The sequence below is a fragment of the Streptomyces sp. NPDC002602 genome (genome assembly GCF_042889445.1).
In the GTDB taxonomy this organism is placed as follows: Bacteria; Actinomycetota; Actinomycetes; order Streptomycetales; family Streptomycetaceae; genus Streptomyces.
In genome coordinates this window covers 1-57,107 of the sequence record NZ_JBIAQX010000002.1, presented here as the reverse complement: position 1 = coordinate 57,107, position 57,107 = coordinate 1, and the positions used below count along the sequence as shown (strand labels likewise).

Sequence of the window (57,107 nt, the reverse complement as noted above, 5' to 3'; positions counted from 1 at the left end):
CCGAGGACGTGGTCCTGGGGGCCGCCGACTCCACGCTGACCCTCGTCGGCCCGGACGGCCGGCGCGTACGCGCCACCGCGCCGCTGCCCGGCCCGTTCAACGTCGCCAACACCGTCGCCGCGATCGTCACCCTGGCCGCCGCCGGCATCGACCCGCAGACCGCCGCCGACGGCGTCGCCGCGGTCCCCGGGGTGCCCGGCCGGCTGGAACGCGTCGACGCGGGACAGCCGTTCCTGGCCGTCGTCGACTACGCCCACAAGACCGACGCCGTCGAATCGGTGCTGCGGGCCCTGCGCGAGGTCACCGAGGGCCGGCTGCACATCGTGCTCGGCTGCGGCGGCGACCGCGACACCACCAAGCGGGCCCCGATGGGCGCCGCGGCCGCGCGGTTCGCCGACGTCGCCGTGCTCACCTCCGACAACCCGCGCTCCGAGGACCCCCTGGCCATCCTGGCCGCGATGTTCGAGGGCGCCGTGTCCGTGCCCCCCGCCGAACGGGGCACCGTCCTCGTCGACGCCGACCGGGCCGCGGCCATCGCCGCCGCCGTCGCGAGCGCCCGGCCCGGTGACACGGTGCTGGTCGCGGGCAAGGGCCACGAACAGGGCCAGGACATCGCCGGCGTCGTACGCCCCTTCGACGACCGCGAGGTCCTGCGCGCGGCCATCGAGGCGCGCACCGAGGCCCCGCACCACGCAACCACGCAGGCCGAGGTGAACCAGTGATCGCCCTTTCCCTCGCCGAGATCGCCGACATCACCGGCGGGCGGCCCCACGACATACCGGATCCGGCGGTGCGGATCAGCGGGGCCGTGGTCATCGACTCCCGTCAGGTGGAGGCCGGCAGCCTGTTCGCCGCCTTCCAGGGCGAGAACGTCGACGGCCACGACTACGCGGAGCGCGCGGTCGCGGCCGGCGCCACCGCCGTCCTCGCCGCCCGCCCCGTCGGCGTACCCGCGATCGTCGTCCCCGACGTGGAGAAGGCGCTCGGCGCCCTCGCCCGCGCCGTCGTCGAACGCCTCGGCACCGACGTGGTGGCCCTGACCGGTTCCGCCGGCAAGACCTCCACCAAGGACCTCATCGCCCAGGTGCTCCAACAGCACGCACCCACCGTGTGGACGCCGGGCTCCCTCAACAACGAGATCGGCCTGCCGCTCACCGCCCTCAAGGCCACCGAGGACACCCGGCACCTGGTGCTGGAGATGGGTGCCCGCGGGATCGGCCACATCGCCTACCTCACCGGCCTGACCCCGCCGCGCATCGGCCTGGTCCTCAACGTCGGCACCGCCCACATCGGCGAGTTCGGCGGCCGCGAGCAGATCGCCCGGGCCAAGGGCGAACTGGTCGAGGCCCTGCCGTCCGAGGCCGACGGGGGCGTCGCCGTCCTGAACGCCGACGACCTGCTCGTGCGCGCCATGTCCGCCCGCACGAAGGCCCGTACGGTCCTCTTCGGCGAGGCCGAGGACGCCGACATCCGGGCCACGGACGTACGGATGACGGCCGGGGGAACGCCCGCCTTCACACTCCACACACCCTCCGGGTGCGGCGATGTGACCTTGCGGCTGTACGGTGAGCACCACGTGTCGAACGCGCTCGCCGCGGCCGCCGTCGCCCATGTACTGGGCATGTCCACTCCGGAGATCGCCACCGCGCTCTCCGGGGCGGGCACGTTGTCCCGGTGGCGGATGGAGGTCACCGAGCGAGCGGACGGCGTGACGATCGTCAACGACGCCTACAACGCGAACCCCGAGTCCATGCGGGCCGCCCTGCGCGCGCTTGCCGCGATGGGCGGCTCCGCGAGGGCCGGCGGGGGACGCACGTGGGCGGTGCTCGGTCCCATGGCCGAGTTGGGTGACGCATCGCTGGCCGAGCACGACGCGGTGGGACGGCTCGCCGTCCGGCTCAACGTGAGCAGGCTCGTCGCAGTCGGGGGCAGGGAAGCGTCCTGGTTGCAACTGGGCGCATATAACGAGGGTTCGTGGGGTGAGGAGTCGGTGCTCGTGTCCGACGCGCAGGCGGCGGTCGACCTGTTGCGCAGTGAACTGCGCCCGGGTGACGTCGTGCTGGTGAAGGCTTCCAGGTCGATCGGCCTGGAGCGGGTCGCGCTTGCGTTGCTGGAGCGCGAGGGCGAGGTCGCCGACCGATGAGGCAGATTCTCTTCGCCGGTGTCATCGGTCTGTTCCTGACGCTCATCGGCACCCCTCTCCTGATCAAGCTGCTGGCCCGCAAGGGCTACGGCCAGTTCATCCGTGACGACGGCCCCCGCGGCCACGCCGGGAAGAAGGGCACACCCACCATGGGTGGCATCTCCTTCATCCTGGCGACGCTCATCGCGTACGCCCTGACGAAGGTCATCACCGGGGAAGAGGTGAGCTTCTCCGGACTGCTCGTCCTCTTCCTGATGGCCGGCATGGGACTGGTCGGCTATCTGGACGACTACATCAAGATCGTCAAGAGGCGTTCGCTCGGTCTGCGGGCCAAGGCCAAGATGTCCGGCCAGCTGATCGTCGGCATCGCCTTCGCGGTGCTCGCCCTCCAGTTCAAGGACTCCAAGGGGCTGACCCCGGCCTCGACCAAGCTGTCGTTCGTCACGGACTTCGGCTGGTCGATCGGGCCGGTGCTGTTCGTCGTCTGGGCCCTGTTCATGATCCTGGCGATGTCCAACGGCGTGAACCTGACCGACGGCCTGGACGGACTGGCCACCGGCGCCGCCGTGATGGTCTTCGGCGCCTACACCTTCATCGGCGTCTGGCAGTACCAGGAGTCCTGCGCCAACGCGCAGACCCTGACCAACCCGGCCGCCTGCTTCGAGGTGCGCGACCCGCTGGACCTCGCGGTCGTCGCCTCCGCCCTCATGGGAGCCTGCTTCGGCTTCCTGTGGTGGAACACCTCGCCCGCCAAGATCTTCATGGGTGACACCGGTTCGCTGGCGCTCGGCGGCGCGCTCGCCGGCCTCGCCATCTGCTCCCGCACGGAGTTCCTGATGGCCCTCCTCGGCGGCCTCTTCGTGCTCATCACGATGTCGGTCGTCATCCAGGTCGGCTCCTTCAAGCTGACCGGCAAGCGCGTCTTCCGGATGGCGCCACTCCAGCACCACTTCGAACTCAAGGGGTGGTCCGAGGTCCTCGTGGTGGTCCGCTTCTGGATCATCCAGGGCATGTGCGTGATCGTGGGTCTCGGTCTCTTCTACGCGGGATGGGCAGCCGACAAGTGACCTCCTGGCACGGCAAGAACATCACCGTCGCCGGCCTCGGCGTGAGCGGCATCAGTGCCGCCCGCGCCCTGGCCGGCCTCGGCGCTTCGGTGACCGTCGTCGACGGCGGCGACAGCGAGGGCCACCGGGCCCGGGCGGCGGAGCTGGAGGCGGCGGGGATCTCCGTGCGCCTCGCGGACGCCACGACCCTGCCCGAGGGCACCGACCTGGTCGTGACCTCGCCCGGCTGGAAGCCCGACAGCCCGCTGTTCGCCGCGGCCGCCGAGGCCGGTGTCGAGGTCGTCGGGGACGTGGAGATCGCCTGGCTCCTGCGGGGCCCCGACGCGGCCCCCTGGCTCGCGATCACCGGCACGAACGGCAAGACGACGACCACCCAGATGCTCGCGTCGATCCTGCGGGCCGCGGGCCTCAAGACCGCGGCCGTCGGCAACATCGGCACCCCGATCATCGACGTGGTGACCGGCGGGGAGGCGTACGACGTCCTCGCCGTCGAGCTCTCCAGCTACCAGCTCCACTGGGCGCCCTCCGTGCGCGCCCACTCGGCGGCCGTCCTCAACCTGGCCCCCGACCACCTCGACTGGCACGGCTCGATGGAGGCGTACGCCGCCGACAAGGGCCGGATCTACGAGGGCAACACGGTGGCCTGCGTCTACAACGTCGCCGACCGGGCCACCGAGGACCTCGTCGTGGAAGCCGACGTCGAGGAGGGCTGCCGGGCGATCGGCTTCACCCTCGGCGCCCCCGGCCCCTCCATGCTGGGCGTGGTCGACGGGATCCTGGTGGACCGGGCCTTCGTGGAGAACCGGCAGAAGAACGCCCAGGAACTCGCGCAGGTCGAGGACGTCAACCCGCCCGCCCCGCACAACATCGCCAACGCGCTCGCCGCGGCGGCCCTGGCCCGCGCCTTCGGCGTCGAACCGCGCGCGGTCCGCGACGGCCTGCGCGACTTCCGGCCGGACGCCCACCGGGTCGCGCACGTGGACGAGGTGGACGGGGTCACGTACGTCGACGACTCCAAGGCCACCAACACCCACGCGGCGGAGGCCTCCCTGGCGGCCTTCGAGCCGATCGTGTGGATCGCCGGCGGCCTCGCCAAGGGCGCGACCTTCGACGAGCTCGTGCGCAAGTCGGCCGGGCGTCTGCGGGCCGTGGTCCTGATGGGTGCCGACCGGGCCCTGATCGCGGACGCGCTGGCGCGACACGCGCCGCAGGTACCCGTCGTGGACCTCGACCGGACCGACACTGGGGCGATGCTCGCGGCGGTCCGGGAAGCGGCCCGTCTCGCCGAGCGCGGCGACACGGTCCTGTTGGCACCTGCCTGTGCCTCGATGGACATGTTCGCGAACTACAACGAGCGTGGGGACGCATTCGCCGACGCGGTGCGCGAACTGGCCGCCGAGAGCGCCTAGGTCGAACCAGGGCAGGTGTCCTTCCCGACCGGCTGCTCGTCGCACGAGTGGAGGGGAAGATCACAGATGCCGGCCAAGCAAGTACTGCCGGGGCGGCGGCCGTCCGCCGCGAAGGCCGTCAAAGCCGTCAAGGCGCAGGGGCGCAAGCGCCCGGTGATCGGTGGGAAGGGGCCCGGCGGGCGTGGGCCGCTCGCCGGGCTCCGGCGTACGCAACAGCAGTTGCGCAAGGCCTGGGACCGTCCGCTCACGGCGTATTACCTGATCTTCGGCAGCTCGCTGTTGATCACCGTGCTCGGCCTCGTGATGGTCTACTCGGCCTCCATGATCAAGGCGCTCCAGCTCGGCCTGGGAGACGCCTACTTCTTCAAGAAGCAGTTCCTCGCGGCCGTCATCGGCGCCGTCCTGCTGCTGGCCGCCTCCCGGATGCCCGTCAAGCTCCACCGGGCCCTGTCCTACCCGGTGCTGGCCGGGACCCTCTTCCTGATGGTCCTGGTGCAGCTCCCCGGGATAGGAGTGTCGATCAACGGCAACCGGAACTGGCTCTCCCTCGGCGGCCCGTTCATGCTCCAGCCCAGCGAGTTCGGCAAACTGGCGCTGATCCTGTGGGGGGCCGACCTGCTGGCCCGCAAGGGCGACAGGGGGCTGCTGAGCCAGTGGAAGCACCTGTTGGTGCCGCTGGTCCCGGTCGCCTTCCTGCTGCTCGGACTCATCATGCTCGGCGGCGACATGGGCACCGCGATGATCCTCGGGGCCATCCTCTTCGGCCTGCTCTGGCTGGCGGGCGCGCCCACCCGGATGTTCGTCGGGGTTCTCGCGTTCGCGGGTGTGATCATCGCACTGCTGATCAGGACGAGTCCGCACCGGATGGACCGGCTCGCGTGCCTCGGTGCGACAGAACCGGGCAAGAACGACCTTTGCTGGCAGGCCGTCCACGGAACCTACGCCCTCGCGTCCGGGGGATGGTTCGGTTCCGGGCTGGGTGCCAGTGTGGAAAAATGGGGCCAACTGCCGGAAGCCCACACCGACTTCATCTTCGCCATCACCGGTGAGGAACTGGGTCTGGCGGGGACGCTGTCGGTGCTCGCCCTGTTCGCGGCTCTAGGCTATGCGGGTATCCGCGTGGCCGGACGCACGGAGGACCCCTTCGTACGGTATGCCGCGGGAGGCGTGACCACATGGATCACGGCGCAGGCCGTGATCAATATCGGTGCGGTGCTCGGCCTGTTGCCGATCGCCGGGGTCCCGCTCCCGCTGTTCTCCTACGGAGGGTCGGCCCTGCTGCCGACCATGTTCGCGGTCGGACTGCTCATCGCCTTCGCGCGTGAGGAGCCGGCGGCGCGCGCGGCACTCGCGATGCGGCAGCCGAAGACCGGCCGGCCGCGGATCGGGCTGAGATGGAAGTCGATGAGACGGCGCGTCAAGAAGCGTCCGTCCGGAGAGCGGTGAATTTCGGTGCATGTCGTACTCGCCGGTGGGGGGACCGCCGGCCACATCGAGCCGGCGCTCGCCCTCGCGGACGCCCTGCGCAGGCAGGACCCTTCAGTGGGCATCACCGCCCTCGGCACGGAGCGCGGACTGGAAACCCGCCTGGTGCCGGAACGCGGCTACGAGCTGGGCCTGATCCCCGCCGTGCCGTTGCCCCGCAAGCCCACCCCCGAGCTGATCACCGTCCCCGGACGGCTGCGCGGCACCATCAAGGCGGCCGAGGAGATCCTCACGCGCACCAAGGCCGACTGCGTGGTCGGCTTCGGCGGCTACGTGGCGCTGCCCGGCTACCTGGCCGCCAAGCGGCTCGGGGTGCCGATCATCGTCCACGAGGCCAACGCCCGCCCCGGACTGGCCAACAAGATCGGCTCCCGGTACGCGCACGCCGTCGCCGTGTCCACCCCGGACAGCAAGCTGCGGGGGGCCCGCTACGTGGGCATCCCGCTGCGGCGGTCCATCTCGACCCTGGACCGGGCCGCCGTGCGCCCCGAGGCGCGCGCCGCGTTCGGCCTGGACCCCAACCTGCCGACGCTGCTGGTCTCCGGCGGCTCGCAGGGCGCACGGCGCCTCAACGAGGTCATCCAGCAGGTCGCTCCGACCCTCCAGCGCTCCGGGATCCAGATCCTGCACGCCGTCGGGCCGAAGAACGAACTGCCGCGTGTCGACAACATGCCCGGGATGCCGCCTTATGTGCCGGTACCGTACGTGGACCGGATGGATCTCGCGTACGCCGCCGCCGACATGATGCTGTGCCGCGCGGGTGCGATGACCGTCGCCGAACTCTCCGCCGTCGGGCTGCCCGCCGCCTACGTACCGTTGCCGATCGGCAACGGCGAACAGCGGCTCAACGCCCAGCCGGTGGTCAAGGCCGGCGGCGGCCTGCTCGTGGACGACGCGGAGCTGACGCCCGAATGGGTGCTCAGCCAGGTCCTCCCGGTGCTCGCCGACCCGCACCGCCTCTACGAGATGTCCCGCGCCGCCGCCGAGTTCGGCCGCCGGGACGCCGACGACCTGCTCGTCGGTCTGGTCTACGAGGCGATCGCCGCACGCAGAGCCCGCTGAGGCGGGAGCACTGACCCAGGAGGCACAGGAGTGGCCGGAGCGACGACCGCACAGCGCGGGACACCCGGTTCCGACGGGGACGCCCGCAAGGGCAGGAACCCCGGCCCTCCCAAGCCCGGCAGGCGTCCCAAGCCGTCGAAGGGATCCGGCCCGCGGGGCCCCGGCGTCAAACGGCGCCGGGTCCTCGTACTGGCCTCCCTGGCCGCCGCGGTGCTCCTCGCCGCGGGCGGCACCTGGGTGCTCTACGGGTCCTCCTGGCTCCGCGTCGAGAGGGTCACCTCCGCAGGCACCGAGGTGCTCACGGCGCGGCAGGTGGTGTCGGCCGCGGCCGTCCCGGTCGGCGCGCCGCTGGTGAGCATCGACACGGACGAGATCGAGAGTCGGCTGCGCGAGCGGCTGCCCCGCATCGATTCGGTCGATGTGTCGCGGTCGTGGCCGCGTGGAATCAGCCTGAAAGTGACGGAACGCAAACCCGTGCTGCTCATCAAGAAGGGCACGGACTTCGTCGAAGTGGACTCTTCGGGTGTGCGATTCGCCACGGTTGCGAAAGCACCCGGAGGCGTTCCCGTCCTCGAATTGGCGGCGGAACGGTCACCCAGCGCCCGCCGCTTCGACGAGCAGCGGCTGCTGCGCGAGGCGGTGGACATCGCGGGCGGCCTCCCCGAGGCCGTCGCGAAGGAGACGTTGCAGGTCAGGGTGGAGTCGTACGACTCGGTCGTGCTGGCGCTCACCAAGGGGCGAACCGTGGTGTGGGGAAGCGGCGAACTGGGTGAAGCGAAAGGGCGGGCGCTGACCGCCCTGCTGAAGGCCTCGCCCGGGGCTGACCACTTCGACGTGAGCGTCCCCACCGCCCCGGCGGTGTCCGGGAGTTGACGTCGAGTCGAACAGCGACGCACCCTGGTTGGCCAGCGATACGGGTGATCACATAGGGTGAAAAGAAAAACGGGAGGTTCGGCGTGTTCGTTGAACACGCGCTACTTGTCGACTTAGTGTCCTGTTCGGAGAGTCCAAGGAACAGACACACTCATAACCCTAAACTTCAGGGTTAGGGTTCGGGTCGGCGTGTACGAACCGGCCCAATTTCGGCATCAGTCGTCGCAACGCAGGCCCGCGAGGCGGCGACACGTAACTCGAGGCGAGAGGCCTTCGACGTGGCAGCACCGCAGAACTACCTCGCAGTCATCAAGGTCATCGGTGTCGGCGGCGGTGGTGTCAATGCCATCAACCGAATGATCGAGGTCGGTCTCAAGGGCGTCGAGTTCATCGCCATCAACACGGACGCCCAAGCGCTGTTGATGAGCGACGCCGACGTCAAGCTCGACGTCGGCCGTGAACTCACCCGGGGCCTCGGCGCCGGCGCCAACCCGGCCGTCGGCCGGAAGGCGGCAGAGGACCACCGCGAGGAGATCGAGGAGGTCCTCAAGGGGGCCGACATGGTCTTCGTCACCGCCGGTGAAGGCGGCGGAACCGGCACGGGCGGCGCACCTGTCGTCGCCAACATCGCGCGCTCCCTGGGAGCCCTGACGATCGGTGTGGTCACCCGACCGTTCACCTTCGAGGGTCGGCGCCGCGCGAACCAGGCGGAGGACGGCATCGCCGAGCTCCGCGAAGAGGTCGACACCCTCATCGTCATCCCCAACGACCGCCTGCTGTCCATCTCGGACCGCCAGGTCAGCGTGCTCGACGCCTTCAAGTCGGCCGACCAGGTCCTGCTGTCCGGCGTCCAGGGCATCACCGACCTCATCACCACCCCCGGCCTGATCAACCTCGACTTCGCGGACGTCAAGTCCGTGATGTCCGAGGCCGGCTCGGCCCTCATGGGCATCGGCTCGGCCCGCGGCGACGACCGCGCCGTGGCCGCGGCCGAGATGGCGATCTCCTCGCCCCTGCTGGAGGCGTCCATCGACGGCGCCCGCGGCGTGCTGCTCTCCATCTCCGGTGGCTCGGACCTCGGTCTCTTTGAGATCAACGAGGCCGCGCAACTGGTGAGCGAGGCCGCGCACCCCGAGGCGAACATCATCTTCGGCGCCGTCATCGACGACGCGCTCGGCGACGAGGTACGGGTCACCGTCATCGCCGCCGGGTTCGACGGAGGACAGCCCCCGGCCCGCCGGGACAACGTCATCGGCGCGGCCTCCACCAAGCGCGAGGAGCCGGCGCCGGCTCCGGTCCGCGCCGCCGAGCCGGTCCGCCCGGCCTTCGGCGGGCTCGGTTCGGTCACCCCGCGTGAGGAGCCCCAGGCTCCGGTCGAGCCGGAGCCGGTGAACGAGTTCCCGCCGCCGGCCCACGTCCCGACGGCCCGTCCGTACCAGGACAGCCCGGCGGAAGAGCTGGATGTCCCGGACTTCTTGAAGTGATCCTGGGACAGCACGACGAGAACGGCGCGCACTTCGCCTTCACCGACAGGTGGGGCGGGGTGAGCGCCGTTCCGTACGAGGAGCTCAATCTCGGCGGCGCGGTCGGAGACGACCCGGCCGCCGTTCGCGCGAACCGGGCGACCGCGGCGAGGTCCCTCGGCCTCGCTCCCGAACTGGTGATCTGGATGAACCAGGTGCACGGTCGGGACGTCGCGGTGGTGGACGGCCCGTGGGACGCCGAGCGGGAGGCGATCCCCTCGGTGGACGCGGTGGTGACCGCCCGTCGCGGACTGGCACTGGCGGTGCTCACCGCCGACTGCGTGCCGGTCCTGCTGGCCGACCCGGTCGCAGGGATCGCGGGAGCGGCCCACGCGGGGCGGCCCGGGCTGGTCGCCGGGGTGGTGCCCGCCACCGTCGAGGCGATGATCGCCCTGGGGGCCGACCTCGGACGACTGGTCGCCCGTACGGGACCGGCGGTCTGCGGTCGCTGCTACGAAGTGCCCGCCGAGATGCGGGACGCGGTCGCGGAAGTGGTGCCGGCGGCATGGGCCGAGACGAGCTGGGGGACCCCGGCGGTGGACGTGGTCGCCGGCGTGCACGCACAGTTGGCGCGGGCGGGGGTGGCGAACGCCGACCGCTCCCCGGTCTGCACACTGGAGTCACGGGACCACTTCTCGTACCGCCGTGACCGGGTGACCGGGCGGCTTGCCGGATATGTCTGGTTGGACTGAGGGATGACGGATCGCAAGGCCGAGCTCGCGGAGAACCTCGCGCGGGTCGAGGAGCGCATCGCGTCGGCGTGCGCGGCGGCGGGGCGCCGGCGGGAAGAGGTGACCCTCATCGTGGTCACCAAGACCTACCCGGCGAGTGACGTACGACTGCTGGCGGACCTGGGTGTCCGTCATGTTGCGGAAAATCGCGACCAGGACGCCGCCCCCAAGGCCGCGGCCTGCGCGGACCTGGCGCTCGACTGGCACTTCGTGGGTCAGTTGCAGACGAACAAAGTCCGTTCCGTGGCGGGATACGCGCGAGTGGTGCAGTCGGTCGACCGGCCGAAACTGGTCACCGCGCTCTCGGCGGCCGCCACGGCCGCCGGACGGGAACTCGGCTGCCTCGTGCAGATCGCCCTCGACGCCGAGTCGGGGGAGCGGGGGGCCCGGGGCGGGGCGGCGCCGGACCTCCTCCCGGAGTTGGCGGACCTCGTGGCGGCGGCGCCGGGACTGCGGATCGACGGCCTCATGACCGTGGCCCCGCTGGCGGGGCCGTACGCGGGCCGCGAACAGGCGGCCTTCGCGCGGCTGATGGAATTGTCATCCAGCCTGCGCGCCGACCATCCTGCTGCCACGATGGTGTCGGCGGGAATGAGCGCCGACCTGGAACAGGCGGTGCTGGCGGGTGCGACACATGTACGCGTCGGCACTGCGGTACTCGGCGCGAGACCCCGGCTCGGGTAACGTCGCGAAGAAAGTCGGACCACAGCAGAAAATATGGTCATTTCCGCAGATGAGCGGACAGACCACGTGGATCGCGGGCAGTTGGTGACTTTGGTGACACAGCGACTTTGGTGGCACGGCGACACCTGCGACAGGGCGATCCACCACAGAGCGGAGGACTCGGAGAATGGCCGGCGCGATGCGCAAGATGGCGGTCTACCTCGGCCTCGTGGAGGACGACCGGTACGACAACCCGGGGTACGACCCCGATGACGAGTTCGAACCCGAGCCGGAGCCGGAGCGGGATCGCCGGCGTCAGCAGCCCGCGCACCAACCGCCCGTAACGGACGAACCGGTACGAGCAGTACAGCCCCCGGCACAGCGGGAACCCATCCCGATGCCGGTGGAAAACGGACGTCCGGCGCGAATTGCCCCCGTGGCGTCCATCACACCTGACCGCACCAACCTGGAGAAGAACGCACCCGTGATCATGCCCAAGGTCGTCTCCGAGCGGGAGCCGTACCGCATCACGACGCTGCACCCCCGGACCTACAACGAGGCCCGTACCATCGGGGAACACTTCCGTGAGGGCACTCCGGTGATCATGAACCTCACGGAGATGGACGACACCGACGCGAAGCGTCTGGTCGACTTCGCGGCCGGCCTCGTCTTCGGTCTGCACGGCAGCATTGAACGCGTGACGCAGAAGGTGTTCCTGCTGTCTCCTGCTAACGTCGATGTCACGGCGGAGGACAAGGCCCGCATCGCGGAGGGCGGGTTCTTCAACCAAAGCTAGACCGATCCGTCAGACACGGGGCCGGGGACAGAGCGGGAGCAGGGGAGAGGGAAGCGCGGGATGGGCATCGCAATGGAAGTGGTCTACATCGCGCTGTCGTGTTTTCTGGGCATCCTGATCTTCCGACTGGTCATGGACTATGTGTTCCAGTTCGCACGTTCGTGGACACCCGGCAAGGCGATGGTGGTCGTTCTGGAGGCCACCTACACCGCCACCGACCCACCACTGAAGCTTCTTCGGCGTTTCATTCCGCCGTTGCGTCTCGGGGGCGTGGCACTCGACCTGTCCTTCTTCGTTCTGATGATCATCGTTTACATCCTGATCACTTTCGCGCGCGCTGGTGCGAGCGGCCAGTGAACGATGTGCTTCCCCGCGAACCCGGGGACAGTCCCGATACGGTCTTGCCGACTGCCGACGACTACGTAGAGGTGAAGAAGACATGCCGCTGACTCCCGAGGACGTGCGGAACAAGCAGTTCACGACCGTCCGCCTGCGAGAAGGCTATGACGAGGACGAGGTCGACGCCTTCCTCGACGAGGTCGAGTCCGAACTGACGCGCCTGCTGCGCGAGAACGAGGATCTGCGCGCCAAGCTGGCAGCCGCCACGCGCGCCGCCGCGCAGAACCAGCAGCAGCAGGGCATGCGCAAGCCCGAACCCCAGGACCAGCGTGGCCCCGGTGGGCCCGGCGCACCCGTGCCCGCGGCCATATCCGGCCCGCCGCAGCAGCAGCAGCCGCAGATGGGCCCGCCCCAACTGCCCGGCGGTCAGCCGCAGCTGCCCCCCGGCCCCGGTGGACAGGGCCCGCAGGGTCCCGGCCCGATGGGCGGCCCCATGCAGCAGCACAACATGGGTGGCCAGCAGCAGATGGGCCAGCCGCAGCAGATGCAGCAGCCCCAGCAGATGCAGCAGATGCAGCAGCAGCAGTCCATGGGCGGCCAGAACCCGCTCGGCCAGCCGATGGGCCAGCAGATGCAGCCCATGGGGCAGCAGATGCAGCCCATGGGCCAGCAGATGCACCAGCAGCACCAGCAGCTCCCGCAGCAGGGCCCCGGTGGCGACAGTGCCGCCCGCGTCCTGTCGCTCGCGCAGCAGACCGCCGACCAGGCGATCGCGGAGGCCCGTTCCGAGGCCAACAAGATCGTCGGCGAGGCCCGTTCGCGTGCCGAGGGTCTGGAGCGGGACGCCCGTGCCAAGGCCGACGCGCTGGAGCGGGACGCGCAGGAGAAGCACCGCGTCGCGATGGGCTCCCTGGAGTCCGCCCGCGCCACGCTGGAGCGCAAGGTCGAGGACCTGCGAGGCTTCGAGCGTGAGTACCGTACGCGCCTGAAGTCCTACCTGGAGTCCCAGCTGCGTCAGCTGGAGACCCAGGCCGACGACTCGCTGGCCCCGCCGCGCAACCCGGCCGGTCCCGCGCTGCCGCCGTCGCCGTCCATGGCTCCGGCCGGTGCGATGGGTCAGTCGATGGGTGGCCCGTCCCCCATGGGCGGTCCCTCCCCGATGGGTGGCCCGTCCCCGATGAGCGGTCCGTCCTACGGTGGCCAGCAGCAGCAGATGTCCCCGGCGATGACCCAGCCGATGGCTCCGGTGCGGCCTGCTGCTCCGCAGCCGATGCAGGCGCCGTCGCCGATGCGTGGCTTCCTGATCGACGAGGACGACAACTAGGCGCCGCCGCCGCGTCTGTCGGCAGTCTCTCGGGCCGGGCCCGGTTCCCCTCAGGGGGTACCGGGCCCGGCCCGTTCGCGTACCCGGGCCCGTTCGCGTACCCGGGCCGGTGCCGGTGCCGGTGCCGGTGCCTGTGCCGGTGCTCTGGGGTGGGGTGGGGCGGGTCCGCTGTGCGGGGCTGGGTCCGGGGGGGCCGCCCCCCCCCCCGCGCCCCCCCCCACCCCCCCGGGCGGGGGGGGGCGGGCGGCGGGGCGGGGGGGGCGGGGGGGGCCGCCGCCGGCCGCGCCCCGCGGGGGGGGGGGGGGGGGCCCGGGGGCCCCCCCCCCCCCCGCCCCAAAACCGCGGGGGGGGGGGGGGGGGGGGGGGGACCCCGGGGCTCCGCCCCGGACCCCGCGCCTCAAACGCCGGCGGGGCTGGAGGTGGCGGGGCTGGGGGTGGTGCCGCAGGGAGGTGGCGGGGCTGGGGGAAGGCCGACGGCCCGCGGCTTCCGGGGAAGGCGCGGGCCGTCGGGGTGGGGTGGGGTTATGCCTTGCGGAGGCGGAACGTCAGGCCGAGGGGCTCGTCCGTGAACGGGTCGCCGTAGGACGCGTCGGCCTCGCCGGTGGCGAAGTCCGTCGCCAGGACCTCGTCCGCGATGAGCTCCGCGTGGTCCGTCAGGGCCGTCACGAGCTCCGGGTCCGCCGAGGACCACCGCAGGGCGATCCGGTCGGCCACGTCCAGGCCGGAGTTCTTGCGGGCCTCCTGGATCAGGCGGATCGCGTCGCGGGCCAGACCCGCCAGCCGCAACTCAGGGGTGATCTCCAGGTCCAGGGCGACGGTCGCCCCGGAATCGGAAGCCACCGACCAGCCCTCGCGGGGGGTCTCGGTGATGATGACCTCCTCCGGGGTGAGGGTCACGGTCTCGCCGTTCACCTCGACCGAGGCCTCACCGGAGCGCAGGGCCAGCGAGAGCCCCGCCGCGTCCGCCGCGGCCACGGCCTTGGCGACGTCCTGCACGCCCTTGCCGAACCGCTTGCCCAGCGCACGGAAGTTGGCCTTCGCGGTCGTGTCCACGAGGGAACCGCCGACCTCGGACAGGGAGGCCAGCGAGGAGACGTTCAGCTCCTCCGTGATCTGGGCCTGGAGCTCGGGGGTCAGGGCGTCGAAACCGGCCGCGCCCACCAGGGCCCGGGACAGCGGCTGACGGGTCTTGACGCCCGACTCCGCGCGGGTCGCCCGGCCCAGCTCCACCAGGCGGCGGACCAACAGCATCTGCCGGGACAGCTCCGGGTCGATCGCGGTGGTGTCCGCGACCGGCCACGTCGAGAGGTGGACGGACTCCGGGGCGTCCGGGGTGACCGGGACGACCATGTCCTGCCAGACCCGCTCCGTGATGAAGGGGGTGAGCGGGGCCATCAGCCGGGTCACCGTCTCCACCACGTCGTGGAGGGTGCGCAGGGCCGCCTTGTCGCCCTGCCAGAAGCGGCGGCGCGAGCGGCGGACGTACCAGTTCGACAGGTCGTCCACGAAGGACGACAGCAGCTTGCCGGCGCGCTGGGTGTCGTAGGACTCCATCGCCTCCGTGACCTCGGAGGTGAGGGCGTGCAGCTCGGAGAGCAGCCAGCGGTCCAGGACCGTGCGGTCCGCGGGCGCCGGGTCGGCCGCCGACGGCGCCCAGTTCGACGTGCGGGCGTACAGGGCCTGGAAGGCCACCGTGTTCCAGTACGTGAGGAGCGTCTTGCGGACGACCTCCTGGATCGTGCCGTGGCCCACGCGGCGCGCCGCCCACGGGGAGCCGCCGGCCGCCATGAACCAGCGCACGGCGTCCGCGCCGTGCTGGTCCATCAGCTGGATCGGTTCGAGGGTGTTGCCCAGGTGCTTGGACATCTTGCGGCCGTCCTCGGCGAGGATGTGGCCCAGACAGACCACGTTCTCGTAGGAGGACTTGTCGAAGACGAGGGTGCCGATCGCCATCAGCGTGTAGAACCACCCGCGCGTCTGGTCGATGGCCTCCGAGATGAACTGCGCCGGGTAGCGCTTCTCGAAGATCTCCTTGTTCCTGTGCGGGTAGCCCCACTGCGCGAACGGCATCGAACCCGAGTCGTACCAGGCGTCGATGACCTCCGGGACGCGCACCGCTTCGAGGGAGCAGCCCTCGTGCGTGCAGGTGAAGGTGATGTCGTCGATGTACGGGCGGTGCGGGTCCAGGGCCGACTGGTCGGTGCCGGACAGCTCGCCCAGTTCGGCGCGGGACCCGACGCAGGTGAGGTGGTTCTCCTCGCAGCGCCAGATCGGCAGCGGCGTGCCCCAGTAGCGGTTCCGGGAGAGCGCCCAGTCGATGTTGTTGTTCAGCCAGTCGCCGAAGCGGCCCTGCTTCACCGAGTCCGGGAACCAGTTCGTCTTCTCGTTCTCCCGCAGCATCGCGTCCTTGACGGCGGTGGTGCGGATGTACCAGGACGGCTGCGCGTAGTAGAGCAGCGCGGTGTGGCAGCGCCAGCAGTGCGGGTAGCTGTGCTCGTACGCGATGTGCTTGAAGAGCAGGCCGCGCGCGTCGAGGTCGGCGGTCAGCTTCTCGTCGGCCTTCTTGAAGAAGACACCGCCGACGAGCGGGACGTCCTCCTCGAAGGTGCCGTCGGGGCGGACCGGGTTCACGACCGGCAGGCCGTAGGCGCGGCAGACCGCGAGGTCGTCGGCGCCGAAGGCGGGGGACTGGTGGACCAGACCGGTGCCGTCCTCGGTCGTGACGTACTCGGCGTTCACGACGTAGTGGGCGGGCTCCGGGAACTCGACGAGGTCGAAGGGGCGCTGGTACGTCCAGCGCTCCATCTCCTTGCCCGTGAAGGTCTCGCCGGTGGCCTCCCAGCCCTCGCCGAGGGACTTCTCCAGCAGCGGCTGGGCGACGACGAGGCGCTCCTCGCCGTTGGTGGCGACGACGTACGTGACCTCGGGGTGCGCGGCGACGGCCGTGTTGGACACCAGGGTCCACGGGGTCGTCGTCCACACCAGCAGGGCGGCGTCGCCGGCGAGGGGGCCGGAGGTCAGCGGGAAGCGGACGTAGACCGAGGGGTCGACGACCGTCTCGTAGCCCTGGGCCAGCTCGTGGTCGGAGAGGCCGGTGCCGCAGCGCGGGCACCAGGGGGCGACGCGGTGGTCCTGGGTGAGCAGACCCTTGTTGAAGATCTCCTTCAGCGACCACCACACGGACTCCACGTACTCGGGGTCCATGGTCCGGTAGGCGTCGTCCAGGTCTACCCAGTAGCCCATGCGGGTCGTGAGGTCGGCGAACGCGTCGGTGTGACGGGTCACCGACTCGCGGCACTTGGAGTTGAACTCGGCGATGCCGTACGCCTCGATGTCCTGCTTGCCGTTGAAGCCGAGTTCCTTCTCGACGGCGAGCTCGACGGGCAGGCCGTGGCAGTCCCAGCCGGCCTTGCGGGCCACGTGGTAGCCGCGCATGGTGCGGAAGCGGGGGAAGACGTCCTTGAAGACGCGGGCCTCGATGTGGTGCGCGCCGGGCATGCCGTTCGCGGTGGGCGGGCCCTCGTAGAAGACCCACTCGGGGCGGCCCTCGGACTGCTCCAGCGTCTTGGCGAAGGTCTTGCTCTCGCGCCAGAACTCCAGGACGGCGTGTTCGAGGGCGGGCAGGTCGACCTGGGCGGGTACCGGGCGGTACTGCGGCGGTGTGGTCATGAGGCTGAACTCTTCCTCCGGCGGGATGTCACTTCCGTCCGGAGGGACGAGAGCCTTGACGCGCTCCCGCGGTACCACCCTCCTTGGCCGCCGGACGGGTCCGATGGCCCCCTCATTGGGGTGCGAAGCCGGTTCTACTTCCCGTACGGGGATCCGTGCGGGATCCGTGATCGTGACGGCTTTCTTCCGGCGGCTCCGGGGTGATCCTTCGCATCGCGCTCGCCCCCGGGCTCTCACCGTCCCCGGGTCGCTCCTGGCTGCGTCCGACGCTACTCGTCCCCATCCATGCCTCTCGCTGGGCCCAGTGTACGGGCCGGGGCGACGCGGGACCGACCGATATTCCGGGCGCGGCGCGGGGCCGGGGGGCGCCGGCCCCGGTGACCCGGATGGGCGGACGCGCCGGCCCCGGTTCGGGTGGGGCGGGAGGGGCGGATTACCGGGCTGCCGGATGGGCACAACGGATGCAGGTCGACCTCGCGGGATGCGCGCCCCGTTGCCGCGGGGCCGGCGCCGATTTATCGTTCCGGCACGATTCGCGAGCAATGATCACAGTATGTGAAGGGGCCGCGGCCATGGTGGCGAAGAAGACCGCCGGGACTACCAAGAAGGCTGTCGGGAAGGCTGTCGGGGCCGAGGTCGGAACCGAGGTCGGGACACCGGCGCCGGCTCCCGCCGAGGCGGCGCCCGAGAAGACGGCCGCCGTACGGAAGGCGCCCGCGAAAAAGGCACCCGCGAAGAGGTCGGCGTCCACCGCCAAGGTGGCCGCCGCGGAGAAGTCGACGGCGAGGAAGGTCACGGCCAAACGGGCCGCGACCGAGGGGGCGGCGCATGCCGCGTCAGAGACGGGAGCCCGGAAAGTGGTCGCCAAGAAGAGCACCGGCACGGCCAGGAAGACGGCCGCCGCCGCCACCAGTGGTTTGCCCAAGGCGCGGGGCGGCGCCGTGGCCGCCACCCCCGGAGAGCTCCCCGTACGCCCGGGAGAGGACCCCTGGACGCCGGCGGAGGTCGCCGAGGCCCGGGCCGAGCTGGAGAGCGAGGTGCTGCGCCTGCGGGCCGAGCTCCAGGCCTCCGACGCGGCCATCTCGGGCCTGATGCGGGACTCGGGCGACGGCGCGGGAGACGACCAGGCGGACACCGGCACCAAGAACATCACCCGGGAGTCCGAACTGGCCCTCGCGGCGAACGCCAGCCTGATGCTGGAGCAGACGGAACGCGCGTTGGAACGGCTGGAGGCGGGCACCTACGGCCTCTGCGAGACGTGCGGAAAGCCCATCGGAAAGGCCCGGATGCAGGCATTTCCCCGTGCCACGCTCTGTGTGGACTGCAAGCAGAAGCAGGAGCGGCGGCACTAGCCGGGCGGCGGGCGGGCGCCCTGACGTACCCTCGTGTCTCGTCAGGGTCCAGGAACCTGGCAGGGCGGTTTCGCCGGAACCTGGTTCGAGCTAGTTCGAGGGACTCACGTGGCAGAGGCGGAGCGCATCATCGGTACGCCGGAGGTCGGGGACGACACCGAGCCCGAATCGACCGCGCCCAAGGGGCGCCGGCGGATCGTGGCACTGCTGGTGGTGGCGACGCTGGCGTACCTGATCGACCTCGGCAGCAAGATGCTGGTCGTCGCGAAACTGGAGCACGAGCAGCCCATCGAGATCATCGGTGAGCTGCTGAAGTTCTCGGCGATCCGCAACCCCGGGGCCGCCTTCGGCTTCGGCGAGGCCTTCACGATCATCTTCACCTGCATCGCGGCCACCGTGATCGTGGTGATCGTCCGACTGGCGCGCAAGCTCTACAGCCTGCCGTGGGCGATCGCGCTGGGCCTGCTGCTGGGCGGCGCGCTGGGCAACCTGACCGACCGGATCTTCCGTTCACCGGGCGTCTTCCGCGGGGCGGTCGTCGACTTCATCGCGCCCGCCCACTTCGCCGTCTTCAACCTCGCGGACTCCGCGATCGTGTGCGGCGGGATCCTGATCGTCCTGCTGTCGTTCAGGGGTCTCGACCCGGACGGCACGGTCCACAAGGACTGACCGCGGGACGGCTCGCGGGAAGGCTCCGGCGCCCCGTCCTGCATACTCGACAGGTGAGTACGATTCCCGAGATCCGAACCCTGCCCGTTCCCGATGGCCTGGAGGGCGAGCGCGTCGACGCCGCCATCGCCCGTATGTTCGGGTTTTCCCGGACGAAGGCGGCCGATCTCGCGGCCGCGGGGAAGGTGTCGGTCGACGGCAGTGTCGTCGGGAAGTCCGAGCGCGTGCACGGTGGCGCCTGGCTCGAAGTCGAGATGCCCGCGCCGCCGCGGCCCGTCGAGCTGGTGGCCGAGCCGGTCCCCGGCATGGAGATCGTCCACGACGACGACGACATCGTCGTCATCATGAAGCCGGTGGGCGTCGCCGCCCACCCCAGCCCCGGCTGGACCGGCACCACCGTCATCGGCGGACTCGCCGCGGCCGGCTACCGGATCTCGACCTCCGGTGCCTCCGAGCGCCAGGGCATCGTGCACCGCCTCGACGTCGGCACGTCCGGCCTGATGGTCGTCGCGAAGTCGGAGCGGGCGTACACCTCCCTGAAGAACCAGTTCCGCGAGCGCGTGGTCGACAAGCGCTACCACGCGCTGGTGCAGGGCCACCCGGACCCGATGAGCGGCACCATCGACGCGCCCGTCGGCCGCCACCCCAGCGCCGACTACAAGTGGGCCGTGACCCAGGAGGGCAAGCCCTCGGTCACCCACTACGACCTGATCGAGGCCTTCCGCGCGGCCTCCCTGCTGGACATCAAGCTGGAGACCGGCCGCACGCACCAGATCCGCGTGCACATGTCCGCGCACCGGCACCCGTGCGTCGGTGACCTGACGTACGGCGCCGACCCGACGGTCGCGAAGCGACTGGGGCTGACCCGGCAGTGGCTGCACGCGGTGCGGCTCGGTTTCGAGCACCCGTCGGACGGCCAGTGGGTGGAGTTCGAGAGCGGCTACCCGGCGGACCTCCAGCACGCCCTGGACGTGATCCGGGCGGAGAGCGAGTGACCTCGTACCAGGTGCGCGTGGCCTCCTGCGACGCCGACCTGGCGGCCTGCTACGCCGTGCGGACCGAGGTGTTCGTGGTCGAGCAGTGCGTGCCGGAGTCCATCGAGTACGACGCCTACGACGCGATCGCTGTGCACGTGCTGGCCGAGGGGCCGGACGGGGAATCGCTGGGCACCGGCCGGCTGCTGCACGGGCCCGAGGCGCTCGGCAAGACGGGCGCCCCGGAGATCGGCTCCCTCGGGCGGCTGGCCGTCGCGAAGTCGGCGCGCGGACTGGGCGTCGGCGCGGCGTTGGTCCGGGCGATCGAGGCGGAGGCCACGAGGCTGGGACTGACCGCGGTGGACCTGGGCGCGCAGACGCACGCCCTCGCCTTCTACGAGCGGCTCGGATACGAGGCCTACGGGCCGGAGTTCCAGGATGCGGGCATCCCGCACCGGTCGATGCGGCGCCACCTGCCGTAGGTCGTCCGGCCCCGGCCGGGCGTCGGGTGTCGCCGCGGGGCTCCGCCCCGGACCCCGCGCCCGGAAAGCCGGCGGGGCTGGCGGGGCTCGGCGGGCGGATGGGGCAGGCTGGGGATTGTGGATCAGCTCGCTCTGTTTTTCGTGTTGTTGCTCGGCGCCGTGGTGACCGTACCGCTCGGGGACCGGCTCAAGTTGCCCTCGCCCGTGCTGATGACCATCGGCGGGGTGGTGCTGGCCCTCGTGCCGGCCGTGCCGAACGTCGACATCCCGCCCGAGTACATCCTGCCGCTGGTGCTCCCGCCGCTGCTGTACGCCTCCGTGCAACGCACCTCCTGGCGACAGTTCGCCGCCAACGTGCGCCCCATCCTGCTGCTGGCCGTGGCCCTGGTCTTCGTGACCACCGCCGCCGTGGCCGCCGTCGCGCACGCCGTCGTCCCCGGGCTGCCCATCGCCGCGGCCGTCGCGCTCGGCGCGCTCGTCGCGCCCCCCGACCCGGTCGCGGCCACCGCCGTCGCCGGCGCGCTCGGGCTGCCGCGCCGCATGGTGTCCATCCTGGAGGGCGAGGGGCTCTTCAACGACGTCACCGCCATCGTGCTCTACCACGTGGCCATCGCCGCCGCCGTCAGCGGCAGCTTCTCCTGGCCCGACGCGCTCGGGGAGTTCGTGCTCTCCGCCGTGGTCGCGGTGGCCGTGGGGCTCGCGCTCGGCTGGGCCACGAACCGGCTCATGGGCCGGCTCGGCGAGGTCACCCTGCAGATCGGCCTGACGCTGCTGGTGCCGTTCGTGGCGTACGTGGTCGCCGAGGAACTCCAGGGCTCGGGGGTGCTGGCCGTGCTGATCACCGCGCTGTTCCTCGCCGAGTACGCGACCGACGCCGACGACGTGCTCGGACGCCTCGCCGGGCACACGTTCTGGGAGATCGTCGACATGCTGGTCACCGGTGTCGCGTTCGGCCTGATCGGACTGGAACTGCACCACGTGTTCGGCGTCGCGGGCGACCGGGTGGGGGAGATGGCCGGCTGGGCGGGGATCGTGGTCGCCGTGGTGGTCGGCGTACGGCTGGCGTGGCTGCTGCCGGCCGGCTGGCTGGCGAAGAAGCTGCACGACCGGCGCGACTACGACGAGGAGATCCCGCTGAGCTGGCGGGAGAGCGTGGTCATGTGGTGGGCCGGGATGCGCGGCGTGGCCTCGGTGGCGCTCGCCCTGGCCATCCCGCTGAAGGTGGAGGGCGGGGACCCCTTCCCGGCGCGGGACCAGATCATCTTCATCGCCTTCGCCGTGATCATGGCGACGCTGGTCTGTCAGGGGCTGACCCTGCCCTGGCTGGTGCGCCGGCTGGGGGTGGAGGCCGACGAGGACGCGGAGAAGGAGACCGAGCGCCGGCTGGCGATCCGCGCCGCCAAGGCCGCGAAGCAGCGGCTGAAGGAGATCGAGGAGGCGGAGGACCTCCCCGAGGACCTGGTGGAGACCCTGTACCGGCGGGCCTACGACGTGGGGGCCAGGATCAGCCCCGACATGGTCGACGAGGAACGGCGGGAGGCGTACGCGAAGCGGGTCGAGCGGATCCGGGACGTCCAGCGGATCCAGCGCGAGATGATGTCCGCCGCCCGGCACGAGGTGCTGTCCGCGCGCAGCGAACCGGGCTCGGACCCGGAGATCGTGGACCGGGTGCTCCGCCACCTCGACGTCCGCAGCCTGCGCAGCCCGTAGGCCGATACGCCTAGGGGGCGAGCGGCGGCTGTTGGACCGCGTCGGCGGTGTTCACGTGGGGGAGGGCGTACGGGTGGTGGTCCACCAGCCAGGTGATCAGGCGCTCGCGGACCACGCAGCGCACGGTCCAGATGTCGTCGGCGTCCTTGGCGGTGACCGTGGCGCGGACCTGGATCGTGTTCGGGGTGGAGTCGGTGACGACCAGGCCGCTCGCGCGCCCGTCCCACTCCGGGGTGTCCTTGAGGATCTCCGACAACCGCTCGCGCAGCAGCGGGATCGGCGCCGAGTGGTCCAGGTGCAGGAAGACCGTGCCGGTCATCTGGGCCCCGCCGCGCGACCAGTTCTCGTACGGCTTGCCGGTGAAGTACGAGACCGGCATCGTGATCCGGCGCTCGTCCCAGGTGCGGACCACGAGGAAGGTGAGGGTGATCTCCTCGACCGTGCCCCACTCCTTGTCCACGACCACGGTGTCCCCGATGCGGACGGTGTCGCCGAAGGCGATCTGGAGGCCGGCGAAGAGGTTGCCCAGCGCGGACTGCGCGGCGATGCCGGCCACGATGCCGAGGACGCCCGCGGACGCCAGCATCGAGGCGCCGACCGTGCGCATCGCGGGGAAGGTCAGCAGCATGGAGGCGATCGCCACGACGACGACCACGGCGGTCACGACCCGCTGGATCAGCGTGACCTGGGTGCGGACCCGGCGGACCCGGGCGGCGTCGCCGGCGCCGGCCGCGTAGCGCGTGTACGTCGAGTCGACGACGGCGGTGGCGATCCGGATCAGCAGCCAGGCGGTCGAGGCGATCAGTACCAGGGTGAGGGCCCGGCCCACGCCCTCCCGGTGATCCGTGAGGATCCTGGTCTGGGGGTAGGCGGCCCTCAGCAGGGCCGTGCACAGGACGATCCGGAAGGGTGGACCGCACCGGCGCAGCAGCCCCCACAGGGGTGTCTCGCCGTGGCGGGCGTCGGCCCGGCGGAGCAGCAGGTCGAGCAGCCAGGCGGCGACGAGCGTGAGGACCACCGCGCCGCCGATGACCACGACGGGGCGCAGGACGTTCTCCATATCCATGCCCGTGAACCTAACCGGATGGGGACCCGGGAAACTGGCACGATGGGGATATGAACATCATGCTCTTCCATTCGACGTACGGGCTGAGGCCCGCAGTGCACGCGGCGGCCGACCGGCTGCGCGCGGCGGGGCACGAGGTCCACGTGCCCGACCTGTTCGAGGGGCGCACGTTCGGGAACGTCGAGGAGGGCATGGCCCACCGGGACGAGATCGGCCGTGACGAACTGCTCAAGCGCGCGATCCTGGCCGCCGCCCCGTACTCGGACCGGGGCCTGGTCTACGCGGGCTTCTCCTTCGGCGCCTCCGTGGCGCAGCACCTGGCGCTGCACGACGAGAAGGCCCGCGGGCTGCTCCTCCTGCACGGTACGTCCGACCTGGAGGACGACGCCTCGGCGGACGACCTGCCGGTGCAGTTGCACGTGGCGGACCCGGACCCCTTCGAGCCGCACGACTGGCTGACCGCCTGGTACCTGGGGATGCGCCGGGCCGGGGCGGACGTGGAGGTCCACGGCTACCCGGGCGCCGGGCACCTGTTCACCGATCCCGATCTCGACGACTACGACGCGGAGGCCGCCGAGCAGACCTGGAAGGTCGCGCTGTCCTTCCTCGACGGGCTGTAGGGGGCGGGTGCGTGCGAAGGGGCCCGGCCGGGTGGACGCCCGGCCGGGCCCCTGTCACGTGCGTCAGGCCCGGTACGCCGTCCACATGCTCTTCATGCGCGACACCTGGCCGCTCGTGAACTGGTACATGCAGGAGTCGTACGTGTAGTCCATGAAGTTGTGGATCGGGTCCGCCCCGCTCGCACCGCAGGTGTCGCGGCCGGTCGGGCACTCGAACGCGGCGCTCGCCTCGGCCGGGGTGTCGGAGACCGAGTCGCCGCTGCCCGAGCAGCCGCCCTGGAAGGTGTGGTAGAGGCCGAGCCAGTGGCCGACCTCGTGGGTGGCGGTGTCGCCCTGGTTGTAGTTGGCGGAGGAGCCGCCGGGGATCGAGCTGTTGAGGATGACCACGCCGTCCATCTTGGGCTGGGAGGCGTAGGAGCTCGGGAAGGTGGCCCAGCCGAGGAGCCCGCCGCCGAGGTTGGCGGTGTAGAGGTTCAGGGCGTTCTTGCCGCCCTTGCGCAGGGCGTTCTTCATGTTCTTCTCGGCGGTGGTGCCGTCCGAGACGTTGTACCAGGTCGCGTTGTCGGTGTAGTCGGTCCCGGCCAGCGAGAACCGGAAGCCGGATTCGACGTTGCCGCTGCCCTGGCCGGCGTAGGCCGAGTTGAGGACCGCGAGCTGGCTGTTGATCTGCGCGGCGGTCAGCTTTCCGGTCGCACCGGAGTGGATGACGTGCACGTAGACCGGGATGGTCGTGGTGGCGGCGGCCCGGGCACGCATGCCGTCGAGCTGCTGCGGGGTCGACTGGCCGAGTCTTCTCTTGAGGTCGGCGTCCATGGCCTTGACCTGGGCGTCCGTCACCTCGTTCGGGTCGGCGGCCTGGTGGTCGCGCGGGCGCGCGACCCGGGCGTTGGCGGCGGCGCCGCCGGCCTGTTCGAGACAGGCCTGCGCCGGGGTCTTGGCGGTGGGCGCCGCGGCGACGGACGTGGGGGCCGTCAGCGGGGCGAACGCCAGGGTTCCGGCCAACAGGGCCGTACCCGTGATGCGGCGGCGGAGAAGGGGGGATATGCGGGCGAGAGCGCGCACGTGTACTCCTCGCGAAGCGTGGTGGGGGGTGAGGGACTTCCTCACGCCGGCGCGAGCTTACGTGGGCATGTCATAAGGATGGCAAGATCTCGGCGGTTAAAGATTTGTTGCGTGAGTGACGAAAGGGGCGCCTGGTGTGAACCAAGCGCCCCTCTGAGCAGCAAAATTGATGGAATGTCAGGAAACCGGGCGGTCGGCCCGCTCGACCTTCTGCGTCCCGTTCAGGGTGCGGTACGAACGGGCCCACGTGGAGCGCGCGTCCTGCCGGCGCTTGTCCGAGACCACGAAGTAGTCCATCTGCGAGCGCTCGCTCGTCACGTCCAGGACGCCGTACCCGTGAGAGTCCATGTCCAGCCACTTCACGTGCCAGTTGGCGGCCTTGATGGCCGCCTCGGCGACCAGCGAGGCGGTGTCCGCCGGCACGTGCAGGATGTCGTCGATGTTGTCGGAGGTCACCGACGTCACCACGAACTCGGTCGCCGCCGTGCCCGAGCCCGGGTACGTCGCCATGTTCACCGGGACGTCGTTCGCCCACGCCATGTGGATGTCACCGGTCAGGAAGACCGTGTTCCTGATGCCGCGGTCCTTCAGGTGGCCCAGCAGTTCCTTGCGGTCGTCCGTGTAGCCGTCCCACTGGTCCGTGCTGATCGTGAGACCGCCCTCGGGCAGGCCCAGCAGCTTCGTGAGCGGCTTGAGCAGGTGCGCGGGCAGCGAGCCGAACGCCACCGGCGAGATCATCACCGAGGTGCCGACCAGCTTCCAGGTGGCGTTCGAGTTCGCCAGCCCCGACTTCAGCCAGTCCAACTGCGCCCGCCCGGTGATCGTGCGCTCCGGGTCGTCCACCGCGCCGCTGCCCACCTTGACCTGCTGCGAGCGGAAGGTCCGCAGGTCCAGCAGGTGCAGGTCGACGAGGCTGCCGAAGCGCAGTCGCCGGTAGACGGTGCCGGCTATGGAGGCGCGCACCGGCATCCACTCGAAGTACGCCTGCTTCGCGGCGCTCGCGCGGGCCGCCCAGTCGCCCTCGGCGCCCGGAGTGTGGTTCTCCGCGCCGCCGGACCAGGCGTCGTTGGCGAACTCGTGGTCGTCCCAGATCGCGACGACGGGGTGCGCCGCGTGCAGAGCCTGGAGGTCCGCGTCGGTCTTGTACGTGCCGTGCCGGGTCCGGTAGTCGGCCAACGAGACGATCTCGTGCCGCGGCTGGTGCGGGCGCACGACGTACTTCGCCTCGGGATAGGCGCCCGAGGCGTACTCGTACACGTAGTCGCCCAGGTGCAGGATCGCGTCCAGGTCGGTGCGGGCCGCCAGGTGCCGGTACGCGGAGAAGTAGCCGGACTCCCAGTTCGCGCAGGAGACCACGCCGAAGCGGATCCCCGGCGTCGCCGCGTCGACAGGCGGGGCGGTCAGGGTACGCCCGATCGCGGAGACGGTCGCCCCCGCGGTGAAGCGGTACCAGTACGGGGTGTGCGGGCGCAGGCCGCGCACGTCCACCTTGACCGTGTGGTCGGACGCGGCGGTCGCCGTGACGGCGCCGCTCGCCACGACCCGGGCGAAGTTGCGGTCCTCGGCGACCTCCCAGCCCACGGCGGTGGCGGGGCCGAGGCCGGAGCCGGGGACGGCATCGGGGGAGGGGGTGACGCGGGTCCACAGCAGGACCCCGTCGGGCAGCGGGTCGCCGGAGGCGATGCCGTGCAGGAAGGCGGGGGCGGTCTCGGCCGCGTGTGCGGGCGTGAGGCCCAGCGTGGCGATCGGCGCGAGCGCGGCCGCGGCCGCGGCGCCCAGAACCACCGTACGGCGGCCCGGGTTTGTCGCGGCGGGGGGAGAGGAGAGTTGACTGGTCACGGGCGGTCATATTACTGACCGGTATACCTTCGGTACAGACTCGGGACGGCAACGGGCGGACGAACTCCAGGAGTTCGTCCGCCCGTTCTCGTCCGCCCGTTGTCGGGACCGGGGAGGGTCAGCCCGCGAGAGCCTTCTCGATCGCCGCGGTGTACGCCTCCGCCGTCGAGGGGGTCTCGATCTTCTTGCCGTCCATCATCAGGGTCGGCGTGCCCTTCACCTCGGACTTGTTGAAGACCTTCGACATCTCCAGCGCCCACCGGTCGTAGGTGCCGTCCTCGACGGCCTTCTTGAACTCGGCGTTGCCCTTGAGCGCCGGGACCGTGTCCGCGACCTTGATCAGGTAGTCGTCCTTGGCGAAGCTGTCGACGGTCTCCTCGGGGTGCAGTTCCTTGGAGTAGAGCGCCCCCTTGTACGCGAGGAAGGCGTCCGGGCTGACGTTCAGCGCCGCGCCCAGCGCGCTCAGCGCGTTCTTCGAACCCTCGCCCTGGGCGGCGTTGTCGATGAAGGTCGCGCCGAAGTAGCGGAGCTTGAACTTGCCCGCGTCCACGTCCTTCTTGATCTGCTCGCCGCTGGTCTGCTCGAAGGCGGCGCACGCCGGGCAGCGCGAGTCCTCGTACAGGTCCAGGGTCTTCTTCGCCTCGGGCTTGCCGATGACGACCGTGGTGCCGTTGTCGCCCGAGGTGTTCTTGGGCTTGACCAGCTCCGCCGAGGCGGCCTTCTCCCAGTGGTCGGGCTGGTTGGCCTGCACGACCGCGTAGCCGACGCCGCCGGCCAGGGCCAGGGTGGCCACCACCGCGCCGGCGACGACCAGTTGGCGGCGCGCCTTGTCCTTCTTGACCTGCTTCTCGCGCTCGACGCGCAGTCGCTCGCGGGCCGCCGCCTTGTTCGCCTGGCTGTTGCGTGAACTCATGGTGATCTCCGTGGGGTGTGGAAGAGGGGGATTGCCTTACGCGTGTCAGACGCTCGCGAGCGTCCCGCGCACGGGCGGTCCCCGCCGCCCCACGGAATGTGCCGGGAACCGGGTACGGGCCCCCGAGCCCGGCCTCGGCGGGCATGCCCGCCGGCGCGTCGGACCGGCGACCGCCCCGACCGGGGCCACCGCCAGCAGCAGCGGCCGGAAGGCGAAGGCGGCCACGGCCCGCAGCAGCCTGCCCAGCGCCCGTTCGCCGTACCGCAGCCACGCGGCGGCCAGCATCCCGATCGAGACGTGCCCGCCCAGCAGCAGCCAGGGCGTCCAGGGCCCCGCCGCCGCGGCCAGTGCGCCCGCGTCGGTCACGGAGCCGGGCACGCCGGCCAGCCGCCCGCCGACCGGGGTGCCCCCGCACAGTTCGTCCAGGCCCAGGGCGCGCAGCGGACCGGCGACCGGGCCGCCCGCGGGGCCGTAGCAGAGGTGCTGCCCGGCGGTGAAGACGGTGTCGGCCGCCAGCTCCAGCGGCACCAGCAGCCCGGCGATCGGGCCGAAGCCGCGCTCCCGGCCGGCCAGCGCGAACGCCAGGGCGAACACCCCCGCGAAGGAACCGGCCACCAGCGCGGGCGGCAGCGGCACCCGGGACATGAGGACGTGCGAGCCCGCGGAGAGCAGCACGACGAACGCGCTGAACAGCGCGGCTCGCAGCCCCCGGAGTCCTGCCCCTGATATGTCCATCGCCGCGAGTCTGTCACGACTCCCTGTGAACCGGAGGCCCCGGGTTCCCGAGGGGCCGCCCGTTACGACGTGATCCGGCCGTTGCGGAACAGGTCGACGAAGATCTGGTGGTCGGCGCGCGCCCGGGCCCCGTAGGCGTGGGCGAAGTCGACCAGCAGCTCCGGGAAGCCGACCTCGTCGGCGGCGATCGCCGCGTCGATGGCCCGCTCCGTGGAGAAGGGCACCAGGGACTGGCCGCTCTCCGCCTCGTCCGCCGCCCCGTGCATCGTCGCCGTGGCCCGACCCAGGTCGGCGACCACGGCCGCGATCTCCTCGGGGTCGTCCAGGTCCGACCAGTCCAGGTCCACGGCGTACGGGGAGACCTCCGCCACGAGCTGCCCGGAGCCGTCCAGCTCGGTCCAGCCCAGCCACGGGTCGGCGTGCGCCTGAAGGGCCCGCTGCGAGATCACCGTGCGGTGTCCCTCGTGCTGGAAGTAGTCCCGCACCGACCGCTCGGTGATGTGCCGGGACACCGCCGGGGTCTGCGCCTGCTTGAGGTAGATCACGACGTCGTTCTCCAGGGCGTCGCTGTGCCCCTCCAGCAGGATGTTGTACGAGGGCAGGCCGGCCGAGCCGATCCCGACGCCCCGCCGGCCCACCACGTCCTTGACCCGGTAGGAGTCCGGGCGCACCAGGGACTCCTCCGGCAGGGTCTCCAGGTACCCGTCGAAGGCGGCCAGCACCTTGTACCGGGTGGCCGCGTCCAGCTCGATCGTCCCGGGGCCCGCCGTGAAGCGGCGCTCGTAGTCCCGGATCTCCGTCATCGAGTCCAGCAGCGAGAAACGGGTCCGCGCGCGGGCGGCGCGCAGGGCGGCCAGCAGCGGGCCGTCGGCGGTGTCCAGGGTGAAGGAGGGGACCTCCTCGTGCTTGGCGCCGGTGGCCAGGGCGTGGATCCGCTCCCGGTAGGCGGCCGCGTAGATCCGCACCAGCCCGCTGATCTGCTCGTCGCTGAGCGCCTTGGTGTAGCCGATCAGGGCGATGGAGGCGGCGAAGCGCTTCAGGTCCCAGGTGAACGGGCCGACGTAGGCCTCGTCGAAGTCGTTGACGTTGAAGACGAGGCGGCCGTTGGAATCCATGTACGTGCCGAAGTTCTCGGCGTGCAGATCGCCGTGGATCCACACCCGGCCGGTCCGCTCGTCCAGGTACGGGCCGCCGTGCCGGTCGCGCTCCAGGTCGGCGTAGAAGAGGCAGGCCGTCCCCCGATAGAAGGCGAACGCGGAGGCCGCCATCTTGCGGAACTTCACCTGGAAGGCAGCGGGGTCGGCGGCGAGGAGCTCACCGAAGGCGGTGTCGAACACATCGAGTATCTGCTCGGCGCGCTGCTCGTTCGTCGTCTCGGGAACCGCCATGGCGGGTGCCTCCTGGTGGCGCTGGATCGATCGCGTGCGGATGGTGTGGAATCGGACACCGTCCCTGGGTCTGCAACGGATGACCGTACCCGTCGGTGCCCGTTTTCTGTCACTCGGGAGACGTAGACTTCGAGGCTGCCCCCCTCACTCCCGCCCGGAGGACTCCACCGTGACCAAGGCGCCGTTCACGCACCTGCACGTCCACACCCAGTATTCGCTGCTGGACGGTGCCGCGCGGCTGAAGGACATGTTCAACGCGTGCAACGAGATGGGCATGACGCACATCGCCATGTCCGATCACGGCAACCTGCACGGCGCCTACGACTTCTTCCACACCGCGAAGAAGGCCGGGGTCACCCCGATCATCGGCATCGAGGCGTACGTCGCGCCGGAGTCCCGCCGCAACAAGCGCAGGATCCAGTGGGGGCAACCGCACCAGAAGCGCGACGACGTGTCCGGTTCGGGTGGATACACGCACAAGACGATCTGGGCGGCGAACTCCACCGGCCTGAACAACCTCTTCCGGCTGTCCTCCGACGCGTACGCCGAGGGCTGGCTCACGAAGTGGCCCCGGATGGACAAGGAGACCATCTCCAAGTGGTCCGAGGGGCTGATCGCCTCCACCGGCTGCCCCTCCGGCGAGCTCCAGACCCGACTGCGCCTCGGCCAGTTCGACGAGGCCCTCAAGGCCGCCTCCGAGTACCAGGACATCTTCGGCAAGGAGCGGTACTTCCTGGAGCTGATGGACCACGGCATCGAGATCGAGCGCCGGGTCCGCGACGGACTCCTGGAGATCGGCAAGAAGCTCGGCATCCCGCCGCTGGTCACCAACGACTCGCACTACACCTACGCCGCCGAGGCCACCGCCCACGACGCCCTGCTGTGCATCCAGACCGGCAAGAACCTCTCCGACCCGGACCGCTTCCGCTTCGACGGCACCGGCTACTACCTGAAGTCCACGGAGGAGATGTACGCCATCGACTCCTCGGACGCCTGGCAGGAAGGCTGCGCCAACACCCGGCTGGTCGCGGAGCAGGTCGACACCGAGGGCATGTTCCAGTTCCGGAACCTGATGCCGAAGTTCGACATCCCGGACGGCTACACCGAGGTCACCTGGTTCCGCGAGGAGACCATGCGGGGCATGGACCGCCGCTACCCGGGAGGCATTCCGGACGACCGGATGAAGCAGGCCGAGTACGAGATGGACACGATCATCTCGATGGGCTTCCCCGGCTACTTCCTCGTGGTCGCCGACTTCATCATGTGGGCCAAGAACCAGGGCATCGCGGTCGGCCCGGGACGAGGCTCCGCGGCCGGCTCGATCGTCGCGTACGCCATGGGCATCACCGACCTCGACCCGCTCACCCACGGTCTGATCTTCGAGCGCTTCCTGAACCCCGAGCGCGTCTCCATGCCCGATGTCGACATCGACTTCGACGAGCGCAGGCGCGTCGAGGTGATCAGGTACGTCACCGAGAAGTACGGCGCCGACAAGGTCGCCATGATCGGCACCTACGGCACCATCAAGGCCAAGAACGCGATCAAGGACTCCGCCCGCGTCCTCGGCTACCCGTACGCCATGGGCGACCGGCTCACCAAGGCCATGCCCGCCGACGTCCTCGGCAAGGGCATCCCGCTCTCCGGCATCCTCGACCCGACGCACCCGCGCTACGGCGAGGCCGGCGAGATCCGCGGGATGTACGAGAACGAGCCCGACGTGAAGAAGGTCATCGACACCGCCCGCGGTGTCGAGGGCCTGGTCCGGCAGATGGGCGTGCACGCCGCCGGCGTGATCATGTCCAGCGAGACGATCACCGACCACGTGCCCGTCTGGGTACGGCACACCGACGGCGTCACCATCACCCAGTGGGACTACCCGAGCTGCGAGTCGCTCGGCCTGCTGAAGATGGACTTCCTCGGCCTGCGCAACCTCACGATCATGGACGACGCCGTCAAGATGGTGAAGGCCAACAAGGGGATCGACATCGATCTCCTCGGCCTGCCGCTCGACGACCCCAAGACCTTCGAACTGCTCGGCCGCGGTGACACCCTCGGCGTCTTCCAGTTCGACGGCGGCCCCATGCGCTCCCTGCTGCGCCTGATGAAGCCCGACAACTTCGAGGACATCTCCGCCGTCTCGGCCCTGTACCGGCCGGGCCCGATGGGCATGAACTCGCACACGAACTACGCCCTGCGCAAGAACAAGCAGCAGGAGATCACCCCGATCCACCCGGACCTGGAGAAGCCCCTCGAAGAGGTGCTCGCGGTCACCTACGGCCTGATCGTGTACCAGGAGCAGGTGCAGAAGGCCGCGCAGATCATCGCCGGCTACTCGCTCGGCGAGGCCGACATCCTGCGCCGCGTGATGGGCAAGAAGAAGCCCGAGGAGCTGGCGAAGAACTTCACCATCTTCCAGGGGGGCGCCCGCAAGAACGGGTACAACGACAAGGCGATCCAGGCCCTGTGGGACGTCCTGGTGCCCTTCGCCGGCTACGCCTTCAACAAGGCGCACTCGGCCGCGTACGGACTGGTCTCCTACTGGACCGCCTACCTCAAGGCGAACTTCCCCGCCGAGTACATGGCGGGCCTGCTCACCTCGGTCAAGGACGACAAGGACAAGTCCGCGGTCTACCTGAACGAGTGCCGGCGCATGGGCATCAAGGTGCTCCCGCCGAACGTGAACGAGTCCGAGCCGAACTTCGCCGCCCAGGGCGACGACGTGATCCTCTTCGGCCTCACCGCCGTCCGCAACGTCGGCAACAACGTCGTCGACTCGATCATCAAGACGAGGAAGGCCAAGGGGAAGTACTCGACCTTCCCCGACTTCCTGGACAAGGTCGAGGCCGTCGTCTGCAACAAGCGGACGGTCGAGTCGCTGATCAAGGCCGGCGCGTTCGACGAGATGGGCCACACGCGCAAGGGCCTGGTCGCCCACCACGAACCGATGATCGACAACGTGGTCGCGGTGAAGCGCAAGGAGGCCGAGGGACAGTTCGACCTCTTCGGCGGGATGGGCGACGAGGGCGCGAGCGACGAACCGGGCTTCGGGCTCGACGTCGAGTTCTCCGACGTGGAGTGGGAGAAGTCCTACCTGCTCGCCCAGGAACGCGAGATGCTCGGCCTCTACGTCTCCGACCACCCGCTCTTCGGCCTGGAACACGTCCTCTCCGACAAGACGGACGCGGGCATCTCCCAGCTCACCGGCGGCGAGCACTCCGACGGCGCGGTCGTCACCATCGGCGGCATCATCTCGGGCCTCCAGCGCAAGATGACCAAGCAGGGCAACGCCTGGGCCATCGCCACCGTCGAGGACCTGGCCGGCTCCATCGAGTGCATGTTCTTCCCCGCCACCTACCAGCTCGTCTCCACCCAGCTGGTCGAGGACACGGTCGTCTTCGTCAAGGGCCGCCTCGACAAGCGCGAGGACGTCCCCCGGCTCGTGGCGATGGAGATGATGGTCCCCGACCTCTCCTCGGCCGGCACCAACGCGCCCGTCGTCCTCACCATCCCGACGGTCAAGGTGACCCCGCCGATGGTGACCCGGCTGGGCGAGATCCTGCGCCACCACCACGGCAACACCGAGGTGCGGATCAAGCTCCAGGGGCCGCGCACCACCACCGTGCTCCGCCTGGACAAGCACCGCGTCAAGCCCGACCCGGCGCTGTTCGGCGACCTCAAGGTGCTGCTCGGCCCGTCCTGCCTGGCCGGCTAGCCGCCGCCCGCGACACCACGCCGCGACACCACGCCGCGACACCACGCCGCGTACGGCACACCGCGTACGGCACACCGCGTACGGCACACCGCGTACGGCACACCGCGTACGGCACGCCGCGACACCACGCGCGTACGGCACGCCGCGTACGAGAACGAGGAAGGGCGCGCCCGGGGAAACCGGGCGCGCCCTTCGTCCTGTCCGACGCGACGCGACGCGACGCGGGTCGTGTCGGCCGTCGGTCGGGTCGGTGCTGTCGACCGTGTCTAGTTGTGGCCGAACTTCTTTTCCTTGCGCTTGCCGGCCATGTGCATCGGACTCGGCGCCGACGACGGGGACGGCTCGGGCGTGGATTCCATCGAGCTCTTGCCCGGATCCTGCGCCGACGAGCGGTCCTGGGACTTGGCGGGCTGCTGGCGGTTCTTGTTCTTGGCCATGGGAAGCCTCCGTGGGGGGTGTAGGGGCCAGGGCCGCCTTCACACTCACACAGCACCACAAACCGCGCATTTTGGATCATTACTGCGCGTAGTCGGTGCCCCGTCTCCCGGTCGCCGGGAGATACGCCACGCCGATGATCGAGTTCCGGCCGTCAACGTCCTTGCGGTCGGGCAGACTCGGGGAATATCCAGAGGACCCCCACGGAAGAGGGTGGAACGCGTGGACCGCTGCGTCGTCCTGGTGGACGCCGGCTATCTGCTGGGCGCCGCCGCGAGCCTTCTCGCAGGGGAGCCCTCCCGCTCCCGCATCACCGTCGACCACGCCGCCCTCATCCAGGGCCTGCGCGAACGCGCGGAGGCGGACACCGAACAGCCCCTGCTGCGGATCTACTGGTTCGACGGCGCGCCCGACCGGGTGCCCCAGCCCGAACACCGCAGGCTGCGCGTGATGCCCCGGGTCACCGTCCGGCTCGGCGCGCTGACCCGCAGCGACGGGCGCTGGGCCCAGAAGGGCGTGGACGCGGCCATGCACGCCGAGCTCACCGAGCTGGCCCGCAACCGCGCCTGTTCCGACGTGGTCCTGGTGACCGGCGACGGCGATCTGCTGCCCGGCCTGATGTCCGCCAAGGAACACGGGGTCGCCGTCCACCTGTGGGCCGTCCAGGCCGCCGACGGGGACTACAACCAGTCCGAGGACCTCGTCGCCGAGGCCGACGAACGCCGGGTCCTGGACCGCGCCTGGATCACCCGCGCCGTCCGCGCCAAGGACCTCGCCGGCCTGTGCTCCCCGGCACCCGCGCCACGCCCGGAGATCGCCGCGATCCTCTCCGCGCCGCTGCCCGAGGCGGCCCTGGCCGAGGCCGCCCGCAACGGCGCCTCCACCACCCCGGCGGACGCCGCCGAGCGCGGCGCGCCCGTACCGCCGCCCGTCGCCGAGGGCGCCCGGCCCGTCCCCACGCCCAAGGACCTGGCCGCCCTGCGCGCCCCCGGGGCCGCCGCCCCCGCCACCCACAACGGCCAGTCGGCCGCCCCCGCCGGGAGCGCCCTGCGCTGGTCCTCCGACAAGGGCTGGGTCGACCGGGCGGGACCGCTCGGGGAACCCGCGGAGACCGCCTCGCTGCCCACCCTCGCCCAACTCACCTCCGCCGAGCAGCGCTGGGCCGACCGCGAGGAGGACATCACCACCGTCGGCGGCGACCCCTTCGAGGTCGGGCAGGTCTTCGCCCGACGCTGGATGGAACGCCTCCCCGAGAGCGTCCACCTCCAGAAACTGGCCACCATGTACCCCCGGATCCCGCACCGCATCGACGGTGAGCTGCTGCGTTACGCCGCCCGCTTCGGACTCCTCGCGCACAAGGACGACCAGATCGACGAGCACGACCGCTACGCCATCCGGGCCGGCTTCTGGCGGGAGATCGACGTCCGGGCGGCCGCCGAACACGTGGCCGGTCCGTCCCCCGCGGTGCCCGCGCCGCCGGGGTCACCGACGCCCCCGGCGGCCGAGTGAGGGCGGAAGCCGCGTAGGCTGCTCCCTCGTGAGTACGGGCACAGCATCAGCGAGGCAGGGCACGGCAGCAGCCGCGGAAGCGGCCTCCGACGTGGTTTGCGCGGTGCGTGACCTGGTCAAGACGTATCCCGCCGTACGCGGCCGGCGCGGCGCGCCCGCCCTGCCCGAGACCCGCGCCACCGACGGGATCTCCCTGGACGTGGGGCGCGGCGAGATCTTCGGCCTCCTCGGGCCGAACGGCGCCGGCAAGTCCACGCTCGTCCGCCAGTTGACCGGCCTCATGAAGCCCGACGCGGGCTCCGTCACCCTGCTCGGCCACGACCTCGTACGCCACCCCGAGCGCGCCTCCCGACTGCTCGCCTACCTCGGGCAGGAATCCACCGCCCTGGACGAGCTGACGGTGTCCCTGGCCGCCGAGACCACGGGACGGCTGCGCGGGCTCGACGCGCGGACCGCGCGGGCCGCGCGCGACGAGATCCTGGAGGAACTCGGTCTGACCGGGATCGCCGGCCGGCCCCTGAAGAAACTCTCCGGCGGACAACGCCGGCTGGCCTGCTTCGCCTCCGCCCTCGTCGGCGAACGGGCCGTGCTGGTCCTCGACGAACCCACCACCGGCATGGACCCGGTCGCCCGACGGGCCGTCTGGGCCGCCGTGGACCGGCGCCGCGCCCAGCGAGGCGCCACCGTCCTGCTCGTCACCCACAACGTCATAGAGGCCGAGACCGTGCTGGACCGGGTCGCCGTCATCGACCAGGGCAGGGTCATCGCCTGCGACACCCCGGCCGGACTCAAGGCCAAGGTCTCCGGCGAGGTCAGGCTGGAACTGGTGTGGCGGACCACCGCCCCGCTGGAGGTGCCCGAGGTCGCGGCCCTGGCCCCGCGGGCCACGGAGTCGGGACGACGGTGGGTGCTGAGGCTCGGCCCCGACGAGGCGCGCGCCGCGGTCGCCGCCGTGACCGGCAGCCCCGCCTTCGCCGCGCTCGACGACTTCACTCTGGCCACGCCGAGCCTGGAGGACGTCTACCTGGCCCTGGGCGGGCGCGTATCGAAGGGGCTGGTCAAGTCGTGAGTGCCGCCGCTGTCGGAGTGCTGGCTCCCCGAGCCCGCCTCTTCCCGGCGCTGGCCGCCGTGTACCGGGCGCAGTTGTCCCGGGCGCGCGTGGCGCGGATCCCGCTGCTGTTCGTGGCCACCTTCCAATCCGTCGGGATCATGATCCTGATGCGGGGCGTGGTCGACGGGGGCTCCGAGGCCCGCGCCGTCGTCGCCGGCTCCTCCGTCCTGGTCGTCGCCTTCGTCGCGCTGAACCTGCTCGCCCAGTACTTCGGGCAGCTCCGCGCCAGTGGCGGGCTCGACCACTACGCGACCCTGCCGGTGCCGCCCGCGTCCGTCGTGCTCGGCGCAGCCGCCGCCTACGCCTCCTTCACCCTGCCGGGAACCCTCGTCACCGCCCTCTTCGGCTGCCTGCTGTTCGGACTGCCCATGAGCGGGCTGTGGATCCTGGCCGCCGTCGTGCCGCTCGCCGGCGCCGCGCTGGCCGGACTCGGCGCCGCGCTCGGCCTGCTGGCCCCCCGGCAGGAGCTGGCCACGCTGGCCGGACAGCTCGGCATGTCGGCCGCGCTGCTGCTGGGCGTCCTGCCGCCCGAGCGGATGCCCGAGGTCGTCGTCTGGGCGCGGGACCTGCTGCCGTCCACGTACGGCGTCGAGGCCTTCGCCCGCACCTTCGAGCCGCACCCCGACTGGGCGGCGGTCCTCCTCGACCTCGGGGTGTGCGCGGCGGTCGGCGCGCTGTCCCTCGCCGTCGCCACCTGGGCGTACCGCCGCGCGGCGGTCCGCTGAGGCCGGTGCCCGCCGCACCTGGCACGATGTGGGGGTGACCGAAGCCGTGACCCCACCGCCGTCCCCGTTCGACCCGCCGGCGCCCCCGCCCGAGAAGCCGCGCGACGCCGCCGGGGGAATCACCCCCGCCGATGTCCGAGACGGGGCCGGCGTCGCCCTCGTGGTGGCGGTGGCGGGCGTCCTGCTCGGGGTGTTGTGGGTGTGGCTCGCGCCCAGGGTCCAGTACGTCTCCAACGGGGAGGCCGTCTTCCTGCGGGACACCGAGAGCGAGTCCCGGATCGGGTCCGACGCCACCTTCCTGCTGCTCTCCGCCGGATTCGGGCTGCTGAGCGGAGTGGGCACCTTCCTGTGGCGGCGCCGGGGCGGCGTGCCGCTCGTCGTCGGGCTCACGGTGGGGTCCTGCTTCGCCGCGCTGGTGGGATGGCGCCTGGGCCTGTGGCTCGGCCCCACGTCCGACCTGCCGGCGGCCGCGCTGAAGGCCGGCAAGGGCGTGCCCTTCGACGCGCCGCTCCAGATGCTGGCCCACGGGGTGCTGCTGGCATGGCCGATGGTCGCGGTGGCCGCCCACCTGGGGCTGACGGCCGCGTTCACGCCGAAGGACCCCGAACCGGACATCGAGTGGTACGGCGCGCCGTACCCGCCCGCGCACGCCCACGCCACCGACCCGTCGCCCGAGCCGCCCCGCGGCTGAACACGCCGACGGCCCGATCCCGAAGGGTCGGGCCGCTCGGGCTACGGGCGCGAGATGGGGGCCAGCACGGCCCCCAGAAGCTCCGTCAGCGTCGCCGGCGGGAGTTCGACCTCCAGGCCGCGACGGCCCGCCGAGACACAGATCGTGGGATGGTCGGTCGCCGAGGCGTCCAGCACCGTACGCAGCCGCTTGCGCTGACCCAGCGGCGAGATGCCGCCCAGGACGTAGCCCGTGGTGCGCTCCGCCAGGGCCGGATCGGCCATCGACGCCCGCTTGGCGCCCACGGCCGCCGCCAGGGCCTTCAGGTCCAGCGATCCCGACACCGGGACCACCGCCACCGTCAGCACCCCGTCCACGTCCGCGACGAGCGTCTTGAACACCTGCGTGGGGGACACCCCCATCGCCTCCGCGGCCTCCTGGCCGTACGAGGGGTGCGAGGGATCGTGCTCGTAGGAGTGCACCGTGAACTCCGCCGCCGCCGCGGTGAGCGCCGCCATGGCCGGGGTCGCCGCCCCGGACTTCTTCCTCGCCATCAGTTCGGGCTCGTCGGCGCGCGCGTCAGGTCCACCGCGGGCAACGACGGCAGATGGCGGATCACGGCCGTCTCGGCGCGCAGCAATTTCAGCTCCTCCGCGAGCCGGGTCGCCGTGTCCGGCGCCTGGAGCAGTCGCTGCTTCGCCGGGATGTCGAGCACCGCCGCCGCGGCGACCAGGTACGAGACCACCGACGGCTCGTCCGGCAGGTCCGCGCCGGTCAGCGACCGCTCACGGGCCCCCGCCAGCCGCTTCTGGTAGTTCCGGAACGCCCGCAGCACGCCCTCGGCCAGCGCTCCCGCGCCCTCGCCCGAGTCCTCGGGGAGTTCCTCCAGCTCCGCGACCAGGAACGGCCCCGACGCGTCGACCGACAGCAGGCGGACCCGGGAGGTCCCGGTGGCCAGCACCTCGAAACCGCCGTCCTCCCGCTCCCGGATCGTCGCGGCGTCCGCGACGCAACCCACCCGGTGGAACGCCTGGATCGGGTCCGCGCCGAAACCGGCCGTCGGGCCCCGCTCGGGCAGCGCCGTCGGATCGGGCAGGCCGGGCGCGGTCGGCGCGACCTCCCGGCCGTCGCGGATCGCGACGACCGCGAAGCGTCGCGGCTCGTCCTCGCTCGTCTTCAGCAGCTCGCGCATCATGGCGCGATAGCGCTCCTCGAAGATGTTCAGCGGCAACACGAGGCCCGGGAACAGCACCGAGTTCAGCGGGAAGAGTGGCAGGCGAACGGTGGTCACGAGGCACAGGGTAGTGGCCGCGGGGCCGCGGCGGTCACCCCCGCCGCAGCAGCCGGGACGCGCCCGCCGCCACCGTCGTGGCCAGGATCCACCCCAGTACGACCAGGGCCGCCGCCCCCCACTGCCAACCACCCCGCAGATCCCACTGCCCCTCCTGCCCGAAATCGATGACCGGGAGCAGCAGATCGAGCGCGTAGAGGGCGGCGTTCCAGTGCGGATGCTCGTCCGCCTTGATCGCGGGCGGGTCGAGCCGGGAGAACAGCAGCGAGCCCGCCGCCCACAGCACCGCCATCCACAGCGCCGCCCGGCCCGGACGGTAGCCGTAGACCACCGTCCAGTCCTGGAGGTACCCCCACGCCTTCGCCGCGGGCGGCAGGGTGGCCCGGCGCCGGCGCTGCTTGGCCAACAGCACCATCCGGGCGTCCGCGTCCTCGCCGCTCGCCCGCAGGACCGCCGCGAGCCGCTCGTACGGCTCCGGCGAGTAGTCGGGCGTGGCGGCCTCCACCCAGGCCAGCCGGCGGGCCAGCGGGAAGTGACCCCGGGGCGCGAGCAACTCGTACGAGCAGCCCTCCATCGACAGCCGACCCGGCCCCGGCCAGCTCGTCGACATGTCGACCAGCTTGACCACCTTGGCCCCGGACAGCACCACCCGCCCCTGCTCCGGCTGCTCGCCGACGAACCGCAGCTCCGGCGTCTGGATGCGCCGCAGGGACAGCTCCTGCTCCGCCGACAGCAGGAACCGGGCCCCGTAGAAGTCGATCGCGTCGCCGAACCGTCCGTCGTCCAGCCGCATCCCGCCCTGGCACTCGAAGGCCCGCGCCCGCCGGCCGCCGAGCGGGGTCTCGCCCAGCCCGTACGGGGGCGTGTGGGTCCCGGAGTCGCCGGGGGAGTGGTCCAGGGCGACCGAGGTCAGGTACAGGGTCCGCTCCACGGTGAGCTGCGGGGCGTTCAACGCGCGCCGCCCCGACGGGTTGCGCAGCCGGGCCCCGCGCAGACTCATCGACACGCCGACCTTCGCGCCGCGCAGACTGACCTCCCCGTACGCCTCCAGCATCTCGCCCTGGAAGTCCTGCGCCACCGCCATCCCGTCGGCGGCGATCGCCCGACCCCTGTTGTCGCGCTGCACCACCGCCTGGCTGATCAGCAGGTCGGTGCCGATCTGCGCGTCGGTCAGCCGTATGCCCCGCGCCACGCGGCAGCGCGGCAGGTGCAGATCGCCCTCGGTGTGCAGCCGGGCCGCCTCCAGCCGCGGGATCGCACAGTTGACCAGGCGCAACGTGCCGAACCGGGCCTCGGACAGTTGGATCTCGCTGTCGAAGCGGCAGGACTGGAACTCCACGTACGGCTCGACGGTGCCCCCGGACAGGTCGAGCCGCCCGCTGATCCGCACCCCGCGCAGCTTCAACGAGGCGACCCGGCCCGGTACCGGCGGCGGGCCGTGGAGCAGCAGCAGGGCGACCGTCCCGGCCCGGACGGTGCGCTCCGGCCCCCAGACCCGGTCGGAATGCGGGTCGTCCCGGCCGGCGGCGCGCGCACTGAGGTCGCAGACTCCGCCCGTCCGGTACGCCTGCCACATCCGCAGCTCGGCGGTGGTCGCGTCGGCGGGCTCCCCGCCCGCGCGCGCCTCGGCCATGGCGGTCCCCCTCCGCTCGTCCGTCACACCCAGGGGAACGCTAAGGGGCGGCGGTGACGTCCGGGGCGTGTATCAGCCAGTGATACGGGCGAACGGTGCCGGGAGACGGTCTGAGAGAATTGGCAGGTGATCTCTCGTATCGACCTGCGCGGTGACGCCCTCCCCGAGGGTGGCGCCCTGCGCGATCTGCTGCCCCGTGCCGAGTTCGACGTGGAAGCCGCCCTGGACAAGGTGCGGCCCATCTGCGAGGACGTCCATCATCGTGGCACGGCGGCGCTGATCGACTACGCGCGGAAGTTCGACGGGGTCGAGCTCTCGCAGGTCAGGGTGCCCGCACAGGCCCTCAAGGCCGCCCTGGAGCAGCTCGACCCGGCCGTGCGCGCCGCCCTGGAGGAGTCCATCCGGCGAGCCCGGATCGTGCACCGCAACCAGCGCCGCGGCGAGCACACCACCCAGGTGGTCCCCGGCGGAACCGTGACCGAGAAGTGGGTTCCGGTCGAGCGCGTGGGCCTGTACGCGCCCGGCGGTCGCTCGGTGTACCCGTCCTCCGTCGTGATGAACGTGGTGCCGGCGCAGGAGGCGGGCGTCGAGTCCATCGCGCTCGCGTCCCCGCCGCAGAAGGAGTTCGACGGCCTCCCGCACCCCACGATCCTCGCCGCCTGCGCGCTGCTCGGCGTGGACGAGGTGTACGCGGCCGGCGGCGCCCAAGCCGTCGCGATGTTCGCGTACGGCACCGACGAGTGCGCCCCGGCGAACATGGTGACCGGCCCCGGCAACATCTGGGTCGCCGCCGCCAAGCGCTACTTCACCGGGAAGATCGGCATCGACACCGAGGCCGGCCCCACCGAGATCGCGGTCCTCGCCGACTCCACGGCCGACCCGGTGCACGTCGCCGCCGACCTGATCAGCCAGGCCGAGCACGACCCGCTGGCCGCCGCCGTCCTCGTCACGGACTCCGTCGAGCTGGCGGACGCCGTGGAACGGGAGCTGGAGCCGCAGGTCGCCGCCACCAAGCACGTCGAGGACCGGATCAAGCCCGCGCTCGCCGGCCGGCAGTCCGCGATCGTCCTCGTCGACAGCCTGGAGGACGGGCTCAAGGTCGTCGACGCGTACGGCGCCGAGCACCTGGAGGTGCAGACCGCCGACGCCGCCGCCTGGGCCGCCCGGGTCCGCAACGCCGGCGCGATCTTCGTCGGCCCCTGGGCCCCGGTCTCCCTCGGCGACTACTGCGCGGGCTCGAACCACGTGCTGCCCACCGGCGGCTGCGCCTGCCACTCCTCCGGCCTGTCCGTGCAGTCCTTCCTGCGCGGCATCCACATCGTCGACTACACGCGGGACGCCCTCGCCGAGGTCACCCACCACGTGGTGACGCTGGCCGAGGCCGAGGACCTGCCCGCGCACGGCGCGGCCCTCAAGGCGCGCTTCGGATGGAAGGTCCCCCAGGCATGACCGGCATCGACGACCTCCCCATCCGCGACGAGCTGCGCGGCAAGACCCCCTACGGCGCCCCGCAGCTCGACGTGCCCGTACAGCTGAACACCAACGAGAACCCGTACGAGCTCCCCGAGGAGCTGGTGCGGCGCATCGCCGAACGCGTGGCCGAAGCCGCCCGCACCCTCAACCGCTACCCCGACCGGGACGCGATCGAGCTGCGGACCGAGCTGGCCGCGTACCTCACCCGTACCGGCAAGCACCCGGTCGCGCGCGAGAACGTCTGGGCCGCCAACGGATCCAACGAGGTCCTCCAGCAGCTCCTCCAGACCTTCGGCGGCCCCGGCCGCACCGCGATGGGCTTCGAGCCCTCGTACTCCATGCACGCGCTGATCGCCCGCGGCACCGGAACCGGCTGGATCTCCGGCCCGCGCCGGGACGACTTCACCATCGACGTGGAGGCGGCCGAGCGGGCCATCGCCGAGCACGCGCCGGACGTCGTCTTCATCACCTCGCCCAACAACCCCACGGGCACCGCCGTCGGGGCCGAGACGGTCCTCGCCCTGTACGAGGCCGCCCAGGCAGCCCGGTCCTCCCTGGTCGTCGTGGACGAGGCGTACGTGGAGTTCAGCCACCGCGACTCGCTCCTGCCGCTGATCGAGGGCCGGCCGAACCTGGTGGTCTCCCGGACCATGTCCAAGGCCTTCGGCGCCGCCGGGCTGCGCCTGGGCTACCTGGCCGCGCACCCCGCCGTGGTCGACGCCGTGCAGCTCGTACGCCTGCCGTACCACCTGTCGGCCGTCACCCAGGCGACCGCGCTGGCCGCGCTGGAGCACACCGACACCCTCCTCGGCTACGTGGAGCAGCTCAAGGCCGAGCGCGACCGCCTCGTCGAGGAACTGCGGGCCATCGGCTACGAGGTCACCGAGTCCGACGCGAACTTCATCCAGTTCGGGAAGTTCGACGACTCCCACACCGCTTGGGAAAAGATCCTCGACCAGGGCGTCCTGGTCCGGGACAACGGCGTGCCGGGATGGCTGCGGGTCACCGCGGGCACCCCGGCCGAGAACGACGCGTTCCTGGAAGCGGTTCGCGCACTGAAGAAGGAGCAGCACGCATGAGCCGCATCGGACGGGTCGAACGGACCACGAAGGAGACCTCGGTCGTCGTCGAGATAAACCTCGACGGCACCGGCAAGGTCGACGTCTCGACGGGCGTGGGCTTCTACGACCACATGCTCGACCAGCTCGGCCGCCACGGCCTCTTCGACCTCACCGTGAAGACCGAGGGCGACCTGCACATCGACAGCCACCACACCATCGAGGACAGCGCCCTCGCGCTCGGCGCCGCCTTCAAGCAGGCCCTCGGCGACAAGGTGGGCATCTACCGCTTCGGCAACTGCACCGTCCCGCTGGACGAGTCGCTCGCCCAGGTGACCGTCGACCTGTCCGGCCGCCCCTACCTCGTGCACACCGAGCCCGAGAACATGGCGCCGATGATCGGCGCCTACGACACGACGATGACCCGGCACATCTTCGAGTCCTTCGTCGCGCAGGCCCAGATCGCCCTGCACGTCCACGTCCCGTACGGGCGCAACGCCCACCACATCGTGGAGTGCCAGTTCAAGGCGCTGGCCCGCGCCCTGCGCTACGCGGCCGAGTTCGACCCGCGCGCCGCCGGCATCCTGCCCTCCACGAAGGGCGCCCTCTAACCGTGACCGGCCTCAACACCATCCTGATCGTCGTCGGCCTCTTCCTCGCCGGCGGGGTCTACTCCTTCCACAAGCAGAAGATGCCCCTGTCGCTGGTCATCCTGCTCGCCATCGGCTCCGCGATGTGTCTCGCCGCCGGAGTCCTGCGGATCCAAGGAATCTGGGAATGAGCGCAACCCGCCCGACCAAGAAGGTCGTCGTCTTCGACTACGGCTTCGGCAACGTCCGCTCCGCCGAACGCGCCCTCGCGCGCGTCGGCGCCGACGTCGAGATCACCCGCGACTACGACAAGGCCATGGACGCCGACGGGCTCCTCGTCCCCGGCGTCGGCGCCTTCGCCGCCTGCATGCGGGGCCTCAAGGACGCCCGCGGCGACTGGATCATCGGCCGCCGGCTCTCCGGCGGCCGTCCCGTCATGGGCATCTGCGTGGGCATGCAGATCCTCTTCGAGCGCGGCATCGAACACGGAGTGGAGACCGAGGGCCTCGACGAGTGGCCCGGTACGGTCGGACCGCTCAAGGCCCCCGTCGTCCCGCACATGGGGTGGAACACCGTCGACGCGCCGGCCGACAGCCAGGCCTTCGCCGGCCTGGACGCGGACGCCCGCTTCTACTTCGTCCACTCGTACGCGGCGCGCGACTGGACCCTGGAAGTCACCAACCCGCTGATCCGCGCCCCCAAGGTCACCTGGGCCACCCACGGCGAGCCCTTCGTCGCGGCGGTGGAGAACGGGGCCCTGTGGGCCACCCAGTTCCACCCCGAGAAGTCCGGCGACGCCGGGGCCCGGCTCCTCACCAACTGGATCGAGACCCTCTGATGCCGAAGACCCTTGAACTCCTCCCCGCGGTCGACGTCCGCGACGGACAGGCCGTCCGCCTCGTCCACGGGGTCTCCGGCAGCGAGACCTCCTACGGCTCCCCGCTGGAGGCGGCCCTCGCCTGGCAGGCCTCCGGCGCCGAATGGCTCCACCTCGTCGACCTCGACGCCGCCTTCGGCACCGGCGACAACCGCGCCCTGGTCGCCGAGATCACCGGCGCCATGGACATCAAGGTCGAACTCTCCGGCGGCATCCGCGACGACGCCTCGCTCGCCGCGGCCCTCGCCACCGGCTGCACCCGCGTCAACCTCGGCACCGCCGCCCTGGAGACCCCCGAGTGGGCCGCCAGGGCCATCGCCGAGCACGGCGACAGGATCGCGGTCGGCCTCGACGTGCGCGGCACCACCCTCAAGGGCCGCGGCTGGACCAGCGAGGGCGGCGACCTGTACGAGACCCTCGCCCGCCTGGACTCCGAGGGCTGCGCCCGCTACGTCGTCACCGACATCGGCAAGGACGGCACGCTGACCGGCCCCAACCTGGAGCTGCTGAAGAACGTCTGCGCCGCCACCGACCGGCCCGTCGTGGCCTCCGGCGGCATCTCCTCGCTGGACGACCTGCGGGCCCTGTCCGCGCTCGTCCCGCAGGGCGTCGAGGGCGCCATCGTCGGCAAGGCCCTGTACGCCAAGGCCTTCACCCTGGAAGAAGCCCTGAAGGTGGTCTGCGCATGAGCTCTCCCGACCAGGTACGACGCATCTCCTCCGGTGGCGCCTACGAGGACGTCATCGGCTACTCCCGCGCCGTACAGCTCCCCAACGGCCTCGTCCTCGTCTCCGGCTGCACCGCCGCCGACGGGGGCGGCCCGTACGACCAGGCCATCACCGCCTTCGGCGTGGCCTTCAAGGCCCTGGAGCAGGCCGGGCTCGGCCCCGAGCACGTGGTGCGCACCCGCATGTACCTCACGCACGCCCGGGACGTGGAGGACGTCGGCCGCGCCCACAAAGAGCTGTTCGACGCGGTGCGGCCCGCCGCATCCATGATCATCGTCTCCGGCTTCGTCGACCCCTCCATGGTCGTCGAGGTGGAGGTCGAAGCCTTCGGTCCCTCAGGAGCCTCCGCATGACCCTCGCCGTACGGGTGATCCCCTGCCTGGACGTGGACAACGGCCGCGTGGTCAAGGGAGTCAACTTCCAGAACCTGCGCGACGCCGGCGACCCGGTGGAGATGGCCAAGCTGTACGACGCCGAAGGCGCCGACGAGCTGACCTTCCTCGACATCACCGCCTCCTCCGGCAACCGCGAGACCACCTACGACGTGGTGCGCCGCACCGCCGAACAGGTCTTCATCCCGCTGACCGTCGGCGGCGGCGTACGCACCGCCGACGACGTCGACAAACTGCTGCGGGCGGGCGCCGACAAGGTGGGCGTCAACACGGCCGCCATCGCCCGCCCCGAGCTGATCCGGGAGATCGCCGAGCGGTTCGGCCGGCAGGTGCTCGTGCTGTCCGTGGACGCCCGCCGCACCGCCTCCGGCTCCTTCGAGGTCACCACCCACGGCGGCCGGCGGAGCGCCGGCATCGACGCCGTCGAATGGGCCCACCGGGCGGCCGAACTGGGCGCCGGGGAAATCCTGTTGAACTCCATGGACGCGGACGGCACGAAGGACGGCTACGACACGGAGATGATCGCGGCCGTGCGCAGGCACGTCACGGTCCCGGTGATCGCCTCCGGCGGCGCCGGCAGGCTGGAGCACTTCCCGCCGGCCATCGAGGCCGGCGCGGACGCGGTACTCGCCGCGTCGGTGTTCCACTTCGGCGACCTGCGCATCGGCCAGGTCAAGGACGCGCTGCGGGGAGCCGGCCACCCGGTGCGCTGACGCCCCGGTGGGCGTCGAACCGGAACACCTGGCGCCGGCCGGCCGCCTACGCCGCCTCGCCGATCGGCGACGCGGTCTACTTCCTCGCCCTCGGCCGGACCGCCGCGCACGTGGCCGGCCCGGCCGAGGTCGGGCCGGCCACGGCGGCCGGCGCCGTCCCCAGGACCCTGCTCATGCCGGGCGGCGGGGTGGTCGCCGACCGCTACAGGCCCAGCCGCGCCGTCGTCAGCTTCGCGACCGCCTCCGCGGGACCGTCCAGCTCCACCGCCGCCGAGGACTGGCGGCCGAAGCAGAACAGCGTGAGTTCGCCCGGCTCGCCCGTGACCGTCACCACCGGGGTGCCCTTGTGCGCCACCGTCGTCTGGCCGTTCGGGCGGCGCAGGACCAGCCCCACCGGGGAGCGGCGGCCCGTCAGCCGGGCCAGCTTCTCCAGGCGGGACCAGAGGGAGTCCGAGAACACCGGGTCCAGCGCCCGCGGCGACCAGTCGGGCTGGGCCCGCCGGACGTCCTCCGCGTGGACGTAGAACTCCACCGCGTTGGCCGCCTCGTCGATCTGCTTCAGGGAGTAGAGGGACATCTTCGGCGGGCCGGTACGGATCAGCTGGATCAGTTCCTCGTACGGCTTGGCCGCGTACTCCTCCATCACCTTGTCCAGCCGGGTCTTCAGCACGTCCAGCAGGAGACCGCCCGCCGCGTCCGGGCGGCGTTCGCGGACGACCACGTGCGCCGCGAGTTCCCGGGCGCGCCAGCCGTCGCACAGCGTCGGCGCCTCCGGCCCCGCCGACTCCAACAGGTCGGCCAGGAGCAGTCGTTCACGCTTCGCATGGGTAGACATGCGGGCCAGCCTACGGCCGGAACCCGCCGTGCGCCCGCCCATCAGGTGGACGGCGCTCCGTGATCGTCGCCTTCGCCCGGCACAATGGCCTCATGAGTACGACCTCCCTCGACCCCGCCGTCGCCGCCCGCCTCAAGCGCTCCGCGGACGGTCTGGTTCCGGCCATCGCCCAGCAGTACGACACCGGTGAGGTGCTCATGCTCGGCTGGATGGACGACGAGGCCCTGCACCGGACCCTGACCACCGGGCGCTGCACGTACTGGTCCCGCAGCCGCCGGGAGTACTGGGTCAAGGGGGACACCTCCGGCCACTTTCAGCACGTGAAGTCCGTCGCCCTCGACTGCGACGCCGACACCCTGCTCGTGAAGGTCGACCAGGTCGGGGCCGCCTGCCACACCGGCGCCCGCACGTGCTTCGACGCCGATGTCCTCCTCAGCGACGCCGAATAGGTAGGGTCCCACGCCATGGATCTTGAGACGTTCCGCAAGCTCGCGGTCGACCGCCGCGTCATCCCCGTCAGCCGCAAACTGCTGGCCGACGGCGACACGCCCGTGGGGCTCTACCGCAAACTGGCCGCGGAACGCCCCGGAACCTTCCTCCTGGAGTCCGCCGAGAACGGCCGCTCCTGGTCCCGCTACTCCTTCGTCGGCGTCCGCAGCGACTCCACCCTGACCGTCCGCGACGGCCGGGCCCACTGGATCGGCACCCCGCCCGTCGGCGTCCCCACGGACGGCGACCCGCTGGAGGCCCTGCGCGCCACCGTCGAGGCCCTGCACACCCCCCGCGACATCGCCGGCGGGATGCCGCCCTTCACCGGCGGCATGGTCGGCTACCTCGGCTACGACATCGTGCGCCGCCTGGAGCGCATCGGCGAGCACACCGACGACGACCTCGGGCTCCCCGAGCTGACCATGCTGCTCACCTCCGACCTGGCCGTCATGGACCACTGGGACGGCACGGTCCAGCTCATCGCCAACGCCATCAACCACAACGACCTCGACACGGGCGTGGACGAGGCGTACGCCAACGCGGTCGCCCGCCTCGACGCCATGGAGGCCGACCTGGCGCGGCCCGCCCCGTACGTACCCACCCCGCTGCCCGCCTCCGAGCTGCCGGAGTTCTCCGCCCTGTGGGGCGGCGAGAAGTACCAGGCGGCCGTGGAGGACGTGAAGGAGCGCATCCGGGCCGGCGAGGCCTTCCAGGTGGTGCCCTCGCAGCGGTTCGAGACGCCCTGCGAGGCCTCCGCGCTCGACGTCTACCGGGTGCTGCGGGCCACCAACCCCTCCCCGTACATGTACCTCTTCCGCTTCGAGAACGGCTTCGACGTGGTCGGGTCCAGCCCCGAGGCGCTGGTCAAGGTCGAGGACGGCCGGGCCATGGTCCACCCCATCGCCGGCACCCGGCACCGAGGGGCCACCCCGCAGCGGGACAACGACCTCGCCGAAGAGCTGATGGCGGACCCCAAGGAGCGTGCCGAGCACCTGATGCTCGTGGACCTCGGCCGCAACGACCTGGGCCGGGTCTGCGCCCCGGGGTCGGTGGAGGTCGTCGACTTCATGTCGATCGAGCGCTACTCCCACGTGATGCACATCGTCTCCACCGTCACCGGCCGGCTCGCCGAGGGCAAGACCGCCTTCGACGTGCTCACCGCCTGTTTCCCCGCCGGCACCCTCTCGGGCGCGCCCAAGCCGCGCGCCATGCAGATCATCGAGGAACTGGAACCCACCCGCCGCGGGCTGTACGGCGGTTGCGTCGGCTACCTCGACTTCGCCGGGGACTCCGACACGGCCATCGCCATCCGCACGGCGCTGCTGCGCGACGGGACGGCGTACGTCCAGGCCGGCGCGGGGGTCGTGGCGGATTCGGTGCCCGAGCTGGAGGACCTCGAATGCCGCAACAAGGCCGCCGCGGTGCTGCGCGCGGTGGGAGCGGCGAACCGCCTCCACCGCGGCTGAGGGCGTAGGGGATAGTGGGGTGCGTGAGTGCCGTACCCCCGCCCCGAAACGATGCCGCCGCCCCCGGGACCGAAGAGGCTCCGCCGAGGCCCGAGAGCGGCGCCGGCCGCCGCAGCGTGGCCGTCGCCCTGCTGTTCGGCGCGCTCGGCGCCACCGTCGTGCTGCTCGCCTCCGGCCGCGTCTGGGCCCAGGGCCGGGCGGCCGTCGGCGGTGGTTCGCTGCCGCTGAGCGCCGACGGGCGGGCCGTCACCGGCCTGCCCGCCGCCCTGGCCATCGTCGCCCTCGCCGCCCTGGTCGCCGTCTTCGCCGTCCGCGGCAGGAGCCGACGGCTGGTGTCCGCACTGCTCGCGCTGAGCGGTCTGGGCGCCGCCCTGGCGGCCGTGTTCGCCGCCGACGACCACCGGGCCCTGGACGAACAGGCCGCGAAGACCACCGCGGACACCGCGGCGCATGTGGTCGGGCTCACCCATACGGCGTGGCCGTACGTCACCGCCGTCGGCGGGGCCCTGATCCTGCTGGCCGGTCTCCTGGCCCTGCGCTTCGGCCGGAGTTGGCCCGCGATGGGCGGCCGCTACGAACGCGACGGCAGCCCCCGCACCCGGACTCCCGCGCCCGTGGACCCGGACCGGCCCGAGGACCTGTGGAAGGCTCTGGACCGGGGCGAGGACCCCACCCGCTGACGGGACCCCCGTGAGCGAGCGCCGCGCCCGGTGCGGGACAATGGGCACCGAGCGTTCGACACAGCACGTGACGTGCGACAGAGCAACGAGGAGCAACTCATGGCGGGCACGAGCCACGGACACACCCCGGCCGCCTGGACCGGTGTCATCATCGCCTTCATCGGTTTCTGCGTCTCCGGCGCCTTCATGGTGCTCGCGAACCCGCTCGGGTTCTACGCCGGCCTGGTCGTCGTCGTCCTCGGCGGTGTCGTCGGGATGGCGATGAAGGCCGCCGGCATGGGCGCTCCGAAGGCCGCCCACAAGGACCTCGCCGAGGTCATCGCCGCGTCCAAGGTCCCCGCGGGCGTCTGACGCGCGCGGACCGGGAGAAGCGGAAGGCGCGGCCCTGTCGGGCTGCGCCTTTTGTCATGACCGGAGAGAATCGGCGCGTGGACGCCTCCCGCACCCCTCCCGCCCAGCGGCCCGCCCCCGGGCCCCCGGAGCCTCAGTACGCCCCGCCCGCCCCGGCGCGGGCCTCCCGGGCCCGGACCCTGGCCGTCCCCGTCCTCACCCTGGCCGGCGTGGTCGCCGCCTTCGCGTACGTGGGCGCGGTCGACCCCAACGAACCGGGGCACTACCCGGTCTGCCCGCTGTTCCGGCTGACGGGCATCCTGTGCCCGGGCTGCGGCGGGCTGCGCAGCGCCCACGCCTTCGCGCGGGGGGACCTGCTCACCGCCCTCGGCGCGAACGCGGCGGCGGTCGTCGGCTACGTCCTCTTCGCGGCGTTCACCGCCGTGTGGCTGGTCCGGGCCTGGCGCGGCGCCCCGGCCCCGCGGATCGACCTGAAACCGGCGTACTGGTGGGTTTTCGGATCTCTGATGCTGATTTTCGCGATTGTCCGCAATCTTCCCCTCGGATCGGCCCTGGCCCCCTGAGGCCCGGGCGACAGCCGGAGGAAGCCCGTGTTCCGACTGTCCAGTCCCTGGGAAACGGCGACGTCCGTGCGGAGGCCGCGGCGACCTGCGGATACCATTTGAGTGCCGACCTTGCAGTGATACGTGTCTGCGAGGCGGCCGACCGTCATCGACCCGGAAGGGGGCCGCTCGCGTGAGTGTGCTCGACGAGATCATCGAAGGGGTCCGCGAAGACCTTGCCGAACGGCAGGCCCGCGTGAGCCTCGACGAGCTCAAGGAGCGTGCCGCCAAGGCGCCCCAGGCCAAGGACGGTGTCGCGGCCCTGCGCGGCGACAGCGTCAAGGTGATCTGCGAGGTCAAGCGCTCCAGCCCGTCCAAGGGCGCGCTGGCCGCCATCGCCGATCCGGCCGCGCTCGCCGCCGACTACGAGGCGGGCGGTGCGGCGGTCATCTCCGTCCTCACCGAGCAGCGCCGTTTCGGCGGCTCGCTGGCCGACCTGGAGGCCGTCCGCGCCCGCGTGGACATCCCGATCCTGCGCAAGGACTTCATCGTCACGGCGTACCAGCTCTGGGAGGCCCGCGCCTACGGCGCCGACCTCGCCCTGCTGATCGTCGCGGCCCTGGAACAGGAGGCCCTGGTCTCCCTCATCGAGCGCGCCCAGACCATCGGTCTGACCCCGCTCGTCGAGGTCCACGACGAGGAGGAGGTCGAGCGCGCCGTCGCCGCCGGAGCCAAGATCATCGGTGTCAACGCGCGCAACCTCAAGGACCTCAAGGTCGACCGCTCCACCTTCGAGCGCGTCGTCCAGGAGATCCCCGACCACATCGTGAAGATCGCCGAGTCCGGCATCCGCGGACCCCACGACCTGATCGCCTACGCCAACGAGGGCGCCGACGCCGTCCTCGTCGGGGAGTCCCTGGTCACCGGACGCGACCCGAAGGCGGCCGTGGCCGACCTCGTCGCCGCCGGCGCCCACCCCGCCCTGCGCCACGGGCGGAGCTGACCCTCCCGTGCCGCCCTTCCGCTCCCTCGTCCGCACCCGACCGGGCCCCGGCCCGGCCGCCGTGCCGACGACGCACGCGCCGCTGGCACGCGGCTGCCGCCCCCGCGGCTGCCGCGCCCCGGCCCGGCGCGTGCACGGGCGACGGGTGCGCTACGTGATCGGCTCCGAGCCCGGCCAGGTCAACGGCATGCGATGGCGCGGCGCCTCGGCGCCGTAACGAAGACCACGCCCGTCCGGTACCCCGCGTACCCGCCGGGTGGTCCCGTACGGCCCGCCGCCCCGAGCCGCCGGCTCCGGGCGCGGGTCGCTCCGTCCGTACCCTCACCACCCCTCAGCGGGGTGCGCGTGGTGCGGGCAGGCGGCGCAATACGGTGAAGTCCTCCCGTCGCACCCCGTAGGAGTAGTGGCCATGTCCACCAGCTCGTTCTTCATCCCGGACCCCGAGGGTCACGTCCCCAACGCCGAGGGCTACTTCGGCGACTTCGGCGGCAAGTTCATCCCGGAGGCCCTCGTGGCCGCCGTGGACGAGGTCGCCGTCGAGTACGAGAAGGCCAAGGGCGACCCGGCCTTCGCGGCCGAGCTCGACGAACTCATGGTCAACTACACCGGCCGGCCCAGCTCCCTCACCGAGGTGCCCCGGTTCGCCGAGCACGCGGGCGGCGCGCGGATCTTCCTCAAGCGCGAGGACCTCAACCACACCGGCTCACACAAGATCAACAACGTGCTGGGCCAGGCACTGCTCACCAAGCGCATGGGCAAGACCCGCGTCATCGCCGAGACCGGAGCCGGCCAGCACGGCGTGGCCACCGCCACCGCCTGCGCCCTCTTCGGCCTCGAATGCACCATCTACATGGGCGAGATCGACACGCAGCGCCAGGCCCTGAACGTGGCCCGGATGCGCATGCTGGGCGCCGAGGTCATCGCGGTGAAGTCCGGCTCCCGGACCCTCAAGGACGCCATCAACGAGGCCTTCCGCGACTGGGTCGCCAACGTCGACCGCACCCACTACCTCTTCGGCACGGTCGCCGGCCCCCACCCCTTCCCCGCGATGGTCCGCGACTTCCACCGGGTCATCGGCGTCGAGGCCCGCCGCCAGATCCTGGAGCGCGTCGGACGCCTGCCCGACGCGGTCGCGGCCTGCGTCGGAGGCGGCTCCAACGCCATCGGCCTGTTCCACGCCTTCATCCCGGACGCCGGCGTCCGCCTGGTCGGCTTCGAGCCCGCCGGACACGGCGTCGAGACCGGGGAGCACGCCGCCACGCTCACCGCGGGCGAGCCCGGCATCCTGCACGGCTCCCGCTCCTACGTCCTCCAGGACGAGGAGGGCCAGATCACCGAGCCGTACTCGATCTCGGCGGGCCTGGACTACCCGGGCATCGGCCCGGAGCACTCCTACCTCAAGGACACCGGCCGCGGCGAGTACCGGGCGGTCACCGACGACGCCGCCATGCAGGCCCTGCGCCTGCTCTCCCGCACGGAGGGCATCATCCCGGCGATCGAGTCCGCCCACGCCCTCGCGGGCGCCCTCGACCTGGGCAGGGAACTGGGCCCGGACGGTCTGATCGTCGTCAACCTGTCCGGTCGCGGCGACAAGGACATGGACACCGCCGCACGGTACTTCGACCTGTACGACACCGACGGCGAAGTCGCCGAGAACGAGTTCTCCGAGGGGGACGACAAGTGAGCACCACGCACGCCACCGGCAACATCGAACTGCTCACCGCGACCCTCGCGAAGGCGAAGTCCGAGGACCGCGCCGCCCTCGTCGCCTACCTCCCGGCCGGCTTCCCGACCGTCGACGGCGGCATCGAGGCGGTCAAGGCCGTCATCGCGGGCGGCGCGGACGTCGTCGAGATCGGCCTGCCGCACAGCGACCCGGTCCTGGACGGCCCGGTCATCCAGACCGCCGACGACATCGCCCTACGCGGCGGAGTCAAGATCGCCGACGTGATGCGGACCGTGCGCGAGGCCCACGAGGCCACCGGGGTCCCGATCCTGGTCATGACGTACTGGAACCCCATCGACCGCTACGGCGTCGAGCGGTTCACCGCCGAGCTCGCCGCGGCGGGCGGCGCGGGTTGCATCCTGCCCGACCTGCCGGTCCAGGAGTCCGCGCTGTGGCGCGAGCACGCGGCGAAGCACGGTCTGGCGACCGTCTTCGTCGTGGCCCCCAGCAGCCGGGACGCCCGCCTGGCCACCATCACGGAGGCCGGCTCGGGCTTCGTCTACGCGGCCTCCCTGATGGGCGTCACCGGCACCCGCGAGTCCGTAGGCAACGAGGCGCAGGCCCTCGTCGAGCGGACCCGCGCCACCCCGGGTGCCCGCCGCGGCCTCCCGGTCTGTGTCGGTCTGGGCGTCTCCAACGCCGCTCAGGCGAAGGAGGTCGCCGCCTTCGCCGACGGGGTGATCGTCGGCTCGGCCTTCGTGAAGGTGCTGCTGGACGCGCCGGACCCGCGGAGCGGGCTCGCCGGGGTGCGGGCGCTGGCGGCCGAGCTTGCGGAAGGCGTACGCAGGTCCTGACGCCGGACGGGCCCCGAGCGGGGTTCTGTAGCCCGATCGGGTGGAAGTGGGAGCGGGGAGGCACGAGAGTGCCTCCCCGCTTCGTTTGGCCGAACGTGAGCGACAAGAACGACGGTGCGAACCGCGATGCGACGAAACGATCGGCCCGGGAGCGACTCCTCGTGGAGCGCGAGCGGCAGAAGACCCGGGACAAGCGCCGACGGACCCTGATCGTGTCGGCGGCGGTGGTCGGCGTACTCGGTCTGGCCGCCGTCGTCGGCCTGATCGCGGCCAACACCGGGAAATCGGGCGACTCCGCCAAGGGCCCGGTGGTCGCCCCGTCCGGGGCCGTGGGCAAGGACGCGCTCGCGATCCGGACGGGCAAGGACGCGGCCACGTCCACCCTGACCGTCTGGGAGGACTTCCGCTGCCCGGCCTGCAAGGCCTTCGAGGACAACTACCGGGCGACCGTCCACGAGCTGGAGGCGAAGGGGCAGCTCAAGGTCGACTACCACCTGGTCACGCTGATCGACGGGAACATGGGCGGCACCGGCTCCGTCAAGGCGGCCAACGCCGCCGCGTGTGCCCAGGACGCCGGGAAGTTCCCCGCGTACCACGACGTCCTCTTCCAGAACCAGCCCGAGGAGGTCGACGACGCCTACGGCAAGAACGCCAAGCTGCTGGAGCTGGCCGGGAAGGTGGAGGGGCTGGACACCCCCGAGTTCCGCGCCTGTGTCGAGAAGGGCACGCACAACGCCTGGGTCGGCAAGTCGCAGGAGGCCTTCCGCGCCGGGAAGTTCCGGGGCACCCCGACGATCCTCCTCGACGGCAAGGACATCTTCGCCGACCAGGCGAATCCGCTGACCCCGCAGAAGCTGAAGGCACAGGTGGAGGCCGCGGCGAAGGGCGGGTCGGCCGCCCCGAGCCCGAAGGCCTCCGGGACGGGCAAGAACGGCTCGAAGGCCTCGTCCTCGTCCTCTTCCTCTTCGTCCGGACGGTCGTCCTCGACGTCGACCGGGTCCTCGTCGACCGGATCCTCGTCGACCGGGTCTTCTTCGTCCGGATCCTCGTCGAGGTCGGGCTCGACGGCGGGGAGCCAGGCCGGTTCCGCCGGTTCCGCTTCCGTCTCCCGGGGGGCCGGCCAGGACTGAGAGGCCCCCCGGGGAAGGCGTGGAGTCCCTGTATCGATTCAGCCGAGGTTGCCGGGCGGGTTGCGGTCTGCACCGCCCGGCAGGGTAGCGTCGGTCCTGCCATGGAACTTGCCTATATCCCCAGCCCGTCGACCGGCGTGATCCATCTCGGACCGATCCCGCTCCGCGGCTACGCGTTCTGCATCATCATCGGCGTCTTCGTCGCCGTCTGGCTCGGCAACAGGCGCTGGATCGCGCGCGGCGGAAAGCCGGGCACGGTCGCGGACATCGCCGTGTGGGCGGTGCCTTTCGGTCTGGTCGGCGGTCGCCTCTACCACGTCATCACCGACTACCAGCTCTACTTCGGCGAGGGCCGCAACTGGGTCGACGCCTTCAAGATCTGGGAAGGCGGCCTCGGGATCTGGGGCGCCATCGCGCTGGGCGCCGTGGGCGCCTGGATCGGCTGTCGACTCCGCGGCATCCCGCTGCCGGCCTGGGCCGACGCCCTGGCCCCCGGCATCGCGCTGGCCCAGGCCTTCGGGCGCTGGGGCAACTGGTTCAACCAGGAGCTCTACGGCCGCGCCACCGACCTGCCGTGGGCGGTGAAGATCAGCGAGGGCCCGAACCGGGTCGCGGGGACCTACCACCCCACCTTCCTGTACGAGTCCCTGTGGTGCGTCGGCGTCGCCGCACTGGTGATCTGGGCCGACCGCCGCTTCAAGCTGGGACACGGCCGGGCCTTCGCCCTGTACGTGGCCGCGTACTGCGTCGGCCGTAGCTGGATCGAGTACATGCGGGTCGACGAGGCGCACCACATCCTCGGCCTGCGGCTGAACGTGTGGACCTCGATCGTGGTCTTCCTGCTGGCCGTGATCTACCTGGTGCTGTCCGCGAAGCTGCGGCCGGGCCGCGAGGAGATCGTGGAGCCGGACCGCGGTCCCGCCGCCGGGGACGCGAAGACCCTGACCGACGCCGATGCCACGGACGCCGACGCGACGGACGCCGAGGCGAAGAGCGTGGCCGGGGACAAGACGCCGAGCCTCGTCAAGGCCGAGGACGCGCCGAAGGACGCCGAGCCGAAGGACGCCGAGCGGGCGGACGCGGAGTCGGCCTCGGGGACGGCGTCCGAGACGGCCTCCGAGGCCAAGAAGGCCTGACCGGGCCGGACCGGGGGTCCGTGATCGACGCAGTGGGGTGCCGCGCTCAGCGCGGCACCCCACTGCGTCGACCGGCGGATCCCTCGGCGCTGGGCCGTCTCTTTCGGATCTTGCCTGACCCGCGCCGCCCGGCACCGCACCTCG

The 57,107-nt window shown here is 71.6% G+C and carries 54 protein-coding genes and 1 pseudogene (1 of these 55 running past the window's edge); 43 read left to right on the top strand and 12 right to left on the bottom strand.

Features of this window, described 5'->3' with window-relative positions; all coding sequences use genetic code 11:
* The 13 genes from ACFYW3_RS05645 to ACFYW3_RS05585 all read left to right on the top strand — a co-directional run.
* A protein-coding gene (locus ACFYW3_RS05645; protein ID WP_389385648.1) for a UDP-N-acetylmuramoyl-L-alanyl-D-glutamate--2,6-diaminopimelate ligase crosses the window boundary here: on the top strand, nt 1–722 show its 3' portion. It extends 994 nt beyond the left edge of the window; 722 of the gene's 1,716 nt are visible here — the last part of the coding sequence; its start codon lies off the left edge, out of view; it ends in the stop codon at nt 720–722.
* Complete coding sequence (gene murF / locus ACFYW3_RS05640) at nt 719–2,143, top strand: UDP-N-acetylmuramoyl-tripeptide--D-alanyl-D-alanine ligase (RefSeq protein ID WP_351763001.1); 1,425 nt, start codon at nt 719–721, stop codon at nt 2,141–2,143. Before ACFYW3_RS05645 ends, murF begins: the two co-directional genes overlap by 4 nt.
* The gene (gene mraY / locus ACFYW3_RS05635) at nt 2,140–3,210 is read left to right on the top strand and encodes a phospho-N-acetylmuramoyl-pentapeptide-transferase (protein ID WP_351386069.1); all 1,071 of its coding nucleotides are present in this window, start codon (nt 2,140–2,142) and stop codon (nt 3,208–3,210) included. The genes murF and mraY overlap by 4 nt, the downstream gene beginning before the upstream one ends.
* Complete coding sequence (gene murD, locus ACFYW3_RS05630; protein ID WP_351763004.1) at nt 3,192–4,619, top strand: UDP-N-acetylmuramoyl-L-alanine--D-glutamate ligase; 1,428 nt, start codon at nt 3,192–3,194, stop codon at nt 4,617–4,619. Before mraY ends, murD begins: the two co-directional genes overlap by 19 nt.
* A 66-nt stretch (nt 4,620–4,685) precedes the next feature.
* Nucleotides 4,686–6,065 (top strand): putative lipid II flippase FtsW, encoded by a 1,380-nt coding sequence (gene ftsW, locus ACFYW3_RS05625; protein ID WP_351763007.1) that lies wholly within the window; start codon nt 4,686–4,688, stop codon nt 6,063–6,065.
* A 6-nt stretch (nt 6,066–6,071) separates the two neighbouring features.
* Nucleotides 6,072–7,166 carry an undecaprenyldiphospho-muramoylpentapeptide beta-N-acetylglucosaminyltransferase gene (gene murG, locus ACFYW3_RS05620; RefSeq protein WP_053676007.1) on the top strand — a complete coding sequence of 365 codons (1,095 nt, stop codon included), beginning with the start codon at nt 6,072–6,074 and terminating at the stop codon, nt 7,164–7,166.
* Nucleotides 7,167–7,196: 30 nt separating this feature from the next.
* Complete coding sequence (locus ACFYW3_RS05615) at nt 7,197–8,039, top strand: FtsQ-type POTRA domain-containing protein (protein WP_351763010.1); 843 nt, start codon at nt 7,197–7,199, stop codon at nt 8,037–8,039.
* A gap of 278 nt (nt 8,040–8,317) precedes the next feature.
* A complete protein-coding gene (ftsZ, locus tag ACFYW3_RS05610; RefSeq protein ID WP_351763013.1) occupies nt 8,318–9,523 on the top strand; it encodes a cell division protein FtsZ in 1,206 nt (401 codons plus the stop codon).
* Entirely contained in the window at nt 9,520–10,254 is a 735-nt protein-coding gene (gene pgeF / locus ACFYW3_RS05605; protein WP_389385647.1) for a peptidoglycan editing factor PgeF, read from the top strand. Before ftsZ ends, pgeF begins: the two co-directional genes overlap by 4 nt.
* 3 nt (nt 10,255–10,257) lie before the next feature.
* Nucleotides 10,258–10,977: a YggS family pyridoxal phosphate-dependent enzyme gene (locus ACFYW3_RS05600; protein ID WP_351763018.1), complete on the top strand. Its 720-nt coding sequence runs from the start codon at nt 10,258–10,260 to the stop codon at nt 10,975–10,977.
* 166 nt (nt 10,978–11,143) lie between these two features.
* Entirely contained in the window at nt 11,144–11,752 is a 609-nt protein-coding gene (locus ACFYW3_RS05595; protein ID WP_053676003.1) for a cell division protein SepF, read from the top strand.
* Between the two features lie 60 nt (nt 11,753–11,812).
* Entirely contained in the window at nt 11,813–12,109 is a 297-nt protein-coding gene (locus ACFYW3_RS05590; protein WP_053676002.1) for a YggT family protein, read from the top strand.
* Nucleotides 12,110–12,191: 82 nt separating this feature from the next.
* Nucleotides 12,192–13,415, top strand: a complete 1,224-nt coding sequence (locus tag ACFYW3_RS05585) for a DivIVA domain-containing protein (protein WP_351763021.1) — start codon at nt 12,192–12,194, stop codon at nt 13,413–13,415.
* Nucleotides 13,416–13,937: 522 nt separating this feature from the next.
* On the opposite strand, the gene ileS is transcribed toward ACFYW3_RS05585, so the two are convergent.
* The gene (gene ileS / locus ACFYW3_RS05580) at nt 13,938–17,084 is read right to left on the bottom strand and encodes an isoleucine--tRNA ligase (RefSeq protein ID WP_351760267.1); all 3,147 of its coding nucleotides are present in this window, start codon (nt 17,082–17,084) and stop codon (nt 13,938–13,940) included.
* 572 nt (nt 17,085–17,656) lie between these two features.
* Between ileS and ACFYW3_RS05575 the strand changes: the two genes are divergently transcribed.
* From ACFYW3_RS05575 to ACFYW3_RS05555, 5 genes are all read left to right on the top strand, one after another.
* On the top strand, nt 17,657–18,436 hold the full coding sequence (locus ACFYW3_RS05575) for a TraR/DksA family transcriptional regulator (protein WP_389385646.1): 780 nt from the start codon (nt 17,657–17,659) through the stop codon (nt 18,434–18,436).
* Between the two features lie 108 nt (nt 18,437–18,544).
* Nucleotides 18,545–19,105, top strand: coding sequence for a signal peptidase II (lspA, locus tag ACFYW3_RS05570; protein ID WP_053682231.1), 561 nt, complete (start codon nt 18,545–18,547; stop codon nt 19,103–19,105).
* 53 nt (nt 19,106–19,158) lie between these two features.
* Nucleotides 19,159–20,100, top strand: coding sequence for an RluA family pseudouridine synthase (locus ACFYW3_RS05565; RefSeq protein WP_351760272.1), 942 nt, complete (start codon nt 19,159–19,161; stop codon nt 20,098–20,100).
* Entirely contained in the window at nt 20,097–20,561 is a 465-nt protein-coding gene (locus ACFYW3_RS05560) for a GNAT family N-acetyltransferase (protein WP_351760275.1), read from the top strand. Before ACFYW3_RS05565 ends, ACFYW3_RS05560 begins: the two co-directional genes overlap by 4 nt.
* A gap of 117 nt (nt 20,562–20,678) precedes the next feature.
* On the top strand, nt 20,679–22,271 hold the full coding sequence (locus ACFYW3_RS05555; protein WP_351760278.1) for a Na+/H+ antiporter: 1,593 nt from the start codon (nt 20,679–20,681) through the stop codon (nt 22,269–22,271).
* Nucleotides 22,272–22,281: 10 nt separating this feature from the next.
* Here ACFYW3_RS05555 and ACFYW3_RS05550 read toward each other — a convergent pair whose 3' ends face one another.
* Entirely contained in the window at nt 22,282–23,331 is a 1,050-nt protein-coding gene (locus ACFYW3_RS05550) for a mechanosensitive ion channel domain-containing protein (protein WP_351760367.1), read from the bottom strand.
* 56 nt (nt 23,332–23,387) lie between these two features.
* Between ACFYW3_RS05550 and ACFYW3_RS05545 the strand changes: the two genes are divergently transcribed.
* Nucleotides 23,388–23,957, top strand: a complete 570-nt coding sequence (locus tag ACFYW3_RS05545) for a dienelactone hydrolase family protein (protein WP_351385971.1) — start codon at nt 23,388–23,390, stop codon at nt 23,955–23,957.
* A gap of 63 nt (nt 23,958–24,020) precedes the next feature.
* On the opposite strand, the gene ACFYW3_RS05540 is transcribed toward ACFYW3_RS05545, so the two are convergent.
* From ACFYW3_RS05540 to ACFYW3_RS05520, 5 genes are all read right to left on the bottom strand, one after another.
* On the bottom strand, nt 24,021–25,019 hold the full coding sequence (locus ACFYW3_RS05540; protein WP_351760280.1) for a zinc metalloprotease: 999 nt from the start codon (nt 25,017–25,019) through the stop codon (nt 24,021–24,023).
* Nucleotides 25,020–25,196: 177 nt separating this feature from the next.
* Nucleotides 25,197–26,858: an alkaline phosphatase D family protein gene (locus ACFYW3_RS05535; protein ID WP_351760283.1), complete on the bottom strand. Its 1,662-nt coding sequence runs from the start codon at nt 26,856–26,858 to the stop codon at nt 25,197–25,199.
* 118 nt (nt 26,859–26,976) lie between these two features.
* Nucleotides 26,977–27,771, bottom strand: coding sequence for a DsbA family protein (locus ACFYW3_RS05530; RefSeq protein WP_351760286.1), 795 nt, complete (start codon nt 27,769–27,771; stop codon nt 26,977–26,979).
* A gap of 45 nt (nt 27,772–27,816) precedes the next feature.
* Nucleotides 27,817–28,506, bottom strand: a complete 690-nt coding sequence (locus ACFYW3_RS05525) for a hypothetical protein (RefSeq protein WP_351760289.1) — start codon at nt 28,504–28,506, stop codon at nt 27,817–27,819.
* A gap of 62 nt (nt 28,507–28,568) precedes the next feature.
* Nucleotides 28,569–29,894, bottom strand: a complete 1,326-nt coding sequence (locus tag ACFYW3_RS05520; protein ID WP_351760292.1) for a DUF2252 domain-containing protein — start codon at nt 29,892–29,894, stop codon at nt 28,569–28,571.
* Nucleotides 29,895–30,063: 169 nt separating this feature from the next.
* On the opposite strand from ACFYW3_RS05520, the gene dnaE reads away from it, so the two are divergent.
* Nucleotides 30,064–33,606 carry a DNA polymerase III subunit alpha gene (gene dnaE, locus ACFYW3_RS05515; protein WP_351760295.1) on the top strand — a complete coding sequence of 1,181 codons (3,543 nt, stop codon included), beginning with the start codon at nt 30,064–30,066 and terminating at the stop codon, nt 33,604–33,606.
* A gap of 266 nt (nt 33,607–33,872) precedes the next feature.
* Here dnaE and ACFYW3_RS05510 read toward each other — a convergent pair whose 3' ends face one another.
* Nucleotides 33,873–34,043, bottom strand: coding sequence for a hypothetical protein (locus tag ACFYW3_RS05510; protein WP_351385960.1), 171 nt, complete (start codon nt 34,041–34,043; stop codon nt 33,873–33,875).
* A gap of 211 nt (nt 34,044–34,254) precedes the next feature.
* On the opposite strand from ACFYW3_RS05510, the gene ACFYW3_RS05505 reads away from it, so the two are divergent.
* The 4 genes from ACFYW3_RS05505 to ACFYW3_RS05490 are packed head-to-tail and all read left to right on the top strand — an operon-like array spanning nt 34,255 to nt 38,077.
* Nucleotides 34,255–35,550, top strand: a complete 1,296-nt coding sequence (locus ACFYW3_RS05505; RefSeq protein WP_351760301.1) for an NYN domain-containing protein — start codon at nt 34,255–34,257, stop codon at nt 35,548–35,550.
* Nucleotides 35,551–35,578: 28 nt separating this feature from the next.
* Nucleotides 35,579–36,619, top strand: a complete 1,041-nt coding sequence (locus ACFYW3_RS05500; RefSeq protein WP_389385645.1) for an ABC transporter ATP-binding protein — start codon at nt 35,579–35,581, stop codon at nt 36,617–36,619.
* Nucleotides 36,595–37,386: an ABC transporter permease gene (locus ACFYW3_RS05495; protein WP_389385962.1), complete on the top strand. Its 792-nt coding sequence runs from the start codon at nt 36,595–36,597 to the stop codon at nt 37,384–37,386. Before ACFYW3_RS05500 ends, ACFYW3_RS05495 begins: the two co-directional genes overlap by 25 nt.
* A gap of 34 nt (nt 37,387–37,420) precedes the next feature.
* Nucleotides 37,421–38,077, top strand: coding sequence for a hypothetical protein (locus tag ACFYW3_RS05490; RefSeq protein ID WP_389385644.1), 657 nt, complete (start codon nt 37,421–37,423; stop codon nt 38,075–38,077).
* 41 nt (nt 38,078–38,118) lie between these two features.
* Here the strand turns inward: ACFYW3_RS05490 and ybaK are convergent, their stop codons facing one another.
* The 3 genes from ybaK to ACFYW3_RS05475 are packed head-to-tail and all read right to left on the bottom strand — an operon-like array spanning nt 38,119 to nt 40,980.
* Nucleotides 38,119–38,610, bottom strand: a complete 492-nt coding sequence (gene ybaK / locus ACFYW3_RS05485) for a Cys-tRNA(Pro) deacylase (protein ID WP_351760312.1) — start codon at nt 38,608–38,610, stop codon at nt 38,119–38,121.
* Entirely contained in the window at nt 38,610–39,347 is a 738-nt protein-coding gene (locus tag ACFYW3_RS05480; protein ID WP_351760315.1) for an LON peptidase substrate-binding domain-containing protein, read from the bottom strand. The genes ybaK and ACFYW3_RS05480 overlap by 1 nt, the downstream gene beginning before the upstream one ends.
* A gap of 34 nt (nt 39,348–39,381) precedes the next feature.
* Nucleotides 39,382–40,980: an oxidoreductase gene (locus tag ACFYW3_RS05475; protein WP_351760318.1), complete on the bottom strand. Its 1,599-nt coding sequence runs from the start codon at nt 40,978–40,980 to the stop codon at nt 39,382–39,384.
* 126 nt (nt 40,981–41,106) lie between these two features.
* On the opposite strand from ACFYW3_RS05475, the gene hisD reads away from it, so the two are divergent.
* The 8 genes from hisD to hisF are packed head-to-tail and all read left to right on the top strand — an operon-like array spanning nt 41,107 to nt 46,811.
* Nucleotides 41,107–42,429 carry a histidinol dehydrogenase gene (gene hisD, locus ACFYW3_RS05470; RefSeq protein WP_351760321.1) on the top strand — a complete coding sequence of 441 codons (1,323 nt, stop codon included), beginning with the start codon at nt 41,107–41,109 and terminating at the stop codon, nt 42,427–42,429.
* Nucleotides 42,426–43,532: a histidinol-phosphate transaminase gene (locus tag ACFYW3_RS05465; RefSeq protein ID WP_351760324.1), complete on the top strand. Its 1,107-nt coding sequence runs from the start codon at nt 42,426–42,428 to the stop codon at nt 43,530–43,532. The genes hisD and ACFYW3_RS05465 overlap by 4 nt, the downstream gene beginning before the upstream one ends.
* On the top strand, nt 43,529–44,122 hold the full coding sequence (gene hisB, locus ACFYW3_RS05460; protein ID WP_351760327.1) for an imidazoleglycerol-phosphate dehydratase HisB: 594 nt from the start codon (nt 43,529–43,531) through the stop codon (nt 44,120–44,122). Before ACFYW3_RS05465 ends, hisB begins: the two co-directional genes overlap by 4 nt.
* Nucleotides 44,123–44,124: 2 nt before the next feature.
* Complete coding sequence (locus ACFYW3_RS05455) at nt 44,125–44,292, top strand: hypothetical protein (RefSeq protein ID WP_351385945.1); 168 nt, start codon at nt 44,125–44,127, stop codon at nt 44,290–44,292.
* Nucleotides 44,289–44,939 carry an imidazole glycerol phosphate synthase subunit HisH gene (hisH, locus tag ACFYW3_RS05450; protein ID WP_351760330.1) on the top strand — a complete coding sequence of 217 codons (651 nt, stop codon included), beginning with the start codon at nt 44,289–44,291 and terminating at the stop codon, nt 44,937–44,939. Before ACFYW3_RS05455 ends, hisH begins: the two co-directional genes overlap by 4 nt.
* A complete protein-coding gene (gene priA / locus ACFYW3_RS05445; protein ID WP_389385643.1) occupies nt 44,939–45,667 on the top strand; it encodes a bifunctional 1-(5-phosphoribosyl)-5-((5-phosphoribosylamino)methylideneamino)imidazole-4-carboxamide isomerase/phosphoribosylanthranilate isomerase PriA in 729 nt (242 codons plus the stop codon). Before hisH ends, priA begins: the two co-directional genes overlap by 1 nt.
* On the top strand, nt 45,664–46,059 hold the full coding sequence (locus tag ACFYW3_RS05440; RefSeq protein WP_351760336.1) for a RidA family protein: 396 nt from the start codon (nt 45,664–45,666) through the stop codon (nt 46,057–46,059). The genes priA and ACFYW3_RS05440 overlap by 4 nt, the downstream gene beginning before the upstream one ends.
* Nucleotides 46,056–46,811: an imidazole glycerol phosphate synthase subunit HisF gene (gene hisF, locus ACFYW3_RS05435; RefSeq protein ID WP_053682205.1), complete on the top strand. Its 756-nt coding sequence runs from the start codon at nt 46,056–46,058 to the stop codon at nt 46,809–46,811. Before ACFYW3_RS05440 ends, hisF begins: the two co-directional genes overlap by 4 nt.
* A 202-nt stretch (nt 46,812–47,013) precedes the next feature.
* Here the strand turns inward: hisF and ACFYW3_RS05430 are convergent, their stop codons facing one another.
* On the bottom strand, nt 47,014–47,646 hold the full coding sequence (locus ACFYW3_RS05430; RefSeq protein ID WP_389385642.1) for a TIGR03085 family metal-binding protein: 633 nt from the start codon (nt 47,644–47,646) through the stop codon (nt 47,014–47,016).
* A 92-nt stretch (nt 47,647–47,738) separates the two neighbouring features.
* On the opposite strand from ACFYW3_RS05430, the gene hisI reads away from it, so the two are divergent.
* From hisI to lgt, 11 genes and pseudogenes are all read left to right on the top strand, one after another.
* On the top strand, nt 47,739–48,095 hold the full coding sequence (gene hisI, locus ACFYW3_RS05425) for a phosphoribosyl-AMP cyclohydrolase (protein WP_351760343.1): 357 nt from the start codon (nt 47,739–47,741) through the stop codon (nt 48,093–48,095).
* 15 nt (nt 48,096–48,110) lie between these two features.
* Nucleotides 48,111–49,601, top strand: a complete 1,491-nt coding sequence (locus ACFYW3_RS05420) for an anthranilate synthase component I (RefSeq protein ID WP_351760346.1) — start codon at nt 48,111–48,113, stop codon at nt 49,599–49,601.
* 14 nt (nt 49,602–49,615) lie between these two features.
* Nucleotides 49,616–50,281, top strand: coding sequence for a TIGR02234 family membrane protein (locus ACFYW3_RS05415; RefSeq protein WP_351760349.1), 666 nt, complete (start codon nt 49,616–49,618; stop codon nt 50,279–50,281).
* Nucleotides 50,282–50,380: 99 nt separating this feature from the next.
* Nucleotides 50,381–50,632, top strand: a complete 252-nt coding sequence (locus ACFYW3_RS05410) for an HGxxPAAW family protein (RefSeq protein WP_267800883.1) — start codon at nt 50,381–50,383, stop codon at nt 50,630–50,632.
* Between the two features lie 56 nt (nt 50,633–50,688).
* Nucleotides 50,689–51,195, top strand: coding sequence for a DUF2752 domain-containing protein (locus ACFYW3_RS05405; protein WP_389385641.1), 507 nt, complete (start codon nt 50,689–50,691; stop codon nt 51,193–51,195).
* 172 nt (nt 51,196–51,367) lie between these two features.
* A complete protein-coding gene (trpC, locus tag ACFYW3_RS05400) occupies nt 51,368–52,177 on the top strand; it encodes an indole-3-glycerol phosphate synthase TrpC (protein WP_053682201.1) in 810 nt (269 codons plus the stop codon).
* Nucleotides 52,178–52,184: 7 nt separating this feature from the next.
* A complete protein-coding gene (trpM, locus tag ACFYW3_RS05395; RefSeq protein ID WP_351385983.1) occupies nt 52,185–52,394 on the top strand; it encodes a tryptophan biosynthesis modulator TrpM in 210 nt (69 codons plus the stop codon).
* A gap of 192 nt (nt 52,395–52,586) precedes the next feature.
* Nucleotides 52,587–53,861, top strand: coding sequence for a tryptophan synthase subunit beta (trpB, locus tag ACFYW3_RS05390; protein WP_351760356.1), 1,275 nt, complete (start codon nt 52,587–52,589; stop codon nt 53,859–53,861).
* On the top strand, nt 53,858–54,697 hold the full coding sequence (trpA, locus tag ACFYW3_RS05385) for a tryptophan synthase subunit alpha (RefSeq protein WP_351760360.1): 840 nt from the start codon (nt 53,858–53,860) through the stop codon (nt 54,695–54,697). The genes trpB and trpA overlap by 4 nt, the downstream gene beginning before the upstream one ends.
* A 95-nt stretch (nt 54,698–54,792) precedes the next feature.
* A pseudogene (locus ACFYW3_RS05380) lies at nt 54,793–55,584 on the top strand (DsbA family protein); the annotation flags it as partial.
* Between the two features lie 344 nt (nt 55,585–55,928).
* A complete protein-coding gene (gene lgt, locus ACFYW3_RS05375) occupies nt 55,929–56,963 on the top strand; it encodes a prolipoprotein diacylglyceryl transferase (protein ID WP_389385640.1) in 1,035 nt (344 codons plus the stop codon).
* The last annotated feature ends 144 nt before the right edge of the window (nt 56,964–57,107 follow it).

Bases quoted from the DNA above. Each gene is read 5' to 3' on its own strand.
- hisB (WP_351760327.1), top strand. From the start codon at position 43,529: ATGAGCCGCATCGGACGGGTCGAACGGACCACGAAGGAGACCTCGGTC.
- ACFYW3_RS05440 (WP_351760336.1), top strand. From the start codon at position 45,664: ATGAGCTCTCCCGACCAGGTACGACGCATCTCCTCCGGTGGCGCCTAC.
- lgt (WP_389385640.1), top strand. From the start codon at position 55,929: ATGGAACTTGCCTATATCCCCAGCCCGTCGACCGGCGTGATCCATCTC.
- priA (WP_389385643.1), top strand. From the start codon at position 44,939: ATGCCGAAGACCCTTGAACTCCTCCCCGCGGTCGACGTCCGCGACGGA.
- ACFYW3_RS05430 (WP_389385642.1), bottom strand. From the start codon at position 47,646: ATGTCTACCCATGCGAAGCGTGAACGACTGCTCCTGGCCGACCTGTTG.
- ACFYW3_RS05545 (WP_351385971.1), top strand. From the start codon at position 23,388: ATGAACATCATGCTCTTCCATTCGACGTACGGGCTGAGGCCCGCAGTG.
- hisF (WP_053682205.1), top strand. From the start codon at position 46,056: ATGACCCTCGCCGTACGGGTGATCCCCTGCCTGGACGTGGACAACGGC.
- ACFYW3_RS05475 (WP_351760318.1), bottom strand. From the start codon at position 40,980: ATGGCCGAGGCGCGCGCGGGCGGGGAGCCCGCCGACGCGACCACCGCC.
- ACFYW3_RS05520 (WP_351760292.1), bottom strand. From the start codon at position 29,894: ATGGCGGTTCCCGAGACGACGAACGAGCAGCGCGCCGAGCAGATACTC.
- mraY (WP_351386069.1), top strand. From the start codon at position 2,140: ATGAGGCAGATTCTCTTCGCCGGTGTCATCGGTCTGTTCCTGACGCTC.
- ileS (WP_351760267.1), bottom strand. From the start codon at position 17,084: ATGACCACACCGCCGCAGTACCGCCCGGTACCCGCCCAGGTCGACCTG.
- ACFYW3_RS05600 (WP_351763018.1), top strand. From the start codon at position 10,258: ATGACGGATCGCAAGGCCGAGCTCGCGGAGAACCTCGCGCGGGTCGAG.
- ACFYW3_RS05595 (WP_053676003.1), top strand. From the start codon at position 11,144: ATGGCCGGCGCGATGCGCAAGATGGCGGTCTACCTCGGCCTCGTGGAG.
- ACFYW3_RS05530 (WP_351760286.1), bottom strand. From the start codon at position 27,771: ATGAGTTCACGCAACAGCCAGGCGAACAAGGCGGCGGCCCGCGAGCGA.
- ftsW (WP_351763007.1), top strand. From the start codon at position 4,686: ATGCCGGCCAAGCAAGTACTGCCGGGGCGGCGGCCGTCCGCCGCGAAG.
- ACFYW3_RS05420 (WP_351760346.1), top strand. From the start codon at position 48,111: ATGGATCTTGAGACGTTCCGCAAGCTCGCGGTCGACCGCCGCGTCATC.
- murD (WP_351763004.1), top strand. From the start codon at position 3,192: ATGGGCAGCCGACAAGTGACCTCCTGGCACGGCAAGAACATCACCGTC.
- ACFYW3_RS05550 (WP_351760367.1), bottom strand. From the start codon at position 23,331: ATGGAGAACGTCCTGCGCCCCGTCGTGGTCATCGGCGGCGCGGTGGTC.
- hisI (WP_351760343.1), top strand. From the start codon at position 47,739: ATGAGTACGACCTCCCTCGACCCCGCCGTCGCCGCCCGCCTCAAGCGC.
- trpB (WP_351760356.1), top strand. From the start codon at position 52,587: ATGTCCACCAGCTCGTTCTTCATCCCGGACCCCGAGGGTCACGTCCCC.
- ybaK (WP_351760312.1), bottom strand. From the start codon at position 38,610: ATGGCGAGGAAGAAGTCCGGGGCGGCGACCCCGGCCATGGCGGCGCTC.
- hisH (WP_351760330.1), top strand. From the start codon at position 44,289: ATGAGCGCAACCCGCCCGACCAAGAAGGTCGTCGTCTTCGACTACGGC.
- ACFYW3_RS05410 (WP_267800883.1), top strand. From the start codon at position 50,381: ATGGCGGGCACGAGCCACGGACACACCCCGGCCGCCTGGACCGGTGTC.
- ACFYW3_RS05575 (WP_389385646.1), top strand. From the start codon at position 17,657: ATGGTGGCGAAGAAGACCGCCGGGACTACCAAGAAGGCTGTCGGGAAG.
- ACFYW3_RS05590 (WP_053676002.1), top strand. From the start codon at position 11,813: ATGGGCATCGCAATGGAAGTGGTCTACATCGCGCTGTCGTGTTTTCTG.
- ACFYW3_RS05405 (WP_389385641.1), top strand. From the start codon at position 50,689: ATGACCGGAGAGAATCGGCGCGTGGACGCCTCCCGCACCCCTCCCGCC.
- ACFYW3_RS05585 (WP_351763021.1), top strand. From the start codon at position 12,192: ATGCCGCTGACTCCCGAGGACGTGCGGAACAAGCAGTTCACGACCGTC.
- ACFYW3_RS05465 (WP_351760324.1), top strand. From the start codon at position 42,426: ATGACCGGCATCGACGACCTCCCCATCCGCGACGAGCTGCGCGGCAAG.
- ACFYW3_RS05525 (WP_351760289.1), bottom strand. From the start codon at position 28,506: ATGGACATATCAGGGGCAGGACTCCGGGGGCTGCGAGCCGCGCTGTTC.
- ACFYW3_RS05510 (WP_351385960.1), bottom strand. From the start codon at position 34,043: ATGGCCAAGAACAAGAACCGCCAGCAGCCCGCCAAGTCCCAGGACCGC.